We start from the raw sequence: 52,425 nt of genomic DNA on the forward strand, positions 1-52,425 counted from the left end.
CACCACGTCGTCGCCCTGGAGATGGGAGATGTCGAAGCACTCGATGCGCAGCGGCGCCGAGTCCAGCCCGAGGTGCTCGGCGATCTCCTCCAGCGCGCGGGAGCGGGTGGTGAGGTCGGAGGCGCGTTTGGTCTTGTGCAGGGCCAGGGCCTGCTGCGCGTTCCGCTCGACGGTGGCCATCAGGTCCCGCTTGTCGCCGCGCTGGGGGACGCGCAGGCTGACCCGGGAGCCGCGCCGCTGCGTGAGCCAGTCGGTGACCGGCTCGGCGGGCTCGGGCAGCGCGGGGACCAGCACCTCGCGCGGAACGTTCTCGCCGGTCTCCTCGCCGTAGAGCTGCTGGAGGGCGCTCTCCACCAGGTCGCCCGTGGTGACGTTCGCCACCCGGTCGGTGACCCAGCCGCGCTGGCCACGGACCCGGCCGCCGCGCACGTGGAAGATCTGCACGGCCGCCTCCAGCTCGTCCTCGGCGAGGGCGATCAGGTCGGCGTCGGTGGCGTCGGCGAGGACCACCGCGTTCTTCTCCATGGCGCGGCGCAGCGCCTCGATGTCGTCCCGCAGCCGGCCGGCCCGCTCGTACTCCAGGGCCTCGGCGGCCTCGTGCATCTCCACCTCAAGACGCCGCAGGTAGGCGCCGGTGCGGCCGGCCATGAAGTCGCAGAACTCGTCGGCCAGGGCGCGGTGGTCCTCGGGGGTGATCCGGCCGGTGCAGGGGGCCGAGCACTTGTCGATGTAGCCCAGGAGGCAGGGGCGGCCGATGGCGGCGGCGCGCTTGAAGACGCCGGCCGAGCAGGTGCGGACGGGGAAGACCCGCAGCAGCAGGTCGACCGTCTCGCGGATGGCCCAGGCGTGGGCGTAGGGGCCGAAGTACCGCACGCCCCTGCGCTTGGCGCCACGCAGCACCTGGACCCGGGGGAACTCCTCGTTCATCGTGACCGCGAGTGACGGATAGCTCTTGTCGTCGCGGTACTTGACGTTGAATCGGGGGTCGAACTCCTTGATCCAGGAGTACTCCAGCTGGAGCGCCTCGACCTCGGTGCCGACCACCGTCCACTCCACGGATGCGGCCGTGGTGACCATGGTGGCGGTGCGCGGGTGCAGCCCGGAGAGGTCCTGGAAGTACGAGGACAGGCGCTGACGCAGGCTTTTCGCCTTCCCGACGTAGATCACCCTGCGGTGTTCGTCGCGGAACCGGTAGACGCCGGGCGAGTCGGGGATCTCACCGGGCCTCGGGCGGTAGCTGGAGGGATCGGCCATGACGGCAACCCTACTGCCGCCCACTGACAGTGAGCACACCACGCAGGGTGAGCGCGGGCGTTCCGGCTACCAACCGCGCTCGCGCCACTCGGGCAGGGCGGGTCGCTCGGCGCCGAGTGTGGTGTCCGCGCCGTGGCCCGGGTAGACCCAGGTCTCGTCGGGGAGTTGGGCGAAGAGCTTGCTCTCGACGTCCCGCAGGAGGCTGGCGAACGCGTCCGGATCGCCGTGGGTGTTGCCCACGCCGCCGGGGAAGAGGCTGTCGCCGGTGAGGAGATGGGGGTGTCCTTCGGGGTCGTCGTAGACGAGGGCGATGGAGCCCGGGGTGTGGCCGACCAGGTGACGGGCGGTGAGTTCGCGGCGGCCGAAGGTGATGTGGTCCCCGTCGTCGACGAGCACGCGGGTCGGGACGGGGATGCCGTCGGCGTCGTGGCGGCCGGCGTGGGTGGGCGCCCCGGTCGCCTCGACCACCTCGGCCAGCGCGCCCCAGTGGTCGGCGTGGCGGTGGGTGGTGACGACGCCCACCAGGCCGTCGGCACCGACCAGTTCGAGCAGTCGGGGCGCCTCGGCCGCCGCGTCGACCAGCAGCTGCTCGCCGGTGGCGCGGCAGCGCAGCAGGTAGGCGTTGTTCTCCATGGGGCCCACGGCGATCTTGGTGATGACCAGGTGGGCCAGCTCGTGCACGTCGGGGGGTCCGCCGACCCGTACGTCTCCGGTGTACGCCATGGGCGGCAGTCTCTCAGACGACCTCTCGGACGACCGGGGAAGGGACGGCGGGTCGGCGGCTCACGGACCACGGACCACGGGGCGGAAGGGTCGGTGGGGCGCCGGGGTCAGAGGGGTGGCGGCTCGGGCAGCGGCTCGTTTGAGGTCAGGCCGGAGCCGGACGTACGGCCGCTGAGCCAGCCGACCAGCGCGGCCGGGGTGCCGACGACCAGGCGCGGCTCGCCGGTCGAGGCGCCGGTGCGCCAGCTGCGGCCGTCCTCGGCGCGCAGTTCCAGGGCCGGCAGCCCGGGGTGGCCGGCGTAGCGGGCGGTGAGATACGCCACGGCCGGGTCGAGGAAGGAGCCGGGCAGGTCGGCCACGGTCGGCCCGGCGTCGAGGTCGATCCGGTGCAGCTCGACCTCGACCCGGCGGCGGAACGGGAGGCTCGCGGCGCGGTCGGTGATGCCGTTGCGCAGGGTGACGCGGCGCTCCCAGTCGCCCTCGTCGAGGGCCGACGCGGCGGCCAGGAAGCGGGCCGAGCTGTCCCGCAGGTCGGCGAGGTGTGCGGCGAGCGGGCGGTCGGCGTCGCGGGCGATGTCGGCGTTCCTGGTGGTCTCGTCGGGGTACATCGGACGGCCTTCGAGCACGTTGACGAGGGCGTCGGCGTTGCGGGCGAGGTGGGCCAGCACATGGCCGCGCGTCCAGCCGGGGAGCCGGGACGGGCCGGCCACGGTCGCCTCGGTGAGGGTGGCGGCGGTGTCCAGGAGCCGGTCGGTGGCGTCCCTGAGGGCGGCGAGTTCGGTTGCGACTCGGGTCATGGCCTCACGCTATGCCCTGCCCGCCGGCGGGACCACGCCACACCTTCGGGTGAATCGGAGGCTTCCGACCGGCCATCCTGCCGGGAAACGGTCCGCAATCGAACGCACGTGCTATAGGCTGCGGGGCAGCCTCTCCGGCACTCGGCGACGATTGTCAGAGGTCCCCCATACCCTGGGATGGGTCGCTCGCGAGGCGCGAGCTTCCCCCTCGACCAACGAAAGGTGCCATCCGGCGTGGCCGACCGACTCATCGTTCGTGGCGCTCGCGAGCACAATCTCAGGAATGTCTCGCTCGACCTGCCCCGCGACTCGCTCATCGTCTTCACCGGGCTGTCGGGATCGGGCAAGTCCTCGCTCGCCTTCGACACGATCTTCGCCGAGGGCCAGCGGCGATACGTCGAGTCGCTGTCCGCGTACGCCCGGCAGTTCCTGGGCCAGATGGACAAGCCGGACGTGGACTTCATCGAGGGCCTGTCCCCGGCGGTCTCCATCGACCAGAAGTCCACGTCGCGCAACCCGCGCTCCACCGTGGGCACCATCACGGAGGTCTACGACTACCTCCGGCTGCTCTTCGCCAGGATCGGCAAGCCGCACTGCCCGGAGTGCGGGCGCCCGATCGCCCGGCAGTCGCCCCAGGCCATCGTGGACAAGGTGCTGGGCCTGGCCGAGGGCAGCAGGTTCCAGGTGCTCTCGCCGCTGGTGCGCGAGCGCAAGGGCGAGTTCGTCGACCTGTTCGCCGACCTCCAGGCCAAGGGGTACAGCCGCGCCCGGGTGGACGGCGCCACGGTCCAGCTCTCCGACCCGCCCAAGCTGAAGAAGCAGGAGAAGCACACCATCGAGGTGGTGGTGGACCGGCTGACCGTCAAGGAGAGCGCCAAGCGGCGGCTGACGGACTCGGTGGAGACGGCCCTGGGCCTCTCCGGCGGGATGGTCATCCTGGACTTCGTGGACCTCCCCGAGGACGACCCGCAGCGGGAGCGGATGTACTCGGAGCACCTGTACTGCCCGTACGACGACCTCTCCTTCGAGGAGTTGGAGCCGCGCTCCTTCTCGTTCAACTCCCCGTTCGGCGCCTGCCCGGAGTGCACCGGCATCGGCACCCGGATGGAGGTCGACCCGGAGCTGATCATCCCCGACCCGGAGAAGACCCTGGAGGAGGGGGCGATCCACCCCTGGTCGCACGGCCACACCAAGGGGTACTTCAACCTGCTGATCGGCGCCCTCGGCGACGCGTTGAACTTCCGCACCGACATCCCCTGGGAGGGACTGCCGCAGCGCGCGAAGAAGGCCCTGCTCAACGGGCACAAGACCAAGATCGAGGTCCGCTACGAGAACCGCCACGGCCAGGAGCGGGCGTACACCACGGCCTTCGAGGGCGTGCTGCCGTTCATCCGCAGGCGGCACGCGGAGGCCGAGACGGACTCGGGGCGCGAGCGCTTCGAGGGGTACATGCGCGAGGTGCCCTGCCCGGCCTGCCAGGGCACCCGGCTCAAGCCGCTGGTGCTGGCGGTCACCGTCGAGGGGCGCTCCATCGCCGAGGTCGCGGGCATGTCGATCAGCGAGTGCGCCGAGTTCCTCGGCCGGATGGAGCTGACCGCCCGCGAGAAGAAGATCGCCGAGCGGGTCCTCAAGGAGGTCAACGAGCGGCTGCGGTTCCTGGTGGACGTGGGCCTCGACTACCTCTCGCTCAACCGGGCCGCCGGCTCGCTCTCCGGCGGTGAGGCGCAGCGCATCCGGCTGGCCACCCAGATCGGCTCCGGGCTCGTCGGGGTGCTCTATGTGCTGGACGAGCCGTCCATCGGCCTGCACCAGCGGGACAACCACCGGCTGATCGAGACCCTGGTCCGGCTGCGCGACCTGGGGAACACGCTGATCGTCGTCGAGCACGACGAGGACACCATCAAGACGGCGGACTGGGTGGTGGACATCGGCCCGGGCGCCGGCGAGCACGGCGGCCGCGTGGTGCACAGCGGCAGCCTGGCCGGCCTGCTGACCAACGAGGAGTCCCTGACCGGGCAGTACCTCTCCGGCGCGCGGACGATCCCGATCCCGGCGCAGCGGCGCCCGCTGGACCCGGACCGGATGATCACGGTGCACGGCGCCCGCGAGCACAACCTGCGCGGGATCGACGTCAGCTTCCCGGTGGGGCTGCTGACGGCGGTCACCGGGGTGTCGGGATCGGGGAAGTCCACCCTGGTCAACGACATCCTCTACACCCATCTGGCCCGGGAGTTGAACGGCGCCAAGGCGGTCCCCGGGCGGCACACCCGGGTCACCGGGGACGACCTGGTGGACAAGGTGGTCCATGTCGACCAGTCGCCGATCGGCCGCACCCCCCGGTCCAACCCGGCCACCTACACCGGCGTCTTCGACCATGTGCGGCGGCTGTTCGCCGAGACCATGGAGGCCAAGGTCCGGGGGTACCAGCCGGGGCGCTTCTCGTTCAACGTCAAGGGCGGCCGCTGCGAGAACTGCTCGGGCGACGGCACGATCAAGATCGAGATGAACTTCCTGCCGGACGTCTATGTGCCCTGCGAGGTCTGCCACGGCGCCCGGTACAACCGGGAGACCCTGGAGGTGCACTACAAGGGCAAGTCCATCGCCGAGGTGCTGGACATGCCGATCGAGGAGGCGCTGGACTTCTTCGCGGCGGTGCCGGCCATCGCCCGTCATCTGCGCACCCTCAACGACGTGGGCCTGGGCTATGTCCGCCTCGGGCAGCCCGCGCCCACCCTCTCCGGCGGCGAGGCGCAACGCGTCAAGCTGGCCTCCGAGTTGCAGAAGCGGGCCACCGGCAGCACGGTCTACGTGCTGGACGAGCCCACCACCGGGCTGCACTTCGAGGACATCCGCAAGCTGATCTCGGTCCTCTCCGACCTGGTGGACAAGGGCAACACGGTGGTCGTCATCGAGCACAACCTCGATGTGATCAAGACCGCCGACTGGGTGTTGGACATGGGCCCCGAGGGCGGGTTCGCCGGCGGGCAGCTGATCGCCGAGGGCACCCCGGAGCAGGTCGCGGCGGTGCCGGCCAGCCACACCGGCAAGTTCCTGCGGGACATCCTGGGCGACGCGGTCAGCGACGCCGCGCCGGCGGCCAACCGCCGCAGGTCGACGCGGAAAACGTCCGCCGCCTCGGCGGCCTCCTCGACCGGCGGCGCCGCCCGGCCCGCCAAGAAGCGAGCCGCCGCCAAACGCTGAGCTGTTCGACCACGCTGTTTCCCGGGAGTTCTTGGTCGACCCCTGGCACCCGGTCAACTCCCTTGGAACGCTGAGCCGCTGGGCGCACACCCGCGCCACCAGGCACGCGTTCTTGAGGGAGTTCCCTTGCCAGGATTCGCGGTGCGTCGATCACTTCGCGCACCTTCACTGATCGCGGCCGGAGCCGCGTTCGCCCTGACCAGCGGGCTGGTCTCGCCGGCGAACGCCGCTCCGCCGCCCCCGCCAGCCGCCTCGCTCGCCCCCGCGCTCCCCACCGGGATCGTGGACCGCGACGGTCTTGAGCTGACCCGGACCGAGCAACCGCTCGCCCCGGGCGCCGAGCTGACCAGCTATCACCGTCTGGAGTCCGACAAGTGGTTGAGCGCCCACGCGCTCACCCTCGACCTCGACGCCGATCTGCGCGTCGACTACCTCGCCCCCGAACACGTCGCCGACGCGGCGCCGTTGAGCGATCTGGTCGCCGACCACGACCCGGGCGAGGGCCGGACCACGGTGGCGGCCATCAACGCCGACTTCTTCGACATCAACGCGACCAACGCCCCGCTGGGCCCCGGGATCTCCGAGGGCGAGCTGGTGCACGGCTCGTCCGGCGGCGCCACCTCGGCCGTCGGGATCTCCCCGGACGGCGCTGGCCGCATCCTCGACCTCTACTTCGACGGCACGGCCACCCTGCCGGACGGCGCGGTCGACCTGGCCGGCCTCAACAGCCCGGATGTTCCGCCGGGCGGCGTCGGGGTCTTCACCCCGGGCTGGGGCGAGGCGGACCGAGCGCTGGTGGTGGCCGACGCCGGGGAGACCACCGAGGTGGTGATCAGCGACGGCGAGGTCGCCTCGGTCTCCGACAAGCCGGGCAGCGGACCGATCCCCGAGGACACCACGGTGCTGCTGGGCCGGGAGCGCGGGGCGTTGGCCCTGGACGGCCTCCGGGTGGGCGACCCGGTGTCGCTGGAGTACGCGCCGGTCACCGACGACGGCTCCGAGCTGCCGCGCACGGCGGTGGGCGGGCGCGGCCTGCTGGTGGTGGACGGCGAGCCGCAGAACTGGGAGGGCCTGCCCAACAACCCGACAGCGCCGCGCACCGCCGTCGGCTTCTCCCGCGACGGGCAGCGGATGTTCGTGCTGAGCGTGGAGGGGCGGCAGGCCCACTCCGGCGGCACCACGCTGACCGAGCTGGCCGTGATGATGGCCGACCTCGGCGCCCACAACGCGCTCAACCTCGACGGCGGCGGCTCCAGCACCCTGCTGGCCAGGCTTCCCGGCGCGGCCGGGCCCGAGTTGGTCAACAGCCCCTCGGACGGCGCGGAGCGCGAGGTGCCCAACGGGCTGGCCATCACCACCCCGACCGGCAGCGGCGAGCTGTCCGGGCTGCGCGTGGCCACGGTCGCCGACCCGGCGCTGGCGCCCACGGCCGACCCGGTGGCCGGCGGGCACCCCGAACGGGTCTTCCCCGGCCTGACCAGGGAGTTGACGGCCATCGGCCATGACGAGACCTATGGCCCGGCCGAGGCGAGGCCGCGCTGGCACTCCGACCGGGCCCGGGTCGGCACCGTGCGCGACGGCGTCTTCCGGGCCGGCGCTCCGGGAACGGTCGAGGTCAGCGCCCAGGAACGGCGCGCCGAGGGGACGACCGAACTGACCGTCGTCGGCGAGTTGACGGAGATCTCGACCAGCACCCGACGGCTGGGGCTGGCCGGCCCGGGGGCCGTCGGCACGTTCGGCGTCCTGGGGGTGGACGCGGCGGGCACCTCGGCGCCGATCGAGCCGACGGACGTGCGGCTCGACTACGACGCGTCGCTGTTCACCGTCGAACCGGACGCGGCCGGCGGCGGGTTCACGGTCACCGCCGGGGAGCATGAGTCGGCGTCCGGGCTGGTGACGGTCTCGGTCGGGGAGGTCACCACTCAACTGGCCGTCACGGTGGGCCTGGACGACACCGCCGTCGCCGACTTCTCGGACGCCGACGAGTGGACCTTCGACCACGCCAGGGCCGACGGCTCGGTGGCGCCCGAGCCGGAGGGCCGGGAGGGGGCGGGGCTGCGGCTGTCCTACGACTTCTCGCTGTCCACCGCGACCAGGGCGGCCTATGTCCATCCCCCCGCCGCCCTCGAAGTCCCGGGCCAGCCCGCGCGGTTCACCCTGTGGGTGCGCGGCGACGGTCGGGGCGCCTGGCCCTCGCTCCAGCTGCGGGACGCCCGGGGCACCGACCAGGTGCTGCGGGCCGAGCACCTCGACTTCGAGGGGTGGCGGCAGCTGACGTTCGAGGTGCCGCAGGGCACGGCCTATCCGGTGTCGGTGCACCGGTTCTATCTGGCGGAGACCCGGCCGGACCAGAGCTACGTCAGCGAGGTGGTCATCGACGAGCTGCGCGCGTTGACGCCGCCCGAGGTGGAGCTGCCCGAACGGCCGCGCGGCGCCGAGCCGTTGATCGACACGGCCGCCGGGACCGACGGGCGGGAGTGGCGCTTCGCCGTGGTCTCGGACGCGCAGTTCGTGGCGCGGGCCCCGGAGAGCGAGCTGGTCGCCTCGGCCCGGCGGAGCCTGCGCGAGGCCAGGGCCGCCGACCCGGACTTCGTGCTGATCAACGGGGACCTGGTGGACGAGGGGGCGCCGGAGGACCTGGCGTTCGCCCGAACGGTGATCGAGGAGGAGCTGGGCGACGACCTGCCCTGGTACTACGTGCCGGGCAACCACGAGGTGATGGGCGGCTCGATCGACAACTTCCGCGGTGAGTTCGGCGATCCGCAGCTGACCTTCGATCACCGGGGAACGCGTTTCCTCACCCTGGACACCTCGGCGTTGACCCTGCGGGGCGGCGGCTTCGCCCAGATCCGGGAGCTGCGCGCCCAGTTGGACGACGCGGCCGAGGACCGGTCGATCACCTCGGTGGTGGTGGTCGGCCATGTGCCGCCCAGGGACACCATGGCCCAGCCCGCCAGCCAGCTCACCGACCGCTGGGAGGCGGCGCTGCTGGAGCGGTGGTTGACCGAGTTCCGCCAGCGCAGCGGCAAGGGTGTGGTCTATCTCGGCGCGCACGTGGGGATCTTTGACACCTATCGACTGGACGGCGTGCCGTTTGTGATCAATGGCAACGCCGGCAAGGAGCCGGCGACCGTGCCCGAGGTGGGCGGCTTCAACGGCTGGTCCCTGGTCGGGGTGGACCCGGTCTCGCGCTCGGAGCAGGCCGAGGTCCGGCGGTCGCCGGAGCGTCCAGGACCCGACTGGCTCTCGGTGCGCACCATGGCCCGCGTCGACGGTCTGGCGTTGACCGCGCCCGACTCCCTGCCGGTGCGCGGCACCGGTGAGGCGGCCGCCGTGGTGACCCAGGACGGCGCGGGCGGCCCCCGCGAGGTGCCCGTCGGGCCGCTGGTCAGCGCCGACTGGTCCGGCTCGCGCGGCCTTCACCTGGGGCCGGCGGACGAGGCCGGCCCCCGGGCGGTGGCCGCCTTCGACCCGGCCACCGGCGAACTGACCGGGCTACGCCCGGGCGAGGTCACCCTGGAGGTGACGGTCAACGGGGAGACCAGCCGGGCCACGGTGGAGATCACCCGCCGCTGACGGTGTCGAAGGACCGGGAGAACCGGTGAGAACACGGCCGGGGGCGGGGCGCCGATCCCGCCCCCGGCCGCGCCGCCGCTTCACACTCCCCGTGACTGGGACGGCGACGACGGCGGCGCGGCTCAGCTCAGGCCGACCTCCTTCATCTGCCGCAGCTCCCGCTTCATCTCGGAGACCTCGTCCCGCAGCCGGGCCGCGATCTCGAACTGAAGCTCCGCCGCCGCCGCCCGCATCCGCTCGGTGAGCTGCTCGATGGTCTCGGCCAGTTCGGCCGCCGGGCGGTCGGTCAGCTCCCCGGTCTGCTTCCCCCTGCCCGCACCGGCACCGGCGCCCTTGCCGCCGCCGGACGGCACGCTGGGCACCGGGGCCTTGCCCCGGCCGGCCTCGACCCGGAAGCCGGTGCCCAGCAGCTGCTGGGTGTCGACCTCCTCGCGGGCGATGGCGGCCACGATGTCGTTGATCTTCTTCCGCAGCGGCTGCGGGTCGATGCCGCGCTCCTTGTTGTAGGCGAGCTGCCTGGCCCGCCGCCGGTTGGTCTCGTCGATGGCGCGCTCCATCGCCGGGGTCATCCGGTCCGCGTACATGTGAACCTGGCCCGAGACGTTCCGCGCGGCCCGGCCGATGGTCTGGATCAGCGAGGTGCCGGAGCGCAGGAAGCCCTCCTTGTCCGCGTCGAGAATGGCGACCAGCGACACCTCGGGCAGGTCGAGGCCCTCCCGCAGCAGGTTGATCCCGACCAGCACGTCGAACTCGCCGGCCCGCAGCTCGCGGAGCAGCTCCACCCGGCGCAGGGTGTCCACGTCGCTGTGGAGATAGCGGACGCGGATGCCCAGCTCCAGGAAGTAGTCGGTGAGGTCCTCGGCCATCTTCTTGGTGAGCGTGGTGACCAGGACGCGCTCGTCGCGCTCGGCGCGCAGCCGGATCTCGTGCACCAGGTCGTCGATCTGGCCCTCGGTCGGCTTGACCACGACCTCCGGGTCGACCAGGCCGGTCGGCCGGATGATCTGCTCCACCACGCCGTCGCCGCGCGACAGCTCGTAGGAGCCGGGGGTGGCCGAGAGATAGACCGTCTGCCCGATCCGCTCCAGGAACTCCTCCCAGCGCAGCGGCCGGTTGTCCAGCGCGGAGGGCAGCCGGAAGCCGTGGTCGATCAGGGTGCGCTTGCGCGAGGCGTCGCCCTCGTACATCGCGCCGATCTGCGGGACCGTGTTGTGCGACTCGTCGATGACCAGCAGGAAGTCGTCCGGGAAGTAGTCGAGCAGGGTGTACGGCGGGGAGCCGGTCTCGCGGCCGTCGATGTGCAGCGAGTAGTTCTCGATGCCGGCGCAGCTGCCGATCTGGCGCATCATCTCGATGTCGTAGGTGGTGCGCATCCGCAGCCGCTGGGCCTCCAGCAGCTTGCCCTGCCGCTCCAGGGTCTCCAGCCGCTCCGCCAGCTCGGCCTCTATCCCGGCGATGGCCCGCTCCATCCGCTCGGGTCCCGCGACATAGTGCGAGGCGGGGAAGACATAGAGGTGGTCCTCGGTCGAGATGACCTCACCGGTGATCGGATGGAGCGTGGAGAGCGCCTCGATCTCGTCGCCGAACATCTCGATCCGGACGGCCAGTTCCTCGTAGACCGGGAAGATCTCGATGGTGTCGCCCCGGACGCGGAAGGTGCCCCGGGTGAACGCCACGTCGTTGCGCGCGTACTGGATGTCGACAAAGCGACGCAGCAGGGCGTCCCGGTCGATCTCCTCGCCGACCCGCAGCGGCACCATGCGGTCCACGTACTCCTGCGGGGTGCCCAGGCCGTAGATGCAGGAGACGGACGCCACGACCACCACGTCGCGCCGGGTGAGCAGCGAGTTGGTCGCGCTGTGCCGCAGCCGCTCGACCTCCTCGTTGATCGAGGAGTCCTTCTCGATGTAGGTGTCCGTCTGCGGGACGTACGCCTCAGGCTGGTAGTAGTCGTAGTACGAGACGAAGTACTCGACCGCGTTGTTCGGCAGCAGCTCGCGGAACTCGTTGGCCAGCTGGGCCGCCAGCGTCTTGTTCGGCGCGATCACCAGGGTGGGGCGTTGCAGCCGCTCGATCATCCAGGCCGTGGTCGCCGACTTGCCGGTGCCGGTGGCGCCGAGCAGGACGACGTCCTTCTCACCGCCCCTGACGCGCTTCTCCAGCTCGGCGATGGCCGCCGGCTGGTCGCCGCTGGGCTGGTAGGGGCTGACCACCTCGAAGGGGGTCGAGGTGCGTGGGATATCTGAGACGGGCCGCATGTACCCCACCGTACGACCCCCCACTGACAACCGACGCGCCGCCGAAATGTCGCCCCCCGAGGTCTCACGCTGTTCAACTGACAGTCACCGTTCGCGCACCCGAAGGTTTCCCCCGGGCGGGCAAGCTCCCCGCGTTCCCCACACGGATGCGAGGAGTTCCTCATGAGCAACGTCACCGCCGGCTGGCCCGGTTGGCTTCTCGGCGCCATCGCCCTCACCGTGGTGCCGGTGACCTCGCTGCCCGGCAGCACCTCCCCCAGCAGCGCCGAGGCCGCCTCGACCGGCGGCGTGCGGACGGCGGCGGTCACGGCGGGATGGCCCGAGCGCGGCCCGCTGCTGGTGGCCCACCGGGGCGCCTCGGGCTACGCGCCGGAGAACACCGTGGCGGCCGCCGAGGCCGCCGCCGAGACCCGCACCACCTGGGTCGAGACCGACGTGCAGCGCACCAGGGACGGCGAGTTGGTGCTGATGCACGACACCACCCTGGCCCGGACGACCAACGTGGAGGAGGTCTTCCCCGACCGTGCGCCCTGGCGGGTGGCGGACTTCACCGCCGAGGAGATCTCCCGGCTGGACGCGGGCAGTTGGTTCGGCGAGGAGTTCGCGGGCGAGCCGGTGCCGACGCTGACCGAGTTCCTCGACGAACTGGGCGACAACCGGCAGCGGCTGCTGCTGGAGCTGAAGTCCCCCGAGTTGTACCCGGGCATCGAGGCGGAGATCCTGGACGAGTTGGGCGAGCGGGGCTGGCTCCGCGAGTGGTACCCGGGGCAGCGGGTGGTGCTCCAGAGCTTCAACGCCGACTCGGTGCGCACCGTCCACGAGCTGGCGCCCCGGGTGGAGACCGGCTTCCTGGGGACCCCGCCGGTCGAGGAGATCCCGGAGTACGCGGAGTTCGCCGACCAGATCAACCCCCGGCACGCCGACCTCACCGAGGAGTACGTGGCGAGCGTCCAGTCGGTGCGCGGGCCGCACGGCCGGCCGTTGAAGGTCTACACCTGGACGGTCAACGACGGCGAGCTGGCCAACCGGGTCGCCGAGCTGGGCGTGGACGGCATCATCTCCGACGTCCCCGACGTGGTGCGGGCGGCGCTGCGGGACTGAACGAACGCGGCGCCCGCCTGCCGGGCCCGGGCCGGAGCCGCGTGCCGGGCCCGGGCCGCTGACCTGCGAGGGGACGGCGGAACGGGCGACGGCCGGTGCGTTGTCAGTGGGGCGCCCTAAGCTGCCCGGCATGAGTGAGGAGAAGGACTGCGTCTGGTCCGTGGAGCGGACCCCGATCGGGCCGCTGCTGCTGGCCGCGACGGGGCTCGGGCTGGTCCGGGTGGTCTTCCACGCCGACGCGCGCCGGGTGCGGTCCGCACTGTCCGCCCTGGCCAGGGGGCTGGGCGTGCGGCCGGTGCCGGCGGAGGCCGGACACCCGCTGCTGACGGAGGCCGCCGGCCAGCTGGCGGCCTACTTCGCGGGGCGGCTGCGCGCCTTCGAGCTGGCGCTGGACTGGTCGTTGGCGTCCGGCTTCACCGAGCGGGTCCTGCGGGAGCTGGCCACCGGCGTGCCCCCTGGGCACCGTCGTCTCGTACCAGGACCTGGCGCGCCGGGTCGGCGAGCCGGGGGCCGCCCAGGCGGTGGGCGCGGCGATGGGGCCAATCCCCTGCCGGTGGTCGTGCCCTGCCACCGGGTGGTGACCTCCGACGGGGGCATAGGCGGCCTCGGCGGCGGCCTGGAGACCAAGCGCCAACTGCTGGCCCTGGAGGGGGTGTTGCCCAGCCCGCTCTTCTGATCCCCGCATCCTCCCTGGGTGATCCGGCTCACACGCGAGCCGCCTCGTGTCACAGCGGCCGAAGGCCCGGTGTCTTCATTACGACCCCTGGCAACGGAGGAGACACCATGGCCGAGAACACCGAGGTCGTCGTCATCGGCGGCGGGTACGCGGGCGTCATGGCGGCGAACCGCCTGACGCGGCGCGACGACGTGACCGTGACCCTGATCAACCCACGCCCGACCTTCGTGGAACGCATCCGCCTGCACCAGGTCGTCGGCGGTAGCCACGACGCGGTGGTCGACTACCCCAAGCTGCTCAACGCCCGCGTCCGGCTGTTGGTGGACAGCGTGGAGCGCATCGACGCGGCGGCGCGCGAGCTGACGCTGGTGGCCGGGAGCCCCGTCCGCTACGACTACCTGGTCTACGCGGTGGGCAGCGGCAGCACCGGGTCGGGGGTGCCGGGCGCGGCCGAGTTCGCCTACCCGGTCGCCGGCCTGGAGGAGGCGCAGCGGCTGCGGCAGGTTGTCGATGGGCTGCCGACGACGGCCGCGCTGACGGTGGTCGGGGCCGGCCCGGCCGGCATCGAGACCGCCGCCGAGCTGGCGGAGGAGGGCCGGGCCGTGACCCTGGTCTGTGGCGGGGTCCTCGGCCCCTATCTGCACCCGAAGGGCCGCCGCTCGGTCGCCCGGCAGCTGTCCCGGCTGGGCGTGACGGTGCTCGACGGCCCCGGCACCGTGGTGCGGGCCGTGACGCGGGACGCGGTGCGGCTCGACGACGGCCGGGAGCTGCCCAGCGAGGTGACCGTCTGGACCACGGGGTTCGGCGTGCCGGACCTGGCCGCCCGCAGCGGGCTGACCACCGACGAGCTGGGGCGCCTGATCACCAACGAGACGCTGACCAGCGTGGACGACGACCGGATCGTGGCGGCCGGCGACTCGGCGGCCCCCTCGGACCTGCCGTTCCGGATGGGCTGCCAGTCGGCCGTCCAGCTGGGCCCGCAGGCCGCCGAGACGGTGCTCAGCCGGATCGCGGGCGAGGAGCCGGCGGATGTCGCCGTCGGATTCGCCGGCCAGTGCCTCAGCCTGGGGCGTCGCGCCGGGATCTTCCAGTTCGCGCACCGGAACGACGTCGCGCTCCGGCTCCACCTCGGGGGCCGCCCGGGGGCGAAACTCAAGGAGTTCGTGTGCGCGAGCACCGTCAAGCAGCTCGCGCACGAGGGCCGCAAGCCGGGGGCGCGCGACATATGGGTCAAGGACGGCAAGCGCCAGCAACTGCTGCGCGCCCAGGGCGAGGGCGCCCCGACGGGCAGCGGCCGCGCGGCCTGAGCGCGGGTCCGTGAACCCCGATCGAGAGGAAGAGAGGGCGGGGAACGTGAGCGAGCCCACGGAGCGCGGCGCGGGGAACGCGTCGGACCCGGCGACCGAGGCGTTCCTCGCCCATCGCAACCTGCTGTTCACCGTCGCCTACGAGATCCTCGGATCGGCGGCCGACGCGGAGGACGTTCTCCAGGAGACCTGGCTGCGCTGGTCCGGGGTCGACCTGGACCGGGTGCGCGACCAGCGCGCCTACCTGGTCCGGATCACCACCCGGCAGTCGCTCAACTGGCTGCGCGCCCTGAAGCGCCGCAAGGAGTCGTATGTGGGCTCCTGGCTGCCCGAGCCGCTGCTCACCGCCCCCGACGTGGCGCAGGACGTCGAACTCGCCGAGAGCCTGTCGATGGCGCTCCTGCACGTGCTGGAGACGCTCGCGCCGACCGAGCGGGCGGTCTTCGTGCTGCGCGAGGTCTTCGAGGTGAGCTACGAGGAGATCGCGCGCGCCGTCGACAGGACGCCGGCGGCGGTGCGCCAGATCGCGCACCGCGCGCGGCGGCATGTCGACGCCCGCCGTCCCCGCGAGACGGCCTCGGCCGCGGAGACCCGGGCCGCGCTGGAGTCGTTCCGGCGGGCGTTCGAGACCGGCGACCTCCAGGGCGTGCTCGACGTGCTCGCGCCCGACGTCGTGCTGGTGGGCGACGGCGGCGGGGTCCGGCGGGCCGCGCCCCGGCCGATCGCCGGCGCCGACAAGGTGGCCCGCCTGCTCTTCGGCGGCCTGGCCAAGGTCGGCAGCGCGGCCAGCGGCGAGCCGACGCTGGTCAACGGCAATCCGGCGCTGATCGTTCGCCTGGACGGCGAGATCGACGGTGTGCTGGCGATCCGCGTCGAGAAGGCCCGCATCACCGGGCTGTACTACGTCAGGAATCCGGAGAAGCTCTCCCGCCTCTCCTCCGAGACCCCGCTGACCCTGCGGTGAGCGGGGGCGTTCGCCGCGCCCCACGGGCCCCCGCGCGGGTGCCGTTCCGGCTTGGGCGCGGAGGCGATCACCGTCACTCCCGCCGATACTGACGGTCCGGGCGGCCCGCGACGGCGCGCGAGCCGCTGCCGTCCCGGGCGCCCGGGGCGGCCGGGACCCAGGGCAAGGAGGCGACGATGACGCTGTCCCAGGATCGGCCGGCGATCACCTACTGCTCCCTGGAGGCCCTGCGGGCCAGGGGCTGGACGCCGCTGCTGGTGCGCTCCTTCCTCGGCGAGCCCGACCGCACCAGCCCGGTCGAGCTGTATCTGAGCGACCGGGTCAGGGAGACGGAGCGGCTGCCCGAGTTCGTCGCCGCCCTCCGGCTGCGTCGGCGGCGGGCCAGCGCGCAGCGCGAGGCGCAGGCCAGGAGGAGGGCCGAGGGGCTGGCCGCGATCCGGGCGGCGGAGCTGAGCCTCCCCCGGCTCTCCGAGGCGGAGCTGGCGGAGCGGGCGGTGGCGCACCGCAACCTGTGGGACGCGGGCCGGGCGGCGCGCTCCTGGGGGCACCGGCCCCGGGCGGTCACGGCCGCGGAGCTGACGCCGGCCGAGCTGGCGCACTGGGAGGTGCGCTGGCTGCTGGACCGGCTGGCGCCGCACGAGGAGCTGCTGAACGCGCTGCCGCCCGGTGAGAGCCGGGCCGAGGGGCGGCGGCTGCTCACCGGGCGGTGCTGGGACGCGATAGCGGCGGCCTACCCGGCGCTCCGTGGGGAGTGTGCCGCCAGGCGGGCCGCCGCCGGGGAGGGTGACCCGGTCGGCGGGCCCCGCTAGCGGGGCCGCGCCGGGGTCGTCCGGGGGGCGGTCGGGAGGTCGACCCGGAGGTCAACCGGCGGTCGACCGACTCACACGTCCGCGTCCTGGTCACGCAGGAACTTCATCGGGTCGATGGCCGAGCCGTAGTCGGCGGTGGTGCGGACCTCGAAGTGGAGGTGCGGGCCGCTGCTGTTACCGGTGTTACCCGACAGCGCGATCTCCTCACCGGTGTCCACCTCGTCACCCACGGCCACCTCGACCTTGGACAGGTGCGCGTACTGGGTGAAGGTGCCGTCACCATGGTCGATCACCACGGCGTTGCCGTAGGCGGGACCGTCACCGGCGCCGTTGCCACCGGCCTTGACCACGGTGCCCTCGTGCACCGCGTTCACCTCGGTACCGTTCGGCACCGCGAAGTCCTGACCACTGTGCTTGCTCGCCCACCGGTCACCGCTGTTGCCATACGTCGCCGACAGCTCGTAGTCGCCCGCGATCGGCGAGACCCAGTCCTCGGCCTTCGGCCTGTCGTCGGCCTTGCTGTCCTTGGCCTCCTGGCTCGACGCGGTTGCCGCGTGCTGGGCCTGGCCATGGGTGGTCTCGGCGAGTTCGGCGGTGGAGTGCGAGGCGAACACGTCGGCCTGGGTGCTGCTCCCGCCCTCGGCCGCCACAGCCGCACCGGACAGGGCGACCGTGGCGCACACGCCGGCCACCACGGCGGCGGCGGCACGGGCACGGAGCGACTTGGGGGCGCGGTTCAGGGTGGTGGTCGTGGTGGTGTTCAGCATGGAAGAACAACCTCTGCGATTCGGGGACATCCCGACCGAAAGCGACCGGGCGAATCTCATTGATAACGGGCAATTCACCCCGGCACAAGACCCCCTCTTACTATCCGATCCCGTAGCGAGAAGGGCGGGAACAAAGGCCCTGGACGCTCCCTTCACGGAATGCGGAAAGGCCTCCCCCGGGCACGCTTCCGCGCCCGATGCGGCGATGCCACCGCCGCTCACCTGCGCTTTTCCCGGACCGTCCGGAAGTCGGTCGGCGCGCCGGACGAAATTCCCGGCGTGGGATGACAAAAGTCCCGGGACCTTGGTCCCTTTCCTCTCCTAATCGCGGTCGTAGGCGCCGAAAGGGATGTGTCGGGCCTCACCGCGAGGGCGTCGAGAAGGGCTCGGAAAGGCCCCCGGGAACCCGTCTGGGGCCCGGTGGCCCGGACCGTCTCAGCGGGGGAAGACCTCGAACGTGGTGCAGCGCCGGCCGCCGAAGCGCGGGGCCGCCGCGTCGACGGCGCCCGTCAGCAGCTCCCGAGCGTAGGCGGCCGGGTCGGGCTCGCCGAGGCCGGTGACATAGGCGCCGTGCTCGACCAGCGAGGCGATGCCCCGCTCCAGGGCGGCCTCGCTCAGCGGCTGGGCATGGGTGGGCCGGGGCGAGGCCGCCACGGCCACCCAGCGGACCCCGTCCCAGGGTTCGAGGCCGCCCTCGCCCAGCTGGTCGGGGAAGATCCAGCGGTTCCCGGCGTCCCCCGCCGCGTCCAGCACGGCACGCCCCACGGTGCGGTGGTCGGGGGTGTTCCAGGCGGTGCCGCCCCAGGTGTCGTGGTGGTTGAGGGTGATCAGCAGTTCGGGCCGGTGCCGGCGGACGGCCGCCGCCAGGTCGGCGCGGAGCGCGAGACCGGGCTCGACGACCCCGTCGCGGTGGTCGAGGAACTCCACCGTCCGCACCCCGACGGCCGCCGCGCTGGCCCGCTGCTCGGCCTCCCGCACCCGGGCCGACTCCTCGGGCGGGATGCCGTCGATGCCGGCCTCGCCCCTGGTGACCAGCACATACGCGACCTCGCGCCCGCTCTCGGTCCACTCGGCGACGGCCCCGGAGGCGCCGTACTCCAGGTCGTCCGGGTGAGCCACGATGGCCAGGGCGCGTCGCCAGTCCAGGGGCATCGGGGGCAGCTGGTCGGTCACCACGGTCTCCTCGGGTCGGAGCGGAAGCCGGAAACAGGTCCCGGCACTCGGCTTGGCGCGATGCGGCGGGCCGGGGACACCGACCCTAGGCCGTGGATCATCCGTCCGGCGCCTCCGGCTCGGGAACGGTCGGCACCGGAAGCCCGGCGAGCCGCCTCCGGCAGCGCTCGGCGCGCCGGGTCAGCGTCTCCCAGACGGCGCGGGCCCCCTCGTCGCGGCGGTGGCTCAGCCCACGCTCGCAGACGGTCAGCGCGGCGCGGTCCTCGCCGAGGCGCTCGTGGCCGAGGGAGAGCCGGTTGAAGACCACCGGGTCGCGCACCCCCTCGTCCACCGCCCACTGCCACAGGCGCATCGCCTCGGCCACGCGCCCCCGCCGCTCCATTCCCTGCCCCGCGTACCGGGCCGCGCGCCCCAGGGCCGCGAGGTCCCCGGCGGCGCGCAGCAGCGGAAGCGCGGCGGACAGCTCGTCGACCCAGGCCGGGTCGGCGCCGTAGTGCGAGACCAGGGCGGCCCCCGCGCTGCCGGTGGCGCACAGGCCGAGGGTCACGCAGGACCAGCACCGACCGCAGTCCGGCAGGGCGGCGATGGCGGCCGCCGTCTCGGGGAAGAGGCCCAGCAGATGGTCCGGGCTCTCTGCCCCCTGGTCGAGCGCGGCCAGCCAGGTCACGGGCTGGGCCACGTCGTCCCTGCGGGTCTCGGGGTCGGCGAGCAGCAGGTTGAGCGCGGTCCGCAGCGCCTCCCGCGCCCACTCGGGGCGCGGCCGGCCGAAGGCGGCGGTCGGGGACGTGAGCGTTCCGCCGAACCAGCCCCACAGCCGTCCGGCCTCGGGGCAGCCCTCCTCCTGGAGGGTGGCCAGCGCCGCGCGCCAGGCGGCGACCCCGTCGCGCCAGGCCGCGATCACCTCGTGGGCGCCGCGGTGCGCCCGGCTCAGCCCCGGGGTCTCGGCGTCGCAGCGGGCGCGCCTGCGGCGCTCGCGACGCAGCACCTCGGCGCTCGGCTCGGCGAGCCCGTCCAGGTCGGTGTGCCCGTCGGCGGCGGCGCGGTCGAGGAGTTCGAGCAGCAGCGCGGCGGTGACCTCGGCGTCGGAGTCGGCGCGGTGCGCCCGGTGCGGCAGGCCCAACGAGGCGACGCAGGTGGTCAGCCGGTGGTTGGCCAGCTCCGGGAGATAGCGGCGGGCCAGGGTGAGGGTGTCGAGGCTGGTCTCGGGAACGGGCCCGGCGCCGGCCAGCTCCAGCTCCATGACGAGGAAGCGCAGGTCGAAGCCGACGTTGTGGGCCACGAGGACCGCGCCGTCGAGCCGGTCGAGGATCGCGGGCAGCACCTCGACGAAGCGCGGCGCCGTGGTGCTCTGGGCCTTGGTGATCCCGTGGATGTGGACGGGTCCGGTGTCCCGTCCCGGGTCGAGCAGGCTGGTCCAGCGGTCGGTGACCCGGCCGTCGACGACGGTGACGAGCGCGAGCGAGACCATCCGGTCGCCGCGCTCGGGCTCGAAGCCGGTGGTCTCGCAGTCGAGCACCACATAGCGGTGACCGGTCAACGGGTGGGCCGGCGCGGCCGGTAGTGAGCGGAAAGGGGAACGGGAGACGCCGCCGGTGCCGGGGGCGGCGGGGGAACCGGGGGCGTCGAGCGGGTCCGGTATGTCGGTCTGCATCGGTGTTCCGAAGGGCGGAGGGGAACGCGGGCGGGCGCGCTCAGCGCCAGCCGTGGCGCGCCTGGAGGTTGTGCACGACGCGGTTGAACCGCGCGCGGTCAAGCGCGCACGCCTCCCGGCGCATCCCGTCCGGGTGGACACGCAACACGCGCTCCAGATGCACCCAGGAGTCGCGGCCCGTGCGGTCCCACGGCCCGGAGCCGAGCGGCAGCCACTCGTCGTCGCGGTCCCGGTCCCGGCTCGTCAACTGCACGGCCAGCAGGGTCTCCCGGTCCGCCTCGCGCGCCACCACCAGCACCGGCCGGTCCTTGCCCCGGCCGTCCCGCTCCTCGTAGGGCACCCAGGTCCAGACGATCTCCCCGGGGTCCGGATCGCCGTCGGGCTCCGGCGCGTACTCGGTGCGCACGCGCCCTATGCGGCGTGGCTCCACCTCGACGGTGGCGGTGGCTCCATAACGACCATGTATCTCGTCTGCCTGGGTGCGATCCATGGGCACACGGTATCGCCGCCGTCCACCTCCGTTGTCAGTGGCGGGCCTTAGCGTGGGGAACGGTCGAACCCCGGCCGGTGACAGGGGAGTTGAGAGGGGAGGTGACGGCCCTGGGGCTCAGGGCTCCATCGAACGCAGCACGCGTTCCCGGATGCCGTCGAGGAAGCGTGGCACGTCGGCCATCGCGGTGCCGGTGCACTGCACGATCAGGTCCATCACGTCGCCCGCCGAGAGCGCGCCCACCACCGGATGGACATGGGCGAGCGCGACGCGCTCCTCCATCCGCTTCAACACATGGATGGCCAGGTTGAGTTCGGGCACCCGGCCGGTGTCGCCGAAGTCGACCTTCCGCCGCACCACCCACATGTCGGGGATGACCTGCCCGAAGACGATGAGGTGCGCCAACGCGAACATGGAGCGGGCGCACTGGCGCGCGCTCTCGTCCGACTCGTCCTGGAGCGCCCGCACCGCCTCCTCGTCCTCGGCCAGATGGGCCTTGATCAGCGCCACGGCGTGCAGCACTTCGTCCCTGGTGTACGGCCTGACGGCGTCGTCCACGCGTCAACTCCCTGCTTACTGTGCGCTGACGGTACGAGCACCCAGTGTGTCAGCTCGCGCGCGGGGACGGGCCCGTTCGGTCGACTTCCCGCCCCGGGGGACGAGGCCCGGTCAGCCGTCCCGGCGCGGCCCGCTCCACGCCGGGCGGTCGGGATGGTCCATCCGCACCACCACGTCGGCGGCCCGCAACGGCTCCTCCTCCGCCGCGTACCGGGCGAAGGCGGGCAACGTCCACCGCTCCTCCGCCGGGGTGCGCCGCGCCAGCGCGCCCTCGGAGAGGTCGAGATGGACCGTCAGATCGGCGGGAAACCATCGCCCCAGCAGAAAGGTGCCATGGAGCAACAGCACACCGCCCGGCGGGAGTTCGACATACGGGCTGCGGGTGGCCCGGTCCCGCTCCGCGTCCCACAGATCGGGCAGCACCCGCCCGCTGCCGCCGGGGTCCAGCGGCGTCAGCACCTCCCGCCAGAGCGCACCGACGTCCAGCCAGGACTCCCGGTAGGAGTCCGGGTCCTGCCGGCCGAACTCGTACCGCAGCGAGGCCGCGCGCAGAAAGCCGGCCGCGTCCACCACGAGCGCCGAGCGGCCCCGCACCCGCAGCTCCTCAGCGACGGCGTGGGCCAGCCGTTCGCCGCCGGCCGCCGGGGCCCCGTCGAGCAGCATCCGCCGCCATGTCCCGGGCTCGACCTCCGGGGCGAGCACCCCCTCGGCGAGGGCGGCGGCCAGCTTCTCCCAGGTGATCGCCTCCAGTCGCATCCCCCCATCATCGTCGAGGCCCGGCGGGGGCGCGGACGGGCCCGGCTGGAGCGCGGACCGGCCCCCGCCGGAGCGCGGACGACGGCCGGACCGGCGCCCGTTCTCCGAGGTGGGCGCGTTCTTCCCTCCGCGCGCCCGGCACCGCACGATAGATCCATGAGCCACAACGCCACCGAACCCACGCAGCTCGTCCCCTATGTGGAGGCGCTACGCGCCCGGTTACCGGCCGCGCAGTTCATTCTGCTGATGCGCACCTTCAACGCCTGGCTGACCGGCGGCGGCCGACTGGGCGTTCCGCTGGTGCCGCGCCACGGCGCGGAGGACGAGCCCTTCACGGCCGAGTTGCAGAACGAGATGCTCACCCTGATGCGGCTGACGACCGCCTCCTGAGCCGGCCGGCCCCCGCTCCCCGCGCCCCCGCACGAGCCGGGACGCGCAGATCTCCCCGGGATTCGCTCCCTCGGAGCCGGCAGATGACATCTTCTTGTCAGGTGTTACCCGAAAAACACCACAGGGAGCGAAAGGGGAGATATATGCCGGATGTCTCCGAGCAGATCATCGATCTCGCCAAGCGGCGTGGCGAGCCCGTGGTGGTCCAGACCCTCCGGTCCTCCGCCGCCGCGACCCTCGCCTACCTGGCCGCGCTCCGGCTCACGGACGTCACCGCGCCCCTGCTGGCCCCCCTCACCGCGCTCCTGGTCGTGCAGGTCACCCTCTACGCCACCATCACCACCGGCGTGCGCCGGGTCAACGCGGTGGTCACCGGCGTGCTGCTGGCCTCCGCCTTCAGCGCCGTGGTCGGCCTCACCTGGTGGAGCCTCGGGCTGCTGATCCTGGCCGCGCTGACGGTCGGTCACCTGGTGCGGGTCAGCGAGTTCGTCCCCGAGGTCGCGATCAGCGCCATGCTGGTGCTCGGCGTGACCCAGGTCGCCGCGACCGCCCTGGACCGGGTCGTGGAGACGGTGATCGGCGCGGTGGTCGGGCTGCTGTTCAACCTGGTCTTCATCCCGCCCGTCTGGGTGCGCTCGGCCGGCGACGACATCGAGGAACAGGCCCGGCGGATGCGTCAACTCCTCGTGCGGCTCAGCGAGGAGGCCGACGAGCGGGAACCCAGGCTCCCCAAGCTCTCCGACAAGCTGGAGGAGGCCCGCCAGCTCGACCACGACGTGGCCCAGGTGGACGCCTCCCTGACCCAGGCCGAGGAGAGCCTGCGCTTCAACCCGAGGGCCAAGGAGCCGGTGCTCACCAGAATCGTGCTGCGCACCGGCCTCGACACCCTGGAGGTCTGCGCGGTGATCCTGCGCACCCTCTCCCGCAACCTGACCGACCTCGCCGCCAGGCGCGGCGACCAGCCGCTCTTCCCCGAGGACGTGGCGCCCGCCGTGCGGGAACTGCTCAGCAACCTCGCGGGCGCGGTGGACAGCTTCGCGACGCTGATCACCAGTCAGGTCAGCAGCACCGCCGACGAGGCCGAGGCGTTTCTTGAGGTCGAACTCGACGCGGCCAGGATCAGCCGCGAACACGTCGCCCAACTCCTGCTGACCCGCGTGCGGGAGCACCCCAAACAGTGGCAGTGGCACGGCTCGATGCTCGCCGAGGTGGACCGGCTGCTGGACGAGCTGGACACCGAACGGCGCTCCGCCAACCTGGCCAGGGAACTGGACCGGGTCTCCCGCGAGGAACGCGAGCAGAACCCGCGCCTGCACCGCATCCGCCGCCGGCTGCGGCGGCTCCGCTCCCGCGCCAAGGCTCGCCTGAAGCCCGAGCGGACCGGCTGACGCGGCGCCGCCGGGCCCGGCGAGCCGCGAAGCCCCGTCCGATCCGGGCGGCCCCGTCGCGGCGTCAGGAACCGAAGGTGACCGGCCCCGTGATGTTCTGCGCCTGGACCACCGGCCCGGTGACCTGGGCCTCCCCCGCGATCACGTTGTTCACGGTGCTCTGCTGGGCGTCCAGCGCCGGCTTGTGGGTGCGCGCCCAGTCGCGCAGCTGGTCGGCGAACTCCTTGTCCGCCTCGGCCCGATCCCTGATCTCCCCCACCAGCACCCGCACCGACTTCGTGTCGTCCGGGTCGGGATCGGCCCGGCCGGTGATGCGACGGGTGAGGGACAGCAGCGACTCCCAGGCATGACGCCCGGCCTCGTTGGCGACGCTGCCGGCGGCTGCGGTGACCAGGGCGATGGCGGACTGAAGCTCCATAACACCCACGGTAGCGCCCCGAACGCCGGCGCCGCCACGGGTTCGCCGCGCCCGCCGGAGCCTCAGCCCTCCTCGGCCAGCTCCACCAGCCGGGGCCACAACTCCTCGACCTGGGCGTCGAGTTCCTCCAGCGTTCCGTCGTTGTCGAGCACGAAGTCCGCGATCGCCAGCCGTTCCTCCCGGCCGGCCTGGGCGCCCATCCGGGCCCTGGCGTCCACCTCGCTCATCCCGCGCGCCCCGGTCAGCCGCGCCAGCCGGGTCTCGTCCGAGGCGTCCACCACGATCACCGCGCGATAGCGGTGCGAGAGCCGCTCCTCGGCGAGCAGCGGAACGTCGTGCACCACCACCGCCTTCGGGCCCGCCGCCCGCTGCAACTCGGCCGAGCGGCGCGCCACCAGCGGGTGCACGATCCCGTTGAGCGCCCTGCGGCGCCCGGCGTCGGCGAAGACCAGCCGCCCCAGCCGCTCGCGGTCCAACGACCCGTCGGCGGCCAGCACCTCCTCGCCGAACTCGGCGACCACGGCCGCGAGTCCCGGCGTGCCCGGCGCCACCACCTCCCGCGCGATGACGTCCGAGTCCACGATCACCGCGCCCCGGCGCGCGAGCGCCCGCGCCGCCTCACTCTTGCCGGCACCGATCCCGCCGGTCAGGCCCACAGCCACCATGGCGGCAGGCTACCGCTACGGCTGCCCGTCGCCGTCCTCGCGCTCCGCCAGGAAGCGCTCGAAGACCTCGCCCAACTCGTCGGCCGACGGCAACTCCACCGGCTCGGCCACCAGATTGCCCCGGGTCGCGGAGCCGGCGACCGCGTCGTACTGCTGCTCAAGCCCGCGCACCACGGCCACCAGGTCGGACTCGCCCTCGGCCAGCTCGCGCTCGATCTCGTCCTGCGTCTTCAACGCCCGCACCCGCAGCGTGTGCACCGCGTCGGGCAGCACCAGACCGGTGGCGGCGGTGACCGCCTCCAGCACCACCAGGGCGGCGTCCGGGTAACGGGACCGCGCGATGTAGTGCGGCACATGGGCCGCCACGCCGAGCACGTCGTGCCCACCCTGCTCAAGCCGCAGCTCCACCAGCGCCGCCGCGCTCCCCGGAACCTGCGCCTCCTCGAAGAGCGAACGCCGCACCGGCACCAGCTCGGCGCGGTTCCCGTGCGGGGTCAGCCCCACCGGCCTGGTGTGCGGCACGCCCATGGGAATGCCATGGAAGTTGACCGAAAGCCGCACCCGCAGCCGCTCCACGATCTGGCGAACGGCGGCCGCGAAGCCCTCCCACTCCACATCGGGCTCGGGGCCCGAGAGGACGAGGAACGGCTGGTGCGTCGCGTCCCTCACCAGCCGAAGCCTGATGCCGGGCTGTTCGAAGGCCGTCCACCGGTCACGCCGGAAGGCCATAGTCGGTCGTCTGGCCCGGTAGTCCACCAGCCGGTCATGGTCAAAACTGGCCACCCACTCGGTCGACTGGTCCAACAGCTGCTCGATCAGCTGTCCGCCGGTGTCGCCCGCGTCGATGAAACCGTCGAAGTGGTAGATCAGCACCGGGCCCGCGCTGTCGGGCCCGCCGACGGCCTCCTCGACCCGGGCGATCCCGTCGGGCTCCCATGCGTACAACTCCTGCGGATCACGCACCGTACCCGCTCCCCTTCCGCTGTCTCGCGTCTGCCGTCTCAACGCCCGCGCCCGCCACGGCATTCCGCACGCGGCGGGACCCCAGCGTAGGGCGGCCGGGCCCGGAAGACGCCGAGGGCCCGTCTCCTCAAGGAAACGGGCCCTCGGGCGCGGATGTCTCACACCCGCGACGGCTGGGTCAGCTCTGGCCGCCGGCCAGCTTCTCCCGAAGCGCGGCGAGCGCCTCGTCCGACGCCAGGGCACCGGAGTCCTCCGACGGGCTGGAGGAGTACGAGCCGCCGCCGGAACCGCCGCCCGACTGCTGGGCACCGCCGCCACCGCCGCCGGCCGCCTCGGCCTCGGCCTGGGCGTCCGCCTCGCGGGACTTGATGACCTGCGCCTGGTGCTGCTCGAAGCGCTGCTGCGCCTCCGCGTACTGGCGCTCCCACTCCTCGCGCTGCTTGTCGAAGCCGGGCAGCCAGTCGTTCGCCTCCGGGTCGAAGCCCTCGGGGTAGATGTAGTTGCCCTGGTCGTCGTAGGACGCGGCCATGCCGTAGAGGGTCGGGTCGAACTCGACCACCATCGGGTCGGGCCCGAAGTTCTCGTTGGCCTGCTTCAGCGAAAGGCTGATCCGACGACGCTCCAGGTCGATGTCGATGACCTTGACGAAGATCTCGTCGTTGACCTGGACGACCTGCTCCGGGATCTCCACGTGGCGCTCGGCCAGCTCGGAGATGTGGACCAGGCCCTCGATGCCCTCGTCGACCCGGACGAACGCGCCGAACGGCACCAGCTTGGTGACCTTGCCGGGAACGACCTGGCCGATCTGGTGGGTCCTGGCGAACTGCTGCCACGGGTCTTCCTGGGTGGCCTTCAGCGACAGGGAGACGCGCTCGCGGTCCATGTCGACGTCGAGCACCTCGACGGTGACCTCCTGGCCGACCTCGACCACCTCGGAGGGGTGGTCGATGTGCTTCCAGGACAGCTCGGAGACGTGCACCAGGCCGTCCACGCCGCCCAGGTCGACGAAGGCGCCGAAGTTGACGATCGAGGAGACGACGCCGGAGCGCACCTGGCCCTTCTGGAGGGTGGTGAGGAAGGTCTGGCGGACCTCGCTCTGGGTCTGCTCCAGCCAGGCGCGGCGGGAGAGAACCACGTTGTTGCGGTTCTTGTCCAGCTCGATGATCTTGGCTTCGAGCTCCTTGCCGACGTACGGCTGGAGGTCCCTGACCCGGCGCATCTCCACCAGGGAGGCCGGGAGGAAGCCCCGGAGGCCGATGTCGAGGATGAGGCCGCCCTTGACGACCTCGATGACGGTACCGGTGACGATGCCGTCCTCGTCCTTGATCTTCTCGATGGTGCCCCAGGCGCGCTCGTACTGGGCGCGCTTCTTGGAGAGGATGAGACGGCCTTCCTTGTCCTCCTTCTGGAGAACCAGGGCCTCGATCTCATCGCCGACAGCGACAACCTCGTTGGGGTCCACGTCGTGCTTGATCGACAGCTCGCGCGAGGGAATGACTCCCTCGGTCTTGTAGCCGATGTCGAGCAGGACCTCGTCCCGGTCGACCTTCACGATGACGCCGTCGACGATGTCGCCGTCGTTGAAGTACTTGATCGTCTCGTCGATCGCGGCGAGGAAGGCTTCCTCGGAACCGATGTCGTTGACCGCAACCTGCGGGGTGGTCGCGGTGGTCTCGGTGCTGCTCGTCATGTGGTAAAGGGCTCCGGTACGGACATATTGGTAGGCACTGCTACGCCGAAGACCAATATCGCACTGCCGCAGCCGGACAGCCTGAGAAGCGCGACTCCCAATCCCGAAGAACCGGAAAAACGCGCCTCGCCAACCGAGGGGACATACAACAGATGCGAGCGCGACCTGCTCCGTCCGAGGCGCGCAAGCCCGCAGCGCGTCTTATAGCATACGGGGGCATCCGATCAGGGTCAATGCGCGGTTCGCCCCACGAGGGGCGCTATTGGGCCAAACCTGGCGCTTTTCACCCGGCCCCCGTACCCCCGGAGAGGGCCGCCACGCCGATCACGGCGTGGCGGCCGGACGATCACAGTGCGCGGCGGGTCGCCACGGCGGGCGCGGCCTGTTGCGGCGCGCCGTCCGCGTCGGACTCGTCGGTCCCGTCCTCGTCGCCCTCGCCGGGCTCGTCAGGGTTGTCTGGGTTGTCGGGGTCCTGCGGGTCGTCGGGGTCGGGGCACTCCTCGCCCTCGCCCGGCTCCTCCTCGTCATCGCCCGGCTCGCCCTCATCGCCTTCGCCGGGCTGGTCCGGCTCGTCGGGCGTCCCGGTGTCGTCGTCCTCGCCTGGCTCGCCGGGCTCAGCCGGCCGCTCCTCCGGGTCCTCCGGGCCCTCCGGGTCCTCCGGGTCCTCGGGGCACTGCGGCTCGCCCGGCTCGTCGGGGTCCTCGCCACCCGGCTCCTCCGGCTCGTCGGGCTCGTCCGGCTCGTCCGGCTCGTCGGGCTCGTCCGGCTCGTCGGGACGCTCCTCGTCGGGGTCCGTCGGGCGGACCTCGCCGCCGGACTCGGCCGGCGGGCGGGGGGCGGTCTCGTCCCGCTGCCCCGGCCGCTGGGGGCGGGGCTCGCCCCGGTCGGGGCGCTCGTCGGGGCGGCCGGAGTCGTCCGGGTTCCCCGGGCCGGGGCTGCCGGGGAGGCTGCCCTCGCCGTCGGGCACCTCGTGGGCGCCGTTCCGGTAGTAGTCCAGCCAGGAGCGGACCGTGCGGACGTAGTCCCAGGAGCGGTTGTAGCTGAGCAGGGCCTGGTCGAGGTCGTCCGAGTTCGACAGGTCCCGGTCGTTGGCGCAGAGGTAGAGCCCCGCTGCCAGGGCCGCGTCATAGACGTTGTTCGGGTCGGCGGTGCCGTCGCCGTTGCCGTCGACGCCCCAGCTGGCCCAGGTCGAGGGGATGAACTGCATCGGGCCGACCGCGCGGTCGTACCGGGCGTCGCCGTCGTGGGTCCCGCCGTCGGTGTCGGCGATGTGCGCGAAGCCGTCGCCGTTGAGCACCGGGCCCAGGATGGGGCTGACCGTGGTGCCGTCAGCGGTGACGTCGCCGCCCCTGGCGTGGCCGGACTCGACCTTGCCGATGGCGGCCAGCACCTCCCAGTCCAGCCGGCAGCCGGGGTCGGTCTCGGCCAGCCGGGCGGCGGCCGCGCGGTAGGCGTCGAGCACGGTGGCGGGGATGCCGGCCTCGTCGGGCAGCGGGCCGCCGCCGCCCTGGCCGTTCTCGCGGTCCTCGTCCGGCTCGACGCCGTCCAGCGGCGGCAGGTCGGTGTGGTAGGGCAGCTCGACGGGCGCCTGGCTCGGCTCATCCGCCGGCTCCTCGGCCGAGGAGCGCTCGGCCGGCTCGGGCGGCGGCGAGCTGTCCTGGCTGAAGACGTCGGATGCCTGAGAGGCCGTCAGCGCCGCCATCGCGGCGGCGGCGACCGCCGAGCCCGAGACGCCCCTGCGAATCCTGCTGATGCGCAACCCCACGCGTGCTTCCCCTCGTTGACGCACTCCCTCCGAGACCGACGACGCTAGACCACGGTTGGTTCCCGGGACCAGAACGGCGGGAGGGGGTGGTGTGACGATGTGGCGAACGCGCGTCGGCGCGGGCGCGGGTCAGTGCGCGGCCGCCTCCCAGCTCACGCCGGCGCCCACCGAGACGTCGAGCGGGGCGCGCAGCGTGACCGCGCCCGCCATCTCGCGGCGGACCAGCTCCTCGACCCTGGCCCGCTCGCCGGGCGCGACCTCCAGCACGATCTCGTCGTGGACCTGGAGCAGCATCCGGCTGTGGAGCCGCTCGCGGGTGAGGGCCTCGTCCACCCGGAGCATCGCGATCTTGACGATGTCGGCGGCCGTGCCCTGGATCGGCGCGTTGAGCGCCATCCGCTCGGCCATCTCCCGGCGTTGGCGGTTGGAGCTCGTGAGGTCGGGGAGGTACCGGCGGCGGCCCATCAACGTCTGGGTGTAGCCGACGATCCGCGCCTCCTCCACGACCCGCTGGAGGTAGTCCCGCACGCCGCCGAAGCGTTCGAAGTAGGTGTCCATCAACTTCCGCGCCTCGTCGGGCGCGATGGCCAGCTGCTGGGAGAGGCCGAAGGCGGACAGGCCGTAGGCCAGGCCGTAGCTCATCGCCTTGATCTTGCGGCGCATCTCGGCGTCGACGCCGCCCTTGTCCACCGAGAAGACCTGGGAGGCGACCGTGGTGTGCAGGTCCTCGCCCGAGGTGAACGCCTCGATCAGGCCGGCGTCCTCGGAGAGGTGGGCCATGACCCGCAGCTCGATCTGGCTGTAGTCGGCGGTGAGCAGCGTCTCGTACCCCTCGCCGACCACGAAGCCGCCCCTGATGGCCCGGCCCTCGTCGGTGCGGACCGGGATGTTCTGGAGGTTGGGGTCGGTGGAGGAGAGGCGGCCGGTGGCGGCGACCGTCTGCTGGAAGGTGGTGTGGATGCGGCCGTCGGCGGCGATGGTCTTGATCAGGCCCTCGACCGTGGTGCGCAGCCTGGCCTGCTCGCGGTGGCGCAGCATGATGACCGGCAGCTCGTGCTCGGTCTGTCCGGCGAGCCAGAGCAGGGCGTCGGCGTCCGTGGTGTACCCCGTCTTGGTCTTCTTGGTCCTGGGCAGGCCAAGCTCCCCGAAGAAGACCTCCTGGAGCTGCTTGGGCGAGCCCAGGTTGAACTCGTGGCCGACGGAGGCGTGCGCCTCTTCGACCGCCTGGCGGACGGCCGTCGCGAACTGCTCCTCCAGCGCGGTCAGATGGGGGCGGTCGGCCGCGATGCCGGCGCGCTCCATCCGGGCCAGGAGGGCGGAGACGGGCAGCTCCAGGTCGGTGAGCAGCTCGGCGGCGCCGACCTCGGCGAGCCGGCCGACGAAGACCTCGCCCAGGTCGAGGATGGTGCGGGCCTCGCGCATCAGGGTGTCAGCCTCGGCCGCGTCGTCGGCGCCGAAGGCGAGCTGCCCGTTGTCCTCCGTGGGGCGGGCCAGCTCGCGGCCGAGGAACTCCACGCTGAGGCCGTCGAGCGCGAAGGAGCGCCGGCCGGGCTGCACCAGGTACGCGGCGAGCGCGGTGTCCATGGTGACGCCCTCGACCCGCCAGCCGTGCTCGGCGAAGACCCGGAAGACCTCCTTGGCGCCGTGCAGCACCTTGGGGCGCTCGGGGTCGGCGGCCCAGGCGGCGAACGCCGCCTCGTCCTCGGCGGTCAGCGCCGTCGGCTCGAACCAGGCGGCCGGCCCGTCGGCGGCGGCCAGCGCGACCGCCGCCACGCTGCCGGCGCCCAACTGCCAGCTGTCCAGGGTGGCCAGGCCGAGCGGCGCCGCGCCCCGGGCGGCGAGCCAGGGGCCGAGCGCGCCCTCGCCGAGCAGCTCGCCGGCGATCTCGACGCCCTCGGCGACGGGGATCTCGCTCTCCTCGGCGCCGGGGTCAACGGCGAAGAGGCGGTCCCTGAGGTTGGCGTTGCGGAACTCCAGGGCGTCCAGCAGGCCGGTGACCGCCGCCACGTCGTAGGGCTCGCGGGCCAGGTCGGCCGGGCGGCAGTCCAGCTCGACCTCGCGGTCCAGCTCGGTGAGGACGCGGTTGAGCCTGACCGCCTCCACGTGGTCGCGGAATGCCTGGCCGGCCTTGCCCTTGACCTCGTCGGCGCGGGCCACCAGGTCGTCGAGGGAGCCGAACTGGTTGATCCACTTGGCGGCCGTCTTCTCGCCGACGCCGGGGATGCCGGGGAGGTTGTCCGAGGGGTCGCCACGCAGGGCGGCGAAGTCCGGGTAACGCGCGGGCGACAGGCCGTACTTCTCCAGGACCTTCTCCGGGGTGTAGCGGGTCAGCTCGGAGACGCCCTTGGTCGGGTAGAGAACGGTGATCTGCTCGCTCACCAGCTGGAAGGCGTCTCGGTCCCCGGTGACGATGGAGACCTGGAAGCCCTCGCTCGCGGCCTGGGTGGCGAGCGTGGCGATGACGTCGTCCGCCTCGAAGCCGTCGACGGCGAAGCGGCGCACCCGCATCGCGTCCAACAGCTCGCCGATCAGCTCGACCTGGCCCTTGAACTCGTCGGGGGTGGCGGAGCGGGTGGCCTTGTACTCCGTGTACTTCTCCGAGCGCCAAGTCTTCCGTGAGACGTCGAAGGCGACGGCGAGGTGCGTGGGCGCCTCGTCACGCAGGGTGTTGGCGAGCATCGAGGTGAACCCGTAGATCGCGTTGGTCGGCTGGCCGACCGTGGTACTGAAGTTCTCTGCGGGGAGGGCGAAGAAGGCGCGGTACGCCAGGGAGTGCCCGTCCAACAGGAGCAGGCGGGGCGTCTGGGTGCTCTGCGATGCGTTCTCAACCACGTCGTCGATCCTGCCACGGACCACTGACAGTCCACCTCGGCCGTGCGACGATCGGGCGGACGAGGTCGCGCGTTCCGGCGCCCGGAGAGGCTCGCGGGGGCTCGGAGGGCGACGGGGCCCGGCCCGGGAGTAGAAGGCCAGTAGAGCGGAGAAGTGCAGCCATGGCAGCGAGGCCACCCGCCGATGACCCGGTCCAGGACGCGCCCGAGGTCGGCGCGCCCCAGCGCGCGGCGGCCGGGCTGCCGGCCGTCGGGCACAGCCTGCGGGTCGCCCGGCGGCAGATGGGCGTGCGGCGCACCGCGTTGACGCTGCTGCGCGTCAACCAGCGGGAGGGCTTCGACTGTCCCGGCTGCGCCTGGCCGGAGCCGGCGAAGCCTCATCGGGCCGAGTTCTGCGAGAACGGGGCCAAGGCGGTGGCCGAGGAGGCGACGAGGCGCCGGGTGACGCCGGCGTTCTTCGCGGAGCACCCGCTGGCCGAGTTGGCCGAACGCTCCGGCTACTGGCTGGGCCAGCGGGGCCGGTTGACCGAGCCGATGTATCTGGCTGAGGGCGCGACGCACTACCGGCCGATCGGCTGGGACGAGGCGTTCGACCTGGTGGCCGAGGAGCTGGCCGCGCTGGACTCGCCGGACGAGGCCGTCTTCTACACCTCGGGGCGGACCAGCAACGAGGCGGCGTTCCTGTACCAGCTGTTCGCGCGGGAGTTCGGCACGAACAACCTGCCGGACTGCTCCAACATGTGCCACGAGTCCTCGGGTTCGGCGTTGACGGAGACGCTGGGCGTGGGCAAGGGCAGTGTGCTGTTGGAGGATCTGCACCGGGCCGATCTGATCGTGGTGGCCGGGCAGAACCCGGGCACCAACCATCCGAGGATGCTGTCGGCGCTGGAGCGGGCCAAGCGCGGGGGCGCGCGGATCATCACGGTCAACCCGCTGCCGGAGGCGGGCCTGGAGCGGTTCCGGAACCCCCAGACGGCGCGCGGCCTGGTGGGTGGCGGCACGGCGTTGACGGACCTGTTCCTCCAGGTGCGGATCGGCGGTGACCAGGCGCTGTTCCGGATGCTCAACCGGCTGATCATCGAGCGGGACGCGGTCGACCGCGCTTTCGTCGAGGAACACACCCACGGCTACGCGGCGTTGGCGGCGGCCGCGCGGGCGGCCGAGTGGGACGAGACGCTGGCGGCGACGGGGCTGACCAGGGCGGAGATCGAGCGGGCCCTGGAGATGACGCTGGCGGCGGAGAGCGTGGTGGTGTGCTGGGCGATGGGGCTCACCCAGCATCGGCACGCGGTCCCGACCATTAAGGAAGTGGTCAACTACCTGCTTCTTCGGGGCAATATCGGTCGTCCGGGCGCCGGGGTCTGTCCGGTGCGCGGGCACAGCAATGTGCAGGGCGACCGGACGATGGGCATCGTGGAGCGCCCGAGCGCCGCGTTTCTGGACGCGCTGCGCGCGGAGTTCGGCTTCGAGCCGCCGCGCCAGCACGGCCTGGACGTGGTGAACGCGATCCGCGCGCTGCGCGACGGGCGTGCGAAGGTGTTCTTCGCGATGGGCGGCAACTTCGTGGCGGCCAGCCCGGACACCGAGGTCACCGAACGGGCGATGCGCCGCGCCAGGTTGACGGTGCACGTCTCCACCAAGCTCAACCGTTCGCACTGCGTGACCGGCGCCAGGGCGTTGATTCTGCCCACGCTGGGGCGCACCGAGCGCGATGTCCAGGCGGGTGGCGAGCAGTTCGTCACCGTGGAGGACTCGATGGGCGTGGTGCACGCCTCGCGGGGCCGGCTGCGGCCGGCCTCCGAGCGGCTGCTGTCCGAGCCGGCGATCGTCTGCCGGCTGGCCCGCCGGGTGCTGGGCGAGCGCAGCGCGACGCCCTGGGAGGAGTTCGAGGCGGACTACGCGGCGGTGCGGGCGAGGATCGCGCGGGTGGTGCCCGGCTTCGAGGACTTCGAGGCGCGGGTGAGCCGGCCGGGCGGCTTCACCCTGCCGCACGCGCCGCGCGACGAGCGGCGCTTCCCGACGGCGACGGGCCGGGCCAACTTCTCCGCCGACCCGGTGCGTTGGCCGACGGTGCCCGAGGGCCGGCTGCTGCTCCAGACGCTGCGCTCGCACGACCAGTACAACACCACGATCTACGGCCTCGACGACCGCTACCGGGGGATCACGGGCGGCCGTCGGGTGGTGCTGGTGCGCCCCGAGGACGCGGCGGAACGAGGGCTGGCCGACGGCGACTTCGCCGACCTCACCAGCGAGTGGACCGACGGCACCGAGCGGGTGGCACGCGGGTTCCGCGTGGTGCACTACCCCACCGCGCCCGGGTGCGCCGCCGCCTACTACCCGGAGACCAATGTGCTGGTCCCGCTGGACGCCACGGCCGAGACCAGCAACACCCCGGTGAGCAAGTCGCTGGTGATCCGCCTCACCCCGAGCGCCCGTTGTCAGTGAGAGCTGATAGAACGTCGCCCATGGGCGAAACCAGTGACTCCGTGTTCTCCCCGCAGGTCATCGACGAGTGGGCGGGGCTCGGCATCGACCTGCCGGCCCTCTTCTCGGCGGGCGAGCTGGGCAACCGGATGGGGCTCCGCATCCAACAGGCCGCCCCCGAGCGGGTGGTGGGCACGCTGCCGGTGGCGGGGAACACCCAGCCGTACGGCCTGCTGCACGGCGGCGCCTCCGCCGTGCTGGCCGAGACGCTCGGCTCGGTCGGCGCCATGCTCCACGCCGGCCCCGGCAAGATCGCGGTGGGCGTCGACCTCAACTGCACCCACCACCGGCCGGTGCGCACCGGGACGGTCACCGGGGTGGCCACGCCGGCGCATGTGGGCCGCACCTCGGCCACCTTCGAGGTGGTCATCACCGACGAGCGGGGCAAGCGGGTCTGCACGGCCCGGCTGACCAGCGCGCTGCGGCCGGCCGCCCAGCAGAACGCGGCGCCGGCCGACGCGGGCACGAACACGGACGCGGGCACGAACACCGGCACGGACGCCGGCGACTCCGGGGGGATACGGGCCTGAGGAGCCCTCCGGGGCACCCGGCTTCGGGTGCCCCGGCGCACAACCGGCGGGCGGATCAGGCCGGTTCGCGGGCGTAGATGTCGAGGCGGCCGCAGCCCCGACAGCGCCACGCCTCCACCACCCAGCGCTGGCGCCCCATCAGCCTGGCCCCGCCGAACACGCCCCGGTCCAACGCGCCGGCGATCCACCGGGTGTAGCCCTTGGCGCCCTGCCCCAGGTCCTCCAGGAAGCCGGGCTCCCGTTCCCGGCTCCCGCACTGCCCACACGTCCAGTCGCTCATGATCGGAGCGTAGGGGCACCCGTCCCGCGCGGAGGAGCCGGGAGCGGCGGCTGTGACAGGCCCGTCGCCGAACCGGGACCGTTCCGCCTCTCCACGCCGGCGCCCCTGCCGGAACGACGGTGGGCGGGGGGGGGGGCCCGGGGGGGCCGGGGGCAACCCCCCCCCCCCCCCGGGGGGGGGGGGCGGGGTCCCGCGCCCGGGCCCCCCGGGCCCCCCCCCCCCCCCCCCCCCCCCCCGCCCACCGCACGGAGAGAGCGCCGCGTGGGTCTCCTACTCCACGGCCTCGCCGAGGTAGGCCGCCCGCACCCGGGGGTCGGAGAGCAGCGCGTCCGCCTGGTCCGACATCACGACCGCGCCGGTCTCCAACACATAGCCGTAGTCCGCCAGCCGCAGCGCCTGGGAGGCGTTCTGCTCGACCAGCAGCAGCGTGGTGCCCTGCTCGTTGATCTCCCGGAGGATCTCGAAGATCTGCTGGACGATCAGCGGCGCCAGCCCCATCGAGGGCTCGTCGAGCAGCAGCAGGTCCGGCTTGCCCATCAGGGCACGGCCGATGGCCAGCATCTGCTGCTCGCCGCCGGAGAGGGTGCCGGCGATCTGCTTGCGCCGCTCGGCGAGCACGGGGAAGAGCGTGAAGACCCGCTCCAGGTCGGTGGGGTCGGGCCGGCGCAGGCGGTAGGCTCCCATCTTCAGGTTCTCCAGGATGGTCATCCGGGCGAACACCCGGCGCCCCTCGGGGACATGACCGATCCCGAACCGCACCAGCTCGTGGGACTTGATGCCGTCCACCCGCTCGCCGCGCAGCAGCACATCCCCGGTGCGCGGCCGCAACATGCCCGAGGCCGCCTTGAGCGTGGTCGACTTGCCCGCGCCGTTGGCGCCGAGCAGGGCGACCACCTGCCCGTGGGGCACGGTGAGGCTGACGCCCTTGAGCGCCTCGATCGCGCCGTAGTAGACATGCAGGTCGCGCAGTTCCAGCAGCGGGGTCGGGCCGTCGGTGGCGGCGTCGCCCGGCTGGGGAAGGGCGTCCTTGTCCAGGTTGGTGCTCACCCTCGGTCCTCCTCTGGCGCGGTGCCGGAGGGCCGGCCGTCCGTCTCGCCTGTCCCTTCGGCCGCCTCACCGGCCGCGCCGGTCTCCGTCTCCGTCTCGGCCTCCGCCTGGCGGGCGGCCTCGGCGTGTTCGGCCTGCTCCGCCACCAACTCGGCGACGGCCTCCGACTCCTCGTCGGAGGAGACGCCGAGGTACGCCTCGACGACCGCCGGGTCCTGTTGGACCTCGGCCGGGGTGCCCTCGGCGATCTTCTTGCCGAAGTTGAGCACCGCGACCCGGTCGGCGACGGACATCACCAGCCGCATGTCGTGCTCGATCAGCAGCACGCTCACGTCGAGTTCGGTGTTGATCCGCCGGATCAGCCGCTCCAGGTCCCGCTTCTCGGTCGGGTTGGTGCCGGCCGCCGGCTCGTCGAGGAGCAGCAACTCGGGCCGGGTGCCCAGCGCCCTGGCGATCTCCAGGCGGCGCTGCTCGCCGTAGCTGAGCGCCGAGGCCAGCTCGTTGATCCGGTGCTCAAGGCCGACGAAGGACAGCACCTCGTGTGCCCTGGCGTCGCTCTCCCGCTCGTCGCGCCGGGCGTTGGGCAGCCCGAGCATGATCGAGATGGGGTCGGTCTTCTGCCGGGTCTCCACCGCGATCTTGACGTTCTCCAGCACGGTGAGCGCGCCGAAGAGCCGGATGTTCTGGAACGTCCTGGCCACCCCGAGCCGGCTGACCTTGTGCGGCTTGCGGCCGCGCAGCTCGTGCGCGCCGCCCGATCGGGGCCGGAAGGTGATCCGGCCCTCCTGCGGGTGGTAGGCGCCGGTCAGCGAGTTGAACAGGGAGGTCTTGCCCGCCCCGTTGGGCCCGATCACGGCGAGGATCTCGCCCCGGCCGACGCGCAGTTCCACGGCGTTGAGGCTGGTCAACCCGCCGAAGCGGAGCGTGACCCCGGTCGCGTGGAGCACGTCGTCGGCCGTCTTCGCGGCCGGCCCGGCGGTCTGTCCACTGGTCCTGGTCGTCATCCCTGCGCACCTCCCGGCTGCGCGCCCAGCGCGTCGGCGGAGCCGGTGCCCTCCTGGGACATCCGCAGCTCCCGCTGCCTGCGCCGCGAGGGCCACAGCCCCTGCGGCCGGTAGATCATCATGACCACCAGCAGGCCGCCCAGATACATGTAGCGGTCCTGGGCGTCGACGGTGTCCCGCAGGTACTCCGGGAGCCAGACCAGGATCGCGGTGCCGAGCAGCACCCCGGGGATGGAGCCCATCCCGCCGAAGACCACGTAGGACAGCACCAGCACGGACATCAGCACCAGGAACATCTCGGAGTTGATGAAGCCCAGCTTGCTGGCGTAGATCACCCCGGCGATGCCGGAGGTGGAGGCGCCGATGGCGAACGCCAGCAGCTTGAAGCGGACGGTGTCCACGCCGGTGGAGGCGGCGGCCACCTCGTCCTCCCTGATGGCCGTCCAGGCCCGGCCGACCCGCGAGTGCTCCAGGCGGAGGAAGAGGAACAACACGCCGATGATGAAGGCGAGTTGCAGCCAGTAGTAGGGCGCCGGGTCCAGGCCCCACTCGTAGGACCAGAAGCCCAGGTCGAGGGAGAAGCGGTCCGAGTTCGCACCCCGGGTGCCGCCGGTGAACTCCGTCCAGTTCTTGGCCGTCAGATAGACGATCTCGTGGAAGCCCAGGGTGACGATGGCGAGATAGTCGCCGCGCAGCCGGAGTGTCGGAGCGCCCAGCAGCACGCCGGCTATGAGGCAGGTGAGCACCGCGATGGGCACCACCAGGAAGTTGTTCAGTTCGACCGGCGGCTCGACCGGAAGCCCACCGGTCCAGAACGCGGCGCTGTAGGCGCCGATCGCGAAGAACGCGATGAAGCCGAGGTCCAGCATTCCGGCCCAGCCCACGACCACGTTCAGGCCGATGGCGATCAGCAGGAACATGCCGATCTGGTCGACCATGACCTGCTGCCAGAAGGTGCTGACCATCAGCGGCAGCATGATCAACACGAGCAGCAGCGCGCCCAGTCCGCCGGCCTGGTAGGCGCGGTGCCCCCGGAAGAGCGTCGACAGCCGGCGCCCTCCGTCGGCCACCCGGCGCACCTGCCCGGCGAGGCCGCCGGGCGCGGCCTTCGCCGTCCCGTCCTCGGGCAGCGGCGCGGCCGCCGCCTTCACCCTGGCGAGCGCCTGGCGCGCCCAGTCCTGGAAGAACTCCCGAACGGCCCAGATGGCCAGGAAGATGCCCAGCCAGATCCAGATGCCGGTGCCGGTGAAGTTCTCCTCAAGGGCGTAGAACAGGTCGTTCCGCACCCCCTGCACGCCGGTGACCTGGGCCATCACGACCGCCGTCACCACCATGGCCACCAGCCGCTTGAAGCGCGGCCGCTGGTACCAGGACTGCTTGCGCAGCCTGGCCGCCGACGGCGTCTTTCCCGCCGTGACTTCGAGGCTCATGCTGCCCTCCCCACACGCTCGCCGAGCAGGCCGGTCGGCCGGAACATCAACACCAGGACCAGCACGGCGAAGGCGCCCACATAGCGCCAGGCGTCGCTCCAGATCTCCACCGTGAACGCCTCGACCACGCCGAGGAGCAGCCCGCCGAGCACGGCGCCCCTGACGTTGCCGATGCCACCGAGCACGGCGGCGGCGAACGCGGTGATGCCGGGCAGGAAGCCCATCGTGTACTCGACCTGGAGGTTGGTGCCGAAGAGGAAGCCCGCGACGCCGCCGAGGAGGCCGCCCAGCACGAAGGTGCGGGAGACGACCTTGTCGATGTCGACGCCCATCAGCGAGGCGACCTCGGGGTCCTGGGCCACGGCGCGGATACCGGAGCCCAGCTTGGTCCGGTTCACGATCACGTCGACGGCGGCCAGCATCACCAGGGCAGCGCCGACGATGATCAGCTGGGTGATGCTGACCCTGGTGCCGAACACGGTGAAGACGGTCTTGTTCTCGTACATGGTCGGCATGGCGATCGGATAGCGACCGAAGAGCTTGCCGGCCAGGTTGTAGAGAAAGAACGAGGCGCCGATCGCCGTGATCAGAAAGACCAGTCGAGGCGCGTTCCGTCTCCGCAACGGGCGATAGGCCGCCTTCTCAAGTCCGAAGGCAATCGTGCCACCGAGGATGGCTCCCGCACATATACCGAGAAGAACGTAGACCGCGGACTGCATACCGGAGGGATCGACGGCCGGCTCCACGATGGTGAGCGCGATAACGCCGCCGAAACCGCCGGCCATAAAGACCTCGCTGTGCGCGAAGTTCAGGAGCTGCAACACGCCGTAGACAAGCGTGTAGCCGATGGCGATGACGGCATAGAGGGAGCCGAGCACCAAGCCCAGGACAAGAACGTCCCAGCTATCGGAAAGGGACATGGACGGAACTTCCTTGTGGGAACAGGCGGCAGAGGTGTGTCCGAGGAAGGCGGGGCGGCCGGTTCACGGCCGCCCCGCCGTTGTCCTCACGGCGTGTCAGCCGCCGACCAGTTCGTCGACGTTGCCCACGTAGCCGCGGACGCCCTCTTCGACCTGGTAGAGGAAGATCCCCTCGTTCTCGAACTCACCGGTGTCGGTGAAGGAGAAGGTCTTGGTCAGGCCCTCGTACTCACCGCTGGCCAGCGCCTCGTAGACCGCCTGGCGGTTCACGTCGCCGTCGAGACCGGCGATGGTCTGGATGATCATGTTGGCGACGTCGTAGCTCTCCGCCGAGTAGGTGCCCGGCGCCTCGCCGTACTCCTCCTGGTAGCGGTCGGCGAAGTCCTGCGTGGCTTCCTCGGCGCTGGCGTCCGTGCAGGGGCAGGTCAGGTACCAGCCCTCGGAGGCCCCGCCGGCCAGGTTGATGAACTCGTCGTCGTTGGAGCCGTCGCCCGAGATGCCGATGCCCTCGAAGCCGGCCTCGGCGAGGCGGGTGGCGAACGGGCCAAGCGCCTCGTAGTAACCCGCGTAGATCAGCGCGTCGACGTTCGCGGACGTCACGGTGCGCGCCGCGCTGCCGTAGTCCACGGTGTCGGCCGGGACGCTCTCCCGCTGGGCCTGGAGGCCGGCGGCCTCCAGCTCCTCCATCGCCACGTCGGCGAGGCCCTCGCCGTACGGGGTGACGTCGTCGATGACCATCACGGACTCGACGTCGTCCTGGGAGGCCAGGAACCTGGCCATCGCGCTGCCCTGCGCGTTGTCGTTCGGCACGGCGCGGAGGAAGGTCGGGAAGCCCTCCTCGGTGATCGTCGGGTTGGTCGCCGACGCGGAGACCACGGCGAGGCCGGCCTGCCCGTAGAGCGGCGCGGCCACGAAGGTCGGGCCGGAGAACGCGGGGCCGACGACGGCCATCACGTCCGGGTCGTCGATCGCGGACTGGGCGGCCGACGTGGACTGGCCCTCCGCGCCCTGGTCATCGGCCGGCTTGTACTCGATGGTGAAGTCGTACTCGCCGCTTTCGTTGGCCTCCTTGATGGCGAGCTGGACCCCGTTCTCCATGTTCTCGCCGAGCGCGACGTTCTGTCCCGAAAGGGGGCCCTGGTAGGCGATCTTGTAGGTGTCTCCGCCACCGCCCCCTCCGTCCCCGTCGTCGCTACAAGCGGTAAGAAGGAGCGCACCGGCGGCCACCGGTATCGCGAGTCGCACGATGGATTTGTTGAGCACTTGGTAAACCCCCTGGAACGAGCCCAGACATGTCGGCACCGCACGACGTCCATGCACCACGCACTCTGGTGCGGCGTGCAGCGGAATCTATTGCCCCGCAAGCTGCACGAACACAGTGTCGCGACAGATGTGATCGCCTCGTGACCTGCGGCACATGCCGGAAACAGAACATAACTGCCCGGTTAGCGGACGATCCGGACACCTGTCCAGTGGTCGAAGGTCCCCAATTCCCAAAAGCACAAGCGCACGCCGGAGAATGCTCCGGCGTGCGCTGTCAAGAGGGCGCCCCTGGGCGCAACGAGCCTGATTTTACGGAGAGTTAACTCCGCGCGCGGCTCACTTCTGCTGCTTCTGCCGCTTCTCCTCGGCGTCCTGGATCACGGCCTCGGCCACCTGGCGCATCGAGAGCCTGCGGTCCATGGAGGTCTTCTGAATCCACCGGAAGGCGGCCGGCTCGGTCAGCCCGTACTGGGTCTGGAGCACGCTCTTGGCCCGGTCGACCAGCTTGCGGGTCTCCAACCGCTGCGCCAGGTCGGCGACTTCGCCGGCCAGGCTGCGCAGCTGCTGGTACCGGGAGACGGCGATCTCGATGGCGGGCACCACGTCGCTCTTGCTGAACGGCTTGACCAGGTACGCCATCGCGCCCGCGTCCCTGGCCCGCTCCACCAGGTCGCGCTGGGAGAAGGCGGTCAGCATCAGCACCGGCGCGATGTTGTCGGCGGCGATCTTCTCGGCGGCCGAGATGCCGTCCATCACCGGCATCTTCACGTCGAGGATGACCAGGTCGGGGTTCAGCTCGCGGGCCAACTCGACGGCCCGCTGACCGTCCCCGGCCTCACCGACGACGGTGTAGCCCTCCTCCTCCAGCATCTCCTTCAGGTCGAGGCGGATCAGCGCCTCGTCCTCGGCGATCACGACACGGGTGGTGAGGGGCGGGACGTGGGCGCTGTCCGAGGTGACCGCCTCGTCGGGGACATCCGCCGGGGTGTCGTGCTCATCAGGGACGTCGGGGGTGCTCACGTTGCTCCTCAGTTCTCCGCTCGGTTCTCCGCCAGCTGGGGGGCCACCCCCGAGCCTACCTAGTCGGTGGCCGGTCGCAGGCACCAGCCGGAAGCCTATAGACTGCCGTGGCGTCGCCTGCCGGGTTGGTGGAACGGCATACACGGAGGTCTCAAACACCTCTGCCCGAAAGGGCTTGCGGGTTCGAATCCCGCACCCGGCACCGTTTTTCTTTTTCGGGGAGGCCCGCCCCCAGCGGCCGGTCCGCGACGAACGCGCCCGAACCCCACACAGCGCCGCTTGGCGGCGCGCCCCACAGGCCGCAGCGGCCCACCGCGCTTGCCGTCCCCGCGCCGCCTCTGCCCCGAGCCCCACGGCGAGCAGCGCTCCGCACCAGCCCAACACCCGCCGCCCGCAGCCCCCTTGCCGGCCGCGTGCCGACGCACGGCCAACGGCCGGTCTCGCACACCCGCCTGTCCTGGAACGTACGGCCGGGCTCACGCGCCCCGCGCAACAACCGCCGGCGGCGCGGCCCCACCCGCGCACCCCTCACCAGCCACGCGCCAGCGCACGCACAACGGTCCCACCCGGCCACCGGCACACCCCTCGCCGGCCGCGCAGCGCGCCAGCGCGACACCCGGCGGCGCGCCCAGCGCGCCCGCCGGTCCCCGGAACGCACAGCGCGCGGCGTTCAGCGAGGCGCGTCGTCCTCGCCAACGTGGTGGACGCGCACCAGGTTGGTCGAGCCGGGGGTGGCCGGCGGGGAGCCGGCGGTCATCACCACCACGTCGCCGATCCGACAGCGGCCGACGCGCAGCAGCTGCTCGTCCATCACCGTCACCATCTCGTCCGTGGTCCGCACCGTCGGCACCAGATGGGCCTCGACGCCCCAGGTCAGGCTGAGTTGGGCGCGGGTCGCCGGGTCGGGCGTGAAGGCGATCAGCGGGATCGGCGAGCGGTAGCGGGAGAGCCGGCGCGCGGTGTCCCCGCTCTGGGTGAACGCCACGAGCAGCTTCGCGCCGAGGAAGTCGCCGATGTCGGCGGCGGCCCTGGCCACCGCGCCGCCCTGGGTGCGCGGCTTCTCCGCGTCGGCGAGCGGCGTCAGCCCCTCGGCCAGCAGCTCGGCCTCGGCGGCCTCGACGATCCGGCTCATGGTGCGGACGGTCTCCACCGGATAGCGGCCCACGCTGGTCTCGCCGGAGAGCATCACCGCGTCCGTGCCGTCGAGCACCGCGTTGGCGACGTCGGAGGCCTCGGCCCTGGTCGGCCGGGAGGCGTCGATCATGGAGTCCAGCATCTGGGTGGCCACGATCACCGGCTTGGCGTTCCGCTTGGCCAGCCGCACGGCGCGCTTCTGCACCAGCGGCACCGTCTCCAGCGGGACCTCGACGCCCAGGTCGCCCCGGGCGACCATGATCCCGTCGAAGGCGTCGACGATGTCCCGGAGGTTCTCCTCGGCCTGCGGCTTCTCGATCTTGGCGATCACCGGCAGGAAGCGGCCCTCCTCGGCCATGATCCGGTGCACGTCCTTGATGTCGTCGCCGGAGCGCACGAAGGAGAGCGCCACCACGTCGACGCCGATGCGCAGCGCCCAGCGCAGGTCCTCGATGTCCTTGCCGGAGAGGGCGGGCACGGAGACCGCGACGCCCGGCAGGTTGAGGCCCTTGTGGTCGGAGACCAGCCCGCCCTCGACGACGCGGGTGTGGACTTCGGTCTCCGTCACCTCGACCGCCTGGAGCGTCACCCGGCCGTCGTCCACCAGAATGCGCTCGCCCGCCGTCACGTCCTGGGCGAGGCCGGTGTAGGTGGTGCCACAGCGGCGGTGGTCGCCGAGGGTGTCCTCGGTGGTGATGGTGAATTCGTCGTCGCGTTCCAGGAGAACGGGGCCTTCCGCAAAGGCGCCGAGCCGGATCTTCGGGCCCTGGAGATCGGCGAGAATTCCGACGCTGCGGCCGGATTCGGCGGCGGCCTTCCGAACGCGTTGGTAGCGCAGCTCGTGCTCGCGGTGCGCGCCGTGGCTGAGGTTGAGCCTGGCCACGTCCATTCCGGCTTCTACCAGCTCGGTGATCCGCTCCAGCGAGTCGGTCGCGGGGCCCAGGGTGCAGACGATTTTCGCTCGGCGCATGGGGCAACCCTAGGAGTTACCAGCCAGTACCAGACTATCGAGAAGTGACGAGGGGAGGACGGGCTTTTCACAAGAGACCAACAAGCAACAGAATGAGCGCAACGCCGCTCTGATGAGCCGTCCGCGCCTTATCGTTTCTCTTTCCGCGCCCCGACCCGTCCCGACCCCGTCCCGAACCCGCGCGGGCCCCGGCGCCGCCGCGTTCCGCCCCGGTCGGGCCGCCGGCTCGAATCGGCCTGCCCGACCGCGCCGTCGGCGAAACCCCGTGCGCCGGTCAGACGGGAATGCTCCGGGGCGGCGGGAGCGTGCCGGGGAGTTCACGGGGGTCGCGCCGCTCGTGCTCCGCGCCCACCGGCGCCTGCGGCTGGGCCGGCACCCCGAAGGTGGTGAACGCGGAGCGCTCGGGCAGCCGGTAACGCGGCTGGTCCGTCAGCGCGTTGACGATGGTCGCCGCCCGGTGCGCGATCAGCCCCAGGTCGGGTGCGCCCACGCCGTGGGTGTGGCGCTCGGCGTTGAGCACGAAGACGCTGCCGGTGATCTCGGGGCCAAGCGCCAGCCGGTAGTCCTCGTCGACCTGCGGGCGGCCGGCCGCGTCCCGGCCCAGGTCGGCGTCGAGGCCGGCGAGCACGGAGGTCAGCGGGCGCTCGCGGTAACCGGTCGCCAGCACCACGGCGTTGGTCAGCAGTCGGCTGCGGCCGCCCTCCGGCTGGTGGTCGAGGTGGAGTTCCAGCTGGTGGGCGCCGACCCGGCCGGCGGTGCGGACGGCGACGCCCGGGCTGAGCACGGCGTCGGGCCAGCCGTCGGTGACGGTCCGCCGGTACAGCTCGTCGTGGATCTCGCCGAGCGTCTCGTGGTCGATCGCCCGGTACAACTGCCACTGTTCGCGCAGCAGTCGGTCCCTGACCGGCTCGGCCAGCTCGCGGAAGTAGCGGGCGTAGTCGGGCGTGAAGTGCTCCAGGCCGAGCTTGCTGTACTCCATGGGCGCGAAGGCCGGGCTGCGGCTGATCCAGTGCAGCCGCTCGGCGCCAGCGGGGCGGCGGCGCAGCAGGTCGAGGAAGACCTCGGCGCCGGACTGGCCGCCGCCGATGACCGTGATGTGGCCCGCCTCCAGCAGCCGCTCGCGGTGCTCCAGGTAGTCGGCCGAGTGGATCACGGGCGCGGTGGCGCGGGCGTCGATCAACGGCCGCAGCGGCTCGGGGACATGGGGTGCGGTGCCGATGCCGACGGCGAGGTTGCGGGCGTACACCCGGGCCGTGCCCGGGGAGGCGGGGCCGGCGCCGGGCGCGAGCGGGGTGAGGTCCACGTCGAACACGGCGTGCTCGGCGTTCCAGCGGACGCTGTCCACCCGGTGCTGGAAGTGGAGCGAGGGCAGCTGCTCGCTGACCCAGCGGCAGTAGTCGTCGTACTCGACGCGCGGGCAGTGGAAGCGCTCCGAGAAGTAGAACGGGTAGAGCCGCCCCTGGTGCCTGAGGTAGTTGAGAAAGCTCCAGGGGTTGGTGGGGTCGGCCAGCGTCACCAGGTCGGCGAGGAAGGGCACCTGGAGCGTGGTGCCGTCGATCAACAGTCCCGGGTGCCAGCGGAACTCGGGGCGCTGCTCGTACCACGCGGCGCGCAGGTCGGGGTGGTCGTCGGCGAGCGCGGCCAGGGCGAGGTTGGCGGGTCCGATGCCCACCCCGACCAGGTCGAGGGGGTAACGGGGGTCAGCGGCGGTCATCCGGCGGCTTCCTTTGGCTGGGGAGGGGTTTGGGGAGAGGCTTGGGGAGGGGGTGGGCGGGGGTCTGGGGGAAGGGTGCGGGACGGTCCCCGGGGGGCGCGGGGTCGGCGGCGCGCTCCAGCACGAGCTTGAGCAGGGCTGCCAGATCGCTCTCCTGCGTCCGGGGGTTGAGCAGGGTGGCCTTGAGCCACAGCGTCCTCCGGCCGCTGGCGTCGGGGGCCCAGGCCCGGCCGAGCACGGTGCTGCCGTCGGCGAGCAGCCGGCGGCGGACGGCGGCGACGCGCTCGTCGTCGACGCCGGTGGGGCGGAACAGCACCGTGCTGATGGCGGGTGGGGCGTGCAGGGTCAACCCGGGCTCCTCGGCGATCAGTTGGGCCAGCAGCCGGGCGGCGGCCAGCACGTCGTCCACCAGGGCGGCGAGCCCGGCGCGGCCCAGGGCGCGCAGGGTGACGGCGATCTTGAGGACGTCGGCGCGGCGGGTGGTGCGCAGCGAGCGGCCGAGCAGGTCGGGCAGGCCGGCCTCGGTGTCGTCGTCCGCGTTCAGGTAGTCGGCCCGGTGGGCGAGTGGTATGAGGGCGGACCGGTCGGGGACGGTCAACAGCCCGGCGGCGATGGGCTGCCAGCCGAGCTTGTGCAGGTCGAGGGTGACGGTGTCGGCGCGTTCGACGCCGGCGAGCAGGTGGCGGTGGCGGGCGCTGAAGAGCAACGGGCCGCCGTAGGCCGCGTCCACGTGGAGGCTGGCGGGGCGGCGCCGGCGCTCGTCGGCGACCAGGTCGGCGAGGGCGGGCAGCGGGTCGATGGCGCCGCTGTCGGTGGTGCCGGCGGTGGCCACCAGCAGGGCGTGCGCCCCCGGTGGGAGGCGCTCGAAGGCGGCGCGCACCGCCGCCGGGTCGAGCACCCCGCGCGGGGTGGGCAGGGTGAGCGGCGCGGGCAGGCCCATCAGCCAGGTCGCGCGCCGGGTGCTGTGGTGGGCGTTGGCGCCGCAGATGACCCGGGGCGCGGCGGGGTGGCGCTCGCGGGCCAGCAGCACGCCCAGCAGGTTGGACTCGGTGCCGCCGGTGGTGACCAGGGCGTCGGGGGACGGGCCCGACGGGTGGACCAGCGCGGCCAGTTCGGCGGTGACCCGGGCCTCCAGGGCGGAGGCGGCGGGTGCCTGGTCCCAGGAGTCGAGCGAGGGGTTGAGCGCGCTGGCCGCGAGGTCGGCGGCGGCGGCCACGGCCAGCGGCGGGCAGTGGAGGTGCGCGACGCAGTGCGGGTCGGCCGGGTCGGCCGCGCCGCGCGCCAGCGCGTGCACCAGGGCGCCCAACGCCTCGTGCGCGCCGGTGCCGTGCTCGGTGAGGATCGTTCCGCCGATGGTCGCGTCGGGCGCGGCCGGCCCGCCGGCCGGGAGCGGGCCACAGCGCTCGGCGGCGCCGTCGGCGAGCGCGGTGAGCACCGTCTCCAGCAGCGGGCGCAGGCTCGCGGCCCCTGAGCAGCCGCCGGCGAGCAGCGTCGAATCGAGCGGGATGGGGGCAGGCATGTGCGGGACTCTCCAACGGCCGACGGGGCGTGGGTTCGCATGGGTTCGCATGGAATCGCGTGGACAGCCCAAACGCTATGCGGTACTTCGTGCCCCACCCGCCACTTTGGCCCGCTTTCCCCCGATAGAGCGAAGCGGGCCGGCGCGCCACCCCTCCGAGGTGGTAAGGGGACCCTAACCCACCGGCGGGCCGGTGGGTCCCGGTTCCGCCTCAGCCGGCCGCGCGGACCCGCAACGCCCGCCGCAGATCGTCGAGTTGGTCCGCCAGGGCGCGGCGCAGCGCCGGCGTCGGACGGTCGGAGGCCAGGCACTCCTCGCCCAGCGCGAGCGTGGTGGCGTCGGTGAACGGGTGGGGGAAGCCGTCGCGTCCGACGGCCGTCGCCAGGGCGTGGCCCCGGCGCTCGGCGAGCGCGGTGGCGGCCGGGAAGTAGCGCGGCACGTAGCCGGCCAGCAGCTCGCGCTGCTCCACCTGCCAGAAGCCGTGCGCGGTCGCCGTGAAGAGGTAGTTGGAGAGCCGGTCCTCGGGATCGAACATCGCCTCCCAGGCCGCCTCCTTGGCCGCCACGTCCGGCAGCGCGGCCCGGCAGCGGGCGGCGCCCCGCTGGCCGGTGGCGCCGGGGTCGCGGGCGGCCTCGGCGTCGATCTCGCCCCGGTCGACGGCGCCCAACACGGCCAGCCGGTGCAGGAGTTGCCAGCGCAGGTCCTGGTCGAGTTCGGGCCCGCCCGGCACCGCGCCGGCGCGCCACCACTCCAGCAGGGCGTCCGGGGCGTCGGCGGCGTCGATGGCGGCGCGGACCGCGACCAGCTGCCGGGCCCCGTCGCCCGGCGAGCCGGCACGCAGCCGGTCGGTGATCTCCCGGACCAGGGCGAGCGCCTCGGCGCGCCGGTCGTCGGGCAGGTAGCGCCCGGCGAGCGGGCCGCCGGCGAAGCCGAGCACCCCGCTGACGATCACGGTCGCGCTCTCGTCCGGCAGGTGGCGCCTCGCGGCCTCCAGGTAGTCGAACGGGGCGAGTTCGCCGTCCCTGACCATGTCGCGCGCCGCGTTCCACACCACGGTGCGGCTGAGCGCGTCGGGCAGGCTGGGCAGGGTGCGCAGCGCGGTGTCCCAGGAGCGTTCGTCCAGACGGACCTTGGCGTAGCTGAGGTCCCCGTCGTTGACCACCAGGAGGTCGGGGCGGGAGCCGGGGAAGGTGTGCTCGACGGTGGCGGTGCCGGCCCCCGGGGTCTCGCCCGCCGGCAGCTCGATCTCGTACCCGGCGCGGGGCAGGACGCGTTCGGGCCGGGTGGGGTCGATGTCGTAGGCGCCGAGCCGCAGTCGGTGCGGACGGCCGCCGCTGTGGGTGAGGGTCAGCCGCCAGCGGTCGTCGGGGCCGTCCTCGGCGACGGGCGCGAGGGTGTCGGGGCCCGAGGTGCGCAGCCAGGCGTCGGCCCAGTCGTGCACGGGGCGGCCGGAGGCGCGGGCCATCGCGTCGATGAAGTCGGCGAGGGTGGCGTTGCCGAAGCGGTGGCGGGCGAAGTGGTCGTTGATCCCGGCGAGGAAGGTCTCCTCGCCGAGCCAGGCGACGAGTTGGCGCAGCGCGGAGGCACCCTTGGCATAGGAGATGCCGTCGAAGTTGAGCCAGGCGGAGGCGGTGTCGGGCACGGCGTCGGGCCGGGGCGCGACCGGGTGGGTGGAGGGGCGTTGGTCGGCGTCGTAGCCCCAGGACTTGCGGGTGACGGCGAACTCGGTCCAGGGCGTGTACGCGGTGGCGTCGTGGAGGACCTGGTAGCCGAGGAACTCGGCGAAGGACTCGTTGAGCCAGACGTCGTCCCACCAGCGCAGGGTGACCAGGTCGCCGAACCACATGTGCGCCATCTCGTGCGCGATGACGACGCCCCGCACCTCGCGCTCGGTGTCGGTGACGGCGGACTGGAAGACGAAGGTGTCGCGGAAGGTGACCAGGCCCGGGTTCTCCATGGCGCCGGCGTTGAACTCGGGGACGAACGCCTGGTCGTAGGAGTCGAACGGGTAGGGCTCGTCGAAGATCTCGTGGTAGCGGTCGTAGCAGCGCCGGGTGATGTCGAACAGCTCCTCGGCGTCCCGGTCGAGGTCGGCGGCGAGCGAGCGGCGGGCGTGGAGGCCGAGGGGCAGCCCGGCGTGTTCGGTGGTGACCGAGTGGTACGGGCCGGCGACCACGGCCAGCAGGTAGGTGGAGATCGGCGGCGTGGGCGCGATGTGCCAGCGGCCCGGCCGGTCGGCCTCGCGGGTGGCGCGGCCGTTGCCGAGCACGGTCCACTCCTCGGGCGCGGTGACGGCCACCTCGAAGACGGCCTTGAGGTCCGGCTGGTCGAAGGCGGCGAAGACCAGCGGGGCGTCGGTCATGCAGCACATGGTGTAGAGGTAGGTCAGCCCGTCGGCCGGGTCGGTGAACCGGTGCATCCCCTCGCCGGTGCGCGAGTAGGGCATCTCGGCGACCACGGTCAACTCGTGCGCGCCGGCGGCGAGTCCGGTCAGCGGCAGCCGGCCGTCCACCAGGTCGGCCGGGTCCAGCCGCCGGCCGTCGAGGGTGGCGGAGGCGAGCGTGGTGGGGCGGAGTTCGACGAAGGTGGCGCCGGCCTCGTGGGCCGTGAAACGAACGGTGGTCGTCGAGCCGAAGACGTCCTCGCCCCGGGTGAGGTCGAGGTCGACGGTGTAGCGCTCGACGGAGATCAGCCGGGCTCGGGCTTCGGCTTCCAGACGGGTCAGTGTTGCCATGGCGTCATGCTGCCGCACGCCGGGGCCGGGGGCCCAACGGGTTAGCCGGGTCGGCGCGTTGGCCCGGCCGGACGCGGGGCCGGAGGGCCGCACCGGCCGCAGCGCGGTACCGGAACCCGGCCCGGGGCCGTCCACATGGGAGAACGCGCAGGTCACGGGCGCGCGTCCGGGGCCGCCCGCGGATTGGTCCAGTCCAAAGCCTTGACGCCCCGGAGGGCCGCCCCTTGAATCGGGTGCCGGAGCGAAGGGACCGCCGGAGCGAGAGCCGCTCCGGCCGTCAGGACCCTGCCACGCCCCCGGCAGGCGACGCCCCGAGGCACCCGGCGACCCCACGCGCCGTCGACACACCAATCCCCCACTCCCGCACCGGAATCGGATGGCACTCGTGACTCCACCCCCACAGGACCACACCGCCCGCCCGTCCCGCACCACCCGGCGCCTCGCCGCCACCGCCGCCGCCCTGCTGGCGGCCGGCGGCCTGGCGCTGAGCCAACTGCCCAGCGCCGGCGCCGAGGAGGCGCTCGCCGCGCCCGCCGACACCGTCCGGCCCGCGGCCGAGGCGATGACCGTCGCGCCCTACCTCTACAACGGGTGGGGCAACCCGCCGGACCCCACCACGGTGATGGACGCCACCGGCGTCTCCTGGTTCACCCTCGCGTTCGTCCTCAGCAACGGCTACTGCGACCCGCAGTGGGACGGGCAACGCCCGCTCACCGGCGGCGTCGACGAGCAGACCATCGAGACGGTCCGCGCGGCCGGCGGCGACGTGATCCCGTCGTTCGGCGGCTGGAGCGGCAACAAGCTGGAGTCATCCTGCGGCACCGCCGAGGAACTGGCCGCCGCCTACCAGCAGGTGATCGACGCCTACGGGCTGGCCGCGATCGACATCGACATCGAGGCCGACGCGTACGACGACCCGGCCACCCAACAGCACACCGTGGACGCGCTGTTGGCCGTCCAGGCGGCCAACCCCGGCCTGAAGGTCTACATCACCTTCGGCACCGGCCAGAACGGGCCCGACACCAGCCTGATCCAGCGGGCCGCCGACTCGGGCCTGACCGTGGACGGTTGGACGATCATGCCGTTCAACTTCGGCGGCAACGGCCAGGACATGGGCCAGCTCACCGTCCAGGCCGCCGAGGGCCTGAAGAACTCGCTGGTCGAGATCTACGGCTACGGCGAGGAGGAGGCCCACTCCCACATGGGCATCTCCTCGATGAACGGCACCACCGACGTCGGCGAGACCATCACGCCCGCCGACTTCGAGACGATCCTCGGCTACGCCCAGGAGGTCCAGCTCTCCCGGCTGACCTTCTGGTCCGTCAACCGGGACCGGCCCTGCGAGGGCGGCGGCGCCGACAGCTGTTCCGGCGTCGACCAGGAGCCCTGGGAGTTCACCGGCGTGCTCGCCCGCTACCTCGACTGAGCCGCCCACCGGAACGACCGGGCCGGCCCCCCGCCCCGGCCCGGTCGTTCCCGTTCTCGTGGGTTCGGGCCCGGTCAGGCGAACGGGGCGCCCGCCTCGACCAGGCCGAACGACCGGGCGGCGGCGGCCGCCTCGCCCCGCGAGGCCACGTCCAACTTGTCCAGGATGTTGGCGACATGGAACTTCACCGTGTGCTCGCTGATGCCCAGCAGCTCCGCGATCCGCCGGTTGCGGTGCCCCGAGGAGAGCAGGCGCAGCACGTCCAGCTCCCGTGGGTTGAGTGAGGCCGGCGGCTGCTGGCGCTGCCCCTTCGCCGAGGCCAGCGGCAGCGCCACGACCAGGGTGGTGCCCCAGCCCGGCACCGCGTCCAGCGTCACCTCGGCGTCCAGCGCCGCCAGTCCTTCGGCCAGCCGCCGGATGCCGGGATGGTCGGTCGTCAACTCGCCGGGCCCGTCGTCCCGCACCGACAGCCGCAGCGCCCCGCCGTCCACCGTCCAGGCCACCCGCACCCGGCCGAGACCCGGCTGCTCCAGCATCGTCAACACGGCGCCGCGCACCGTCGCGTAGGCCGCGTCGGCGACGGGGGCCGGCAGCGGCCGGTCCGGCTCCTCGGGCTCCCCCAGCTCCAGCCGCACGTCGTTGTGTCGCATCAACAGCACCAGCTTGTCGGCCAGTCGGGAGAAGACGTCCGCCACGCTCTCCGCCGGGCCGCCCGCGCCCGGCCCGCGCTCGCCCGCCGCCCGCAGCTCCACCAGCGCGGCGGCGGCCAGGTCGGTCGC

At 72.6% G+C, this 52,425-nt stretch carries 39 protein-coding genes, 1 tRNA gene and 1 pseudogene (1 of these 41 only partly in view); 13 read left to right on the forward strand and 28 right to left on the reverse strand.

Features of this window, described 5'->3' with window-relative positions:
* The 3 genes from uvrC to EBN88_RS00875 all read right to left on the reverse strand — a co-directional run.
* A protein-coding gene (gene uvrC / locus EBN88_RS00865; RefSeq protein WP_122181819.1) for an excinuclease ABC subunit UvrC crosses the window boundary here: on the reverse strand, positions 1–1,254 show its 5' portion. The gene continues 717 nt to the left of window position 1, outside the view; the window shows 1,254 of its 1,971 coding nt (coding positions 1–1,254); it begins with the start codon at positions 1,252–1,254; the stop codon falls past the left edge of the window.
* Positions 1,255–1,320: 66 nt separating this feature from the next.
* Entirely contained in the window at positions 1,321–1,977 is a 657-nt protein-coding gene (locus EBN88_RS00870; RefSeq protein ID WP_122181820.1) for an MBL fold metallo-hydrolase, read from the reverse strand.
* Positions 1,978–2,084: 107 nt separating this feature from the next.
* Positions 2,085–2,774 (reverse strand): maleylpyruvate isomerase family mycothiol-dependent enzyme, encoded by a 690-nt coding sequence (locus tag EBN88_RS00875; RefSeq protein ID WP_122181821.1) that lies wholly within the window; start codon positions 2,772–2,774, stop codon positions 2,085–2,087.
* Positions 2,775–3,008: 234 nt separating this feature from the next.
* Between EBN88_RS00875 and uvrA the strand changes: the two genes are divergently transcribed.
* Together uvrA and EBN88_RS00885 are read left to right on the forward strand one after the other, a co-directional pair.
* Positions 3,009–5,975, forward strand: a complete 2,967-nt coding sequence (gene uvrA / locus EBN88_RS00880) for an excinuclease ABC subunit UvrA (RefSeq protein WP_122181822.1) — start codon at positions 3,009–3,011, stop codon at positions 5,973–5,975.
* A 141-nt stretch (positions 5,976–6,116) separates the two neighbouring features.
* Positions 6,117–9,551, forward strand: a complete 3,435-nt coding sequence (locus EBN88_RS00885; protein WP_233580358.1) for a phosphodiester glycosidase family protein — start codon at positions 6,117–6,119, stop codon at positions 9,549–9,551.
* Between the two features lie 122 nt (positions 9,552–9,673).
* Here EBN88_RS00885 and uvrB read toward each other — a convergent pair whose 3' ends face one another.
* Entirely contained in the window at positions 9,674–11,809 is a 2,136-nt protein-coding gene (uvrB, locus tag EBN88_RS00890; protein WP_122181823.1) for an excinuclease ABC subunit UvrB, read from the reverse strand.
* 162 nt (positions 11,810–11,971) lie between these two features.
* Between uvrB and EBN88_RS00895 the strand changes: the two genes are divergently transcribed.
* The 5 genes and pseudogenes from EBN88_RS00895 (at position 11,972) to EBN88_RS00915 (ending at position 16,666) form a co-directional block, all read left to right on the forward strand.
* Complete coding sequence (locus tag EBN88_RS00895) at positions 11,972–12,910, forward strand: glycerophosphodiester phosphodiesterase (RefSeq protein ID WP_122181824.1); 939 nt, start codon at positions 11,972–11,974, stop codon at positions 12,908–12,910.
* Positions 12,911–13,040: 130 nt separating this feature from the next.
* Positions 13,041–13,586 (forward strand): annotated as a pseudogene (locus EBN88_RS00900) (methylated-DNA--[protein]-cysteine S-methyltransferase).
* A 107-nt stretch (positions 13,587–13,693) separates the two neighbouring features.
* Positions 13,694–14,893 (forward strand): NAD(P)/FAD-dependent oxidoreductase, encoded by a 1,200-nt coding sequence (locus tag EBN88_RS00905; protein ID WP_122181825.1) that lies wholly within the window; start codon positions 13,694–13,696, stop codon positions 14,891–14,893.
* A gap of 46 nt (positions 14,894–14,939) precedes the next feature.
* The gene (locus tag EBN88_RS00910) at positions 14,940–15,857 is read left to right on the forward strand and encodes an RNA polymerase sigma-70 factor (protein ID WP_122181826.1); all 918 of its coding nucleotides are present in this window, start codon (positions 14,940–14,942) and stop codon (positions 15,855–15,857) included.
* Between the two features lie 176 nt (positions 15,858–16,033).
* On the forward strand, positions 16,034–16,666 hold the full coding sequence (locus EBN88_RS00915; protein ID WP_122181827.1) for a hypothetical protein: 633 nt from the start codon (positions 16,034–16,036) through the stop codon (positions 16,664–16,666).
* Positions 16,667–16,737: 71 nt separating this feature from the next.
* On the opposite strand, the gene EBN88_RS00920 is transcribed toward EBN88_RS00915, so the two are convergent.
* The 6 genes from EBN88_RS00920 to EBN88_RS00945 form a co-directional block, all read right to left on the reverse strand.
* Positions 16,738–17,433 carry a M23 family metallopeptidase gene (locus EBN88_RS00920; RefSeq protein ID WP_122181828.1) on the reverse strand — a complete coding sequence of 232 codons (696 nt, stop codon included), beginning with the start codon at positions 17,431–17,433 and terminating at the stop codon, positions 16,738–16,740.
* A 435-nt stretch (positions 17,434–17,868) separates the two neighbouring features.
* A complete protein-coding gene (locus EBN88_RS00925; RefSeq protein WP_233580359.1) occupies positions 17,869–18,609 on the reverse strand; it encodes a PIG-L deacetylase family protein in 741 nt (246 codons plus the stop codon).
* A 94-nt stretch (positions 18,610–18,703) separates the two neighbouring features.
* Positions 18,704–20,257, reverse strand: coding sequence for a 3'-5' exonuclease (locus tag EBN88_RS00930; protein WP_122181829.1), 1,554 nt, complete (start codon positions 20,255–20,257; stop codon positions 18,704–18,706).
* 40 nt (positions 20,258–20,297) lie between these two features.
* The gene (locus EBN88_RS00935; protein WP_122181830.1) at positions 20,298–20,747 is read right to left on the reverse strand and encodes a type II toxin-antitoxin system PemK/MazF family toxin; all 450 of its coding nucleotides are present in this window, start codon (positions 20,745–20,747) and stop codon (positions 20,298–20,300) included.
* 117 nt (positions 20,748–20,864) lie between these two features.
* Positions 20,865–21,305 (reverse strand): DUF6224 family protein, encoded by a 441-nt coding sequence (locus tag EBN88_RS00940; protein WP_122181831.1) that lies wholly within the window; start codon positions 21,303–21,305, stop codon positions 20,865–20,867.
* A gap of 111 nt (positions 21,306–21,416) precedes the next feature.
* On the reverse strand, positions 21,417–22,061 hold the full coding sequence (locus tag EBN88_RS00945; RefSeq protein WP_122181832.1) for a nucleoside/nucleotide kinase family protein: 645 nt from the start codon (positions 22,059–22,061) through the stop codon (positions 21,417–21,419).
* 156 nt (positions 22,062–22,217) lie between these two features.
* Between EBN88_RS00945 and EBN88_RS00950 the strand changes: the two genes are divergently transcribed.
* Together EBN88_RS00950 and EBN88_RS00955 are read left to right on the forward strand one after the other, a co-directional pair.
* Complete coding sequence (locus tag EBN88_RS00950) at positions 22,218–22,451, forward strand: hypothetical protein (RefSeq protein ID WP_122181833.1); 234 nt, start codon at positions 22,218–22,220, stop codon at positions 22,449–22,451.
* A 143-nt stretch (positions 22,452–22,594) separates the two neighbouring features.
* Positions 22,595–23,839 carry an FUSC family protein gene (locus EBN88_RS00955; protein WP_122181834.1) on the forward strand — a complete coding sequence of 415 codons (1,245 nt, stop codon included), beginning with the start codon at positions 22,595–22,597 and terminating at the stop codon, positions 23,837–23,839.
* A 64-nt stretch (positions 23,840–23,903) separates the two neighbouring features.
* On the opposite strand, the gene EBN88_RS00960 is transcribed toward EBN88_RS00955, so the two are convergent.
* The 6 genes from EBN88_RS00960 to polA form a co-directional block, all read right to left on the reverse strand.
* Positions 23,904–24,257, reverse strand: coding sequence for a hypothetical protein (locus EBN88_RS00960; RefSeq protein ID WP_122181835.1), 354 nt, complete (start codon positions 24,255–24,257; stop codon positions 23,904–23,906).
* A 62-nt stretch (positions 24,258–24,319) separates the two neighbouring features.
* Complete coding sequence (gene coaE, locus EBN88_RS00965; protein WP_122181836.1) at positions 24,320–24,922, reverse strand: dephospho-CoA kinase; 603 nt, start codon at positions 24,920–24,922, stop codon at positions 24,320–24,322.
* A 15-nt stretch (positions 24,923–24,937) separates the two neighbouring features.
* On the reverse strand, positions 24,938–25,885 hold the full coding sequence (locus tag EBN88_RS00970) for a proteasome assembly chaperone family protein (protein WP_122181837.1): 948 nt from the start codon (positions 25,883–25,885) through the stop codon (positions 24,938–24,940).
* A gap of 178 nt (positions 25,886–26,063) precedes the next feature.
* Positions 26,064–27,575, reverse strand: coding sequence for a 30S ribosomal protein S1 (gene rpsA / locus EBN88_RS00975; protein WP_122181838.1), 1,512 nt, complete (start codon positions 27,573–27,575; stop codon positions 26,064–26,066).
* A gap of 346 nt (positions 27,576–27,921) precedes the next feature.
* Positions 27,922–29,340 (reverse strand): lytic transglycosylase domain-containing protein, encoded by a 1,419-nt coding sequence (locus tag EBN88_RS00980; protein ID WP_233580360.1) that lies wholly within the window; start codon positions 29,338–29,340, stop codon positions 27,922–27,924.
* A 129-nt stretch (positions 29,341–29,469) separates the two neighbouring features.
* The gene (gene polA, locus EBN88_RS00985; RefSeq protein WP_122181859.1) at positions 29,470–32,172 is read right to left on the reverse strand and encodes a DNA polymerase I; all 2,703 of its coding nucleotides are present in this window, start codon (positions 32,170–32,172) and stop codon (positions 29,470–29,472) included.
* Between the two features lie 161 nt (positions 32,173–32,333).
* On the opposite strand from polA, the gene EBN88_RS00990 reads away from it, so the two are divergent.
* Together EBN88_RS00990 and EBN88_RS00995 are read left to right on the forward strand one after the other, a co-directional pair.
* The gene (locus EBN88_RS00990) at positions 32,334–34,616 is read left to right on the forward strand and encodes an FdhF/YdeP family oxidoreductase (protein WP_122181839.1); all 2,283 of its coding nucleotides are present in this window, start codon (positions 32,334–32,336) and stop codon (positions 34,614–34,616) included.
* A gap of 20 nt (positions 34,617–34,636) precedes the next feature.
* Positions 34,637–35,185 (forward strand): hotdog fold thioesterase, encoded by a 549-nt coding sequence (locus tag EBN88_RS00995; RefSeq protein ID WP_122181840.1) that lies wholly within the window; start codon positions 34,637–34,639, stop codon positions 35,183–35,185.
* A gap of 55 nt (positions 35,186–35,240) precedes the next feature.
* On the opposite strand, the gene EBN88_RS01000 is transcribed toward EBN88_RS00995, so the two are convergent.
* The 7 genes from EBN88_RS01000 to EBN88_RS01030 all read right to left on the reverse strand — a co-directional run bounded on the left by EBN88_RS01000 (position 35,241) and on the right by EBN88_RS01030 (position 42,149).
* A complete protein-coding gene (locus EBN88_RS01000) occupies positions 35,241–35,465 on the reverse strand; it encodes a hypothetical protein (RefSeq protein WP_122181860.1) in 225 nt (74 codons plus the stop codon).
* 270 nt (positions 35,466–35,735) lie between these two features.
* Entirely contained in the window at positions 35,736–36,500 is a 765-nt protein-coding gene (locus tag EBN88_RS01005; RefSeq protein ID WP_122181861.1) for an ABC transporter ATP-binding protein, read from the reverse strand.
* An 8-nt stretch (positions 36,501–36,508) separates the two neighbouring features.
* Positions 36,509–37,516 (reverse strand): ABC transporter ATP-binding protein, encoded by a 1,008-nt coding sequence (locus EBN88_RS01010; RefSeq protein ID WP_122181841.1) that lies wholly within the window; start codon positions 37,514–37,516, stop codon positions 36,509–36,511.
* Positions 37,513–38,946, reverse strand: coding sequence for a branched-chain amino acid ABC transporter permease (locus tag EBN88_RS01015; protein WP_122181842.1), 1,434 nt, complete (start codon positions 38,944–38,946; stop codon positions 37,513–37,515). The genes EBN88_RS01010 and EBN88_RS01015 overlap by 4 nt, the downstream gene beginning before the upstream one ends.
* On the reverse strand, positions 38,943–39,866 hold the full coding sequence (locus tag EBN88_RS01020; protein WP_122181843.1) for a branched-chain amino acid ABC transporter permease: 924 nt from the start codon (positions 39,864–39,866) through the stop codon (positions 38,943–38,945). The genes EBN88_RS01015 and EBN88_RS01020 overlap by 4 nt, the downstream gene beginning before the upstream one ends.
* Before the next feature lie 96 nt (positions 39,867–39,962).
* Entirely contained in the window at positions 39,963–41,111 is a 1,149-nt protein-coding gene (locus EBN88_RS01025; RefSeq protein ID WP_233580361.1) for a branched-chain amino acid ABC transporter substrate-binding protein, read from the reverse strand.
* A gap of 354 nt (positions 41,112–41,465) precedes the next feature.
* A complete protein-coding gene (locus EBN88_RS01030) occupies positions 41,466–42,149 on the reverse strand; it encodes an ANTAR domain-containing response regulator (RefSeq protein ID WP_122181845.1) in 684 nt (227 codons plus the stop codon).
* 119 nt (positions 42,150–42,268) lie between these two features.
* Here EBN88_RS01030 and EBN88_RS01035 point away from each other — a divergent pair.
* Positions 42,269–42,351 (forward strand) — tRNA-Leu (locus tag EBN88_RS01035).
* A gap of 468 nt (positions 42,352–42,819) precedes the next feature.
* Here the strand turns inward: EBN88_RS01035 and pyk are convergent.
* The 4 genes from pyk to pepN all read right to left on the reverse strand — a co-directional run bounded on the left by pyk (position 42,820) and on the right by pepN (position 50,220).
* Complete coding sequence (gene pyk, locus EBN88_RS01040; RefSeq protein WP_122181846.1) at positions 42,820–44,253, reverse strand: pyruvate kinase; 1,434 nt, start codon at positions 44,251–44,253, stop codon at positions 42,820–42,822.
* A 274-nt stretch (positions 44,254–44,527) separates the two neighbouring features.
* A complete protein-coding gene (locus tag EBN88_RS01045; RefSeq protein WP_122181847.1) occupies positions 44,528–45,967 on the reverse strand; it encodes a lysine N(6)-hydroxylase/L-ornithine N(5)-oxygenase family protein in 1,440 nt (479 codons plus the stop codon).
* Positions 45,954–47,486, reverse strand: coding sequence for a pyridoxal phosphate-dependent decarboxylase family protein (locus EBN88_RS01050; RefSeq protein WP_122181848.1), 1,533 nt, complete (start codon positions 47,484–47,486; stop codon positions 45,954–45,956). Before EBN88_RS01050 ends, EBN88_RS01045 begins: the two co-directional genes overlap by 14 nt.
* A 211-nt stretch (positions 47,487–47,697) precedes the next feature.
* On the reverse strand, positions 47,698–50,220 hold the full coding sequence (gene pepN / locus EBN88_RS01055) for an aminopeptidase N (RefSeq protein WP_122181862.1): 2,523 nt from the start codon (positions 50,218–50,220) through the stop codon (positions 47,698–47,700).
* Between the two features lie 376 nt (positions 50,221–50,596).
* Between pepN and EBN88_RS01060 the strand changes: the two genes are divergently transcribed.
* Complete coding sequence (locus EBN88_RS01060; protein WP_122181849.1) at positions 50,597–51,646, forward strand: chitinase; 1,050 nt, start codon at positions 50,597–50,599, stop codon at positions 51,644–51,646.
* Between the two features lie 74 nt (positions 51,647–51,720).
* On the opposite strand, the gene EBN88_RS01065 is transcribed toward EBN88_RS01060, so the two are convergent.
* Positions 51,721–52,425: helix-turn-helix transcriptional regulator (locus EBN88_RS01065; RefSeq protein WP_147472615.1), on the reverse strand; the 705-nt coding region annotated here is incomplete at its 5' end.

Source organism: Streptomyces triticirhizae, from assembly GCF_003696235.1.
Taxonomy (GTDB): Bacteria; Actinomycetota; Actinomycetes; order Streptomycetales; family Streptomycetaceae; genus Streptomyces; species Streptomyces triticirhizae.

Bases quoted from the DNA above. Each gene is read 5' to 3' on its own strand.
- EBN88_RS01050 (WP_122181848.1), bottom strand. From the start codon at position 47,486: ATGCCTGCCCCCATCCCGCTCGATTCGACGCTGCTCGCCGGCGGCTGC.
- EBN88_RS00990 (WP_122181839.1), top strand. From the start codon at position 32,334: ATGGCAGCGAGGCCACCCGCCGATGACCCGGTCCAGGACGCGCCCGAG.
- EBN88_RS01000 (WP_122181860.1), bottom strand. From the start codon at position 35,465: ATGAGCGACTGGACGTGTGGGCAGTGCGGGAGCCGGGAACGGGAGCCC.
- EBN88_RS00920 (WP_122181828.1), bottom strand. From the start codon at position 17,433: ATGCTGAACACCACCACGACCACCACCCTGAACCGCGCCCCCAAGTCG.
- pyk (WP_122181846.1), bottom strand. From the start codon at position 44,253: ATGCGCCGAGCGAAAATCGTCTGCACCCTGGGCCCCGCGACCGACTCG.
- EBN88_RS00935 (WP_122181830.1), bottom strand. From the start codon at position 20,747: ATGGATCGCACCCAGGCAGACGAGATACATGGTCGTTATGGAGCCACC.
- EBN88_RS00950 (WP_122181833.1), top strand. From the start codon at position 22,218: ATGAGCCACAACGCCACCGAACCCACGCAGCTCGTCCCCTATGTGGAG.
- rpsA (WP_122181838.1), bottom strand. From the start codon at position 27,575: ATGACGAGCAGCACCGAGACCACCGCGACCACCCCGCAGGTTGCGGTC.
- EBN88_RS00960 (WP_122181835.1), bottom strand. From the start codon at position 24,257: ATGGAGCTTCAGTCCGCCATCGCCCTGGTCACCGCAGCCGCCGGCAGC.
- EBN88_RS00915 (WP_122181827.1), top strand. From the start codon at position 16,034: ATGACGCTGTCCCAGGATCGGCCGGCGATCACCTACTGCTCCCTGGAG.
- coaE (WP_122181836.1), bottom strand. From the start codon at position 24,922: ATGGTGGCTGTGGGCCTGACCGGCGGGATCGGTGCCGGCAAGAGTGAG.
- EBN88_RS00905 (WP_122181825.1), top strand. From the start codon at position 13,694: ATGGCCGAGAACACCGAGGTCGTCGTCATCGGCGGCGGGTACGCGGGC.
- EBN88_RS01020 (WP_122181843.1), bottom strand. From the start codon at position 39,866: ATGTCCCTTTCCGATAGCTGGGACGTTCTTGTCCTGGGCTTGGTGCTC.
- EBN88_RS00930 (WP_122181829.1), bottom strand. From the start codon at position 20,257: ATGCAGACCGACATACCGGACCCGCTCGACGCCCCCGGTTCCCCCGCC.
- uvrB (WP_122181823.1), bottom strand. From the start codon at position 11,809: ATGCGGCCCGTCTCAGATATCCCACGCACCTCGACCCCCTTCGAGGTG.
- EBN88_RS00995 (WP_122181840.1), top strand. From the start codon at position 34,637: ATGGGCGAAACCAGTGACTCCGTGTTCTCCCCGCAGGTCATCGACGAG.
- EBN88_RS01010 (WP_122181841.1), bottom strand. From the start codon at position 37,516: ATGACGACCAGGACCAGTGGACAGACCGCCGGGCCGGCCGCGAAGACG.
- EBN88_RS01060 (WP_122181849.1), top strand. From the start codon at position 50,597: ATGGCACTCGTGACTCCACCCCCACAGGACCACACCGCCCGCCCGTCC.
- EBN88_RS00955 (WP_122181834.1), top strand. From the start codon at position 22,595: ATGCCGGATGTCTCCGAGCAGATCATCGATCTCGCCAAGCGGCGTGGC.
- EBN88_RS00945 (WP_122181832.1), bottom strand. From the start codon at position 22,061: ATGCGACTGGAGGCGATCACCTGGGAGAAGCTGGCCGCCGCCCTCGCC.
- EBN88_RS00870 (WP_122181820.1), bottom strand. From the start codon at position 1,977: ATGGCGTACACCGGAGACGTACGGGTCGGCGGACCCCCCGACGTGCAC.
- EBN88_RS01015 (WP_122181842.1), bottom strand. From the start codon at position 38,946: ATGAGCCTCGAAGTCACGGCGGGAAAGACGCCGTCGGCGGCCAGGCTG.
- pepN (WP_122181862.1), bottom strand. From the start codon at position 50,220: ATGGCAACACTGACCCGTCTGGAAGCCGAAGCCCGAGCCCGGCTGATC.
- EBN88_RS00895 (WP_122181824.1), top strand. From the start codon at position 11,972: ATGAGCAACGTCACCGCCGGCTGGCCCGGTTGGCTTCTCGGCGCCATC.
- EBN88_RS01045 (WP_122181847.1), bottom strand. From the start codon at position 45,967: ATGACCGCCGCTGACCCCCGTTACCCCCTCGACCTGGTCGGGGTGGGC.
- EBN88_RS00875 (WP_122181821.1), bottom strand. From the start codon at position 2,774: ATGACCCGAGTCGCAACCGAACTCGCCGCCCTCAGGGACGCCACCGAC.